This is a genomic window from Streptomyces sp. NPDC015125 (genome assembly GCF_043080045.1).
In the GTDB taxonomy this organism is placed as follows: Bacteria; Actinomycetota; Actinomycetes; order Streptomycetales; family Streptomycetaceae; genus Streptomyces.
In genome coordinates this window covers 1-57671 of the sequence record NZ_JBIBVF010000005.1, presented here as the reverse complement: position 1 = coordinate 57671, position 57671 = coordinate 1, and the positions used below count along the sequence as shown (strand labels likewise).

The following is a 57671-nucleotide window of genomic DNA, read 5'->3' as shown; positions in this document are numbered from 1 at the left end:
AACCTGTAGTCGGTCGGGGCCCAGCCGAGTATCGGGGCGGTTCGAGGCCATGTCTTCACGGTCGGGCCACAGGACCTCCCGCAGGTTTCGGTCACCGATGGGTCGCCCACCGATTCCCGCCCGGGCAGCCGGCACAGGAGGAGACGCCCTCGCCCCCTCGCATGCGTCCCCTCGTATGCGTCCCCCCCCCCGCATATGTCCCCCCCCCCGCATACGTCCCCCCGCATACGTCCCCCTCGTGCAGGGCACCCCGGGCCGGCGCAAACCGCCGCACCGGCCCGGATCGCTCCGCCCTCCCTGCCCATCGGACATGCCGCCGTCGGTATTTCGTGAATCCGCTAGTGTTCGTCCATGTTTCAGACGAGATTCACCGAGATGTTCGGTCTTGCCCATCCGGTGATGTCGGCTCCCATGGCCCTGCACAGCGGCGGCACGCTGGCTGCCGCGGTCTCCGCCGCCGGCGCACTCGGCTGTTTCGGGGGCACGCATCCCCGGAAGGGGCCCGACTGGATCCGTGCGGAGATCGCGACCATCCGTGCCACGACGGACCGGCCGTTCGCGGTCGGGTTCATCACGCCGTTCCTCCCTTTCACCGAGCCGCTGTTCGACGCCACACTGGAGGAGCGGCCGGCGGCCGTCGCCTTGTCGTTCGCCGATCCCCAGCCGTGGCTTGCCCGGGCCAAGGACGCGGGAGCCCGCGTGATGTGCCAGGTCCAGAACTACGAGGACGCCGAGGCGGCCGTTGCCGCAGGGGCCGATGTCCTCGTGGCGCAGGGGAACGAGGCCGGCGGCCACACCGGGATGCTGGGCCTGCTGCCGTTCCTGACCGGGATCGTGCGGAGGTACCCCGATGTCCCGGTGCTGGCCGCAGGCGGCATCGGCGACGGCCGAACGCTCGCGGCGGTCCTCACCGCCGGTGCGGACGGCGCCTGGCTGGGCACGGCGTTCCTCGCGACACCCGAGGCGGTCGAGGTGCACGACATCCACAAACGCCTGATCGTCGAGAGCGACGGCGGCGACACCGTGTGGACACGGGCCTACGACATCGTGTCAGGACTGCCGTGGCCCGCAGGTATCGGCGAACGCGTCCGCCGCAACCGCTTCACCGACGAGTGGTCGGAGCGCGAATCAACGCTGCGGGACCGCGCGGAGGAACTCAGGCCCGAGGAAGGAGCCAACCCCTTCGGGGCCCCGCCCGACCCCGACACGAGCGAGGTCATCTACGGTCAGTCGGCATCCTTCGTCGACGGCATCCGCCCGGCCGCCGACGTGGTCCGCGCGATCAGCGACGAGGCCGAAGCGATCCTGGACTCGCGGCCCCGCTCGCTGCTCGGCCGGCCGTCAACCTGACCGGCGTGGCAGCCGGCCCCCGCGGGAACGGCCGCGCCGGGCTCCGCCTCCTCGCCGGAGTTACCCGGGTACATGACCTGGACGTCACTCAGCAGACCGTCCACCAGGTCGTCCAGGTCGAGTCGCTTCTCCACCGAGAGCAGGCCGGTCAGCCCGGCGCGAAGGGTGACCCGGGGCGGTGCGAGGAGCTTGCAGCAGTCCTCGTCCGGCAGCACGGAGATCTCCGCGGTGCCGAGGGACCGGGCCTCGTCGATGATCTCCTGCTTCTCCCAGCCGACCAGCGGCCGCAGCACCGGCAGGGTTGCCGCCTCGTCGACGGCCGCCATGTTCGCCAGGGTCTGGCTGGCCACCTGCCCCAGGCTGTCACCCGTCACCAGTGCCTCCGCCCGGGTCCGGCCCGCCAGCGCGGAAGCGGCGCGGACCATCAGCCGTCGCTGCGCGACGACCTGGAGCCGGCCGGCCCCCGCGATGGCCAGCTGCTTCTGGGCGTGGCCGAGTGCGATGACATGCAGCTGCCCACCGGGCTGGTACCGATTGAGCTCACGGGCGAGGGCGTAAGCCTTGTACACGGAAGCGGCGTTCGTGTACGGAGCGCCGGTGAAGTGCACGAAGTCGCAGTGCAGGCCGCGGCGCATGGCCCGGTGGGCCGCTACCGGTGAGTCGTAGCCGCCGGAGAGCAGCACCAGGGCGCGTCCGCTGGAGCCCACGGGCAGTCCGCCCGGTCCCTGATGGCGGCTCCAGGAGACGTAGCTCTCCTTGTGGTCGATCTCGACCGAGACCAGTACGTCGGGGCTGGAGAGGTTCACCGGCAGGGGACCGAGGGCTTCCCGGACGCGGGCCCCGAGAAAGCGCTCGAACTGCGAGGAGGTCATCTCGAAGCTCTTGTTCCGCCGCTTGACCCGCACGGCGAAACTGATTCCGGGCCGTTCCGCGCGAGCGGCGGCGAGCGCCTCCACGGCCGTCCCGGTGATGTCCGACACGGTGCTCGGAACGCGCAGGGCAGGCTCCACCGAGTTGAACCCGATCACCCGCCGGGCGCGCTCCACGAGGTCCTCCAAGGGGACCTCGCCGCCGAGCACGGTGACGTTCTGGCCGGCCTTGATCCATGTGGAACCGCCGATACCGCGCAGGGCGCCGCGGAGATTGTCGTGCAGCCGCTCGGTGAACAGGTGCCGGTTGCGGCCCTTGAGGAAGATCTCACCGTGCTTGAGCAGGACACAGGGCCCGCTGGGGTGGGGCGCTCCGGGGGAGGGGATGGCGGGAATGCTCGGTTCGCCGGGCACGAAACTCTCCTTCGCGAGTCGTCGTGAGGGCCGGCGCCGGGCCGCGAACGGGGCGCGGGCCCGCCCGTCCCCGTCATACGCAGGGCCGGGTGGAACACACCACTCGCTCAGCGGTCCCGCCGCCGGGACGCGTGGATCCGTGCGCGGTGATCACACCCCGCACGAGCAGTGGCAGGTCTTCGGACTCGTGGGCACATCCCGAAGGGCGGGACACCTACTGGCCGTCGCTTCCCGGGTCACCTGCGTGCCCAGTGCTTCATGACGGCGGTCGTTCCCACTCACCGCTGCGAGGCAGTCCCGGACTCCCACCGGGTTCCCTCTTGCGACACCCCGTCTGGCGGGCGGGGCGAACCAGCTGCCGGTCCAGAGTAGACAAGGTGGCGCGCATTGCGTGAACCAGACCTTGACTCTCCGCTGTGAGCCGGGATGGCTGATTCGAGACTCTGTCGGGTAGGGGGACGATGCGTCACTCTGAGAGGAGTCATGGGTACTTCAACTGGCCAACTGCGTGCCGAGCTTGGGGGAGCCGGTGGCCTACGTTCCTCTTCTCAAGGGCAAGGCGGGGGAGTTTTTGGCACGGGGACAGCGTCGGCGGAGGTGCGGTCCCGGATACGCCCGGTGATGGAGGCCGTGCCCGACTGCGACGTTCGAGATCTCCTGGAGACCTTCTCCTGCGATCACCCTCTTTGTCCGGCCTGCCTTCCTCCGTTCGGGCCGTCGTTGCCCGCCGAATCCACGCCGGGAAGCACCGTGATGTGCGGCACGCCGGTGCGCGGGTGCTCGGTCACCTCCGCCTCGACGCGGTAGACCTCGGCCAGAAGCGCGGGGGTGAACACCTCCGCCGGGGTTCCGGCCGCGACCACACGGCCGCCGTCCATCACACAGATCCGGTCACAGAAGGAAGCGGCCAGGTTGAGGTCGTGCAGCGCGACGACGGCGGTGACGCCGAGCCTTCGGACGAGCCGCAGCGCATCGAGCTGATGGCGCAGGTCCAGGTGGTTGGTCGGCTCGTCCAGCACCATCGTGCCCGTGCGCTGTGCGAGCGCACGGGCGATCAGGACCCGCTGCTTCTCCCCGCCCGAGAGGTGGTCGAACGGTGCGTGTGCCAGGGCACCGACGTGCAGTTCCTCCAGCGCTCGCAGGATGATGTCGCGGTCGTCCGCGTCATCGCCCGCGAAGGCCCGCTTGTGAGGCGTGCGGCCCATGGCGACCACGTCGTACACGGTGAGCTCGAAGTCCCCGGCGGTTTCCTGGAGGACGGCCGCCAGCCGCTGCGCGAGCCGTTTGCCGGGCATCCGCCAGACGTCCGTGCCGTCCAGCAAGACGCGGCCGGACGTGGGGCGCTGCGCCCGGTAGAACGTGCGCAGCAGCGTCGACTTGCCGGCCCCGTTGGGGCCCACGAGCGCCAGCATCTCACCGGGTGCCACGTGCAGGGACGCCTGGTGGACCAGGGGTTTGCCGTTCACCACGACGGAGACCTCCTGGGCGTCGAGCGCGCCTGCCGCCGCAATCGTGCTGTTCGTCACCGAGCCGCCCTCCGCCGCATCAACCACAGGAAAAACGGGCCGCCGACCAGGGCGGTGAGAATGCCGACGGGTATCTCCTCCGGACTCATCAGGGTGCGCGCGGCCAGGTCGGCGGCGATCAGGAAGGCCGCGCCCAGGAGCGCGGCGGCGGGCAGCGCACGGCGGTGGTCGGCGCCCACCAGCAGCCGCACCACGTGCGGCAGGATCAGCCCGACGAAGCCGATCTGCCCGCTGACCGCCACGATCGTGCCGATCATCAGCGCGACGAGGGTGAAGAGCGCGGCCCGAAAGCGGTGCACGTCCAGGCCGAGGGCCGCAGCGGCTTCCTCCCCGGCCAGCAGGAGGTTGAGCGAGCGGCAGACGCCGAGCAGGACCGCCGTCCCCAGCAGGACCGCGCCCACGGGTATCCACACCGTCGTCCAGGTGGTGCCGGCCAGCCCGCCGAGCATCCAGCGCAGTGCGGCCTGGGTCTTGTGCGGGTCGTTGGAGGTCACGAGGAGGAAGCTGGCCAGGGCGGAGAGCACTTCGGCCATGGCCACGCCCGCCAGCACCAGCCGCACCGTGGTCATCCTCCCGCCGGAGCGGGCCAGCAGATAGACGGCGACCAGCGCGGCCAGCGCGCCGCAGAATGCCGCGACGGGCAGGGAGAACATGCCGAACAGGGTCACGTTCAGCACCAGCACGAGCACCGCGCCGACCGATGCGCCCGACGAGACCCCGAGCAGCATCGGGTCGGCCAGCGGGTTGCGGACCAGGGCCTGCAGCGCCGCCCCGGACACGGACAGTCCCGCGCCCACGGCTCCGGCCAGCAGAACCCGGGGCAGCCGGACGTCGACGACGATCGTCTCGCGCACCGGGGTCCACGTCGGCTCGGCCAGCGCCGGATGCACCCGGTGCAGCAGGAGGCTCCAGACCTGGTCGGCCGGGATGGTGATCGAGCCGACCGCGATGCCGGCCGTCGCGGCGCCAACCAGCGCGACGCCCAGAAGAACGAGCACCAGGGAGTAGGGAATTCCGGGGCGGCGCCTGGCGAGCGGCCCGGGTATCTCCCGCCCACCGGGCCCTTCGCCGGGCCCTTCGCCGGGCCCTTCGCCGGGCCCTTCGCCGGGCCCTTCGACCGGCCCGGCCGCCTCCTTCACCTCCGTCACTTGAAGCGCCCGGGGTGGAGCTGGCGGGCCAGCGACTCCACGGCCGACGGGACCCGTACGCCGAGCACGGTGGACGACAGCGGCAGCACCGCGAAGCGCTTGTTCTTGATCGCCGGCACGTCCTTCAACGCCGGGTTGGACAGCAGGAACTTCTTCTTGTCCTCGGCGGACTGGTTGCCGTAGTCGTAGATGACGATGACATCGGGGGCCCGCTGTGCCACCTGCTCGAACGAGACGTCACCGAAGGGCTTGTCGAGGTCGGCGAAGAGGTTCACCCCGCCGGCCCGCTTGATCACCTCGTTGCCGATGCCCTTGCCGCCTGCGGTGAAGGCGGTCTTGTCGCCGCTGTCGTAGACGACGACCTTGAGCGGGGAAACACCGGAGAGCTTGCGCTGCACGCTGTCGAGCACGGTGTGCAGACTCCGCACCTGCCGTTCGGCTCGTTCCGGCACGCCGAAAATCTTGGCGACGGTACGGATCTCCTCGTCCATCCGGTCCATCGTCACAGGCCCCTTGGAGCACTCCTCGACGTTGAGATGAGTGTGGATCCCGGCCTTGGTGAAGGCGGCGCGGCTGCGCCCCTCCTTCTCGTCGAAGGTGCTGGCGAACCCGCCGTAGACGAAATCGGGTTCGGCCGCCAGAAGCGTCTCGAATGAGGGGTACTCCTTCGACAGGGTTTTGACCCTGTTGTAGGCGTCCCGGTACTGCGGGAGGATCGTGTCGTCCAGGTAGCCCGTGCCCACCATCGACTTCTCCAGCCCGAGTGCCAGCATGACCTCGGTCGCGTGCTGGTTCAGCGAGACGGCCCGCTGCGGCGGGCGCTGATAGGTGGTCCGCACCCCGCAGTTGGACACGGTGACGGGGAACCCCTTCGGGGCGGGGCCCGTTGACGAGGCGTCGGACTGCTTGACGGGGCCGCCACAGCCGGACACCGAGAAGGCCACGAGCGCGGTCAGCAGCAACGGCAGCGAGCGTCTGCTCTTCATTGGTGTTCCTTCCGGGCTTCTTCAGGAGGCGACGCACGCCGCACAGCGGGAGGCCATGCTTCCGCAAGTTATGTGTAACTGCGATCATCATGCAATCGGGGTGCCGAGGGGGAAGCGTGAGGGGAGAGGACGGTGGACGGAGGTGCCCAGGGGCCAAAGCAGCCGGCTCGCGCTGCGGGGCCCGGCTGCCGCGCGCATCACGCTTCCTTCCACGACTGACTCGCGCGAGGCACCCATGATGACCACCGACACGCTCGCTCGGATCTCCGCCATCGGCCCCTACTTCGCGGTGTCCTGCGGGCCACGGACCGACGCGCCGGACTTCTCGCCGCTCACCGACCTGTACGGGGATCAGGCAGCACTGGAGGCATACGTCACTGCCGTGGGCAAACGACTCGGCACCGGCCAACAACGGGTGGCCGCCTCGACCCTCCACATCGGAACGGCGGCCCGTCTGTGGTCGGTTGCCCTGGCCGCCACCGTACTGACAGGTGAGGTACCCGACCTCGCGCCCCAACGGCTGTGGTGGCGCACGGCCACATCCGGCCCGATCGACCTCTGGCTGCCCGAGATGATCTCGGTGTCCCGTGGCGACGACCTGCCCGGCGCCCTGTACGAGAGCATCGTCGTACGCAACCTGCGGCCGCTGGACGAGGCGATGCGCCGGTACTTCGGACTCTCGCCAAAGGTGCTGCAGGGCAACGTCACCTCCGCGCTCATGGGCGCCGTACGCACTCTGAACAGGCGCGCTCCGCACGCACCGCACCCGCCGCTCCCGCTCGCCACCGCCCTACTGGAACGGGAGCCCCTCGCGAGCGCGGGCACCCTCACCGTCCACCCCCTCGCATACCGTCGCCACAACTGCTGCCTCTACTACCGGGTCCCGGGCGCCGGGTACTGCGACGAGTGCGTCCTCGAACGCGGGGAGTGCACACCATCCAGTACCGAGAACCCGCGCAACAACTCCGCCACCATGTAGTCGCCCGTCCAGAGGGGCTGGGGCTCCCGCCCGCCAGGCCGGCACCGACCCCGGTCGCCGGTTTGCTATCGGCCGTCGCCGGGTGGCTGGGGCAACGCCCCGGGTACGCGGGTGAGGTGGAAGAAGAAGTCCGCGGGGGCTTCCTTTTTGTCCATCACGCACAGCAGGACGTTGTCGGTGAGCCGGCGGAAATGGTCGATGATGGGCAACTGGTCATAGACCATCGCCGTGGACTGCTTGCCGCGGTACATGACCTCGTGCAGTGTTGCGAGGCCCATCTCCTCGTACGAGAAGACCGTCCCGTCCTCGTCGCGGCACAGCAGCGGCTCCACGTGCGCTGCGTCGACGAACCGCTTGCCGTACCACTGCATCTGCGTCAGCAGCGCGGCGTTCTCGCTGGTGTGCTCGAACCCGCCGCCTTGCCAGGTGCCGATGAGGAGATCGGTGTCGACCGGTTCGAGCTGGTCGAAGAGCTCCGCCAGCTTCGCGTTGTCGTACTGCCCATTGGACGCGATGACGTCCAGAACTTCCTGCTCGATACTCATGGCCGGGGCCTCCGTCGGCTGGGGGACGAATGGTCTGTGCCGGGTGTGCGCGGCGCTGCCCGGTCCGCCCGGCAGGGGTGAGGTGGTGGCCCGGCCGGGCCGTACGGGGTCGAAGCGGTGGTACATCCGCGCATGCCAGAGCGCCACCCGTTCCAGTGCCACCGCGGAACCGTACCCGGCAGCGGTGAGCGGAGCCAGAGCCCGCCGGCAGTTTTCCAGCCCTTCCTCGGCGCGCCGGTACACCTCCTGCTCGGTCAGGCCCAGGGCGAGTGCGTCGCTCTTCCCCTCGGACCGTTCTCGTTGGTGGCCGCGCAGGTCATTGAGCAGGCGAATGGCGGTCGCGGCCTGGCGCAGCGCGCCGAGCAGCACCGGAAGGCGCCGGGGCAGACCTGGCTCGTCCATGAGGGCCCACAGAGCGGTGACCTGTTGTTCGACGCCGATGGTCCAGGCGCCGTGCCGTAGGTAGTCCGCCAGCCGGGGCATGCCGCGACCGTTGGCCGATGTCCGGGCCGACTCCCCTTCGTATCGCATGCCGACGAGCGTCTGGTGCATGCTTTTCCGCCAGACGGCGGTGAGTTCGGGCCGGCCATCGCGATACAGGTCTCGGACGATTTCCGCCAGCGCGCGCGCCAGGGGATCGTCGCTGCCGCTGCCGCTGCCGCTGCCGCTGCCGCTGCCGCTGCCGCTGCCGCTGCCGCCGTCGCTGTCGCGCCCCGCGAGGACGCCGTGCCAGGCCCGGACGCGGTTCGGGGTCCCGTCCGGGCCCGCGGAGCCCGCTGCATCCGGTGCGTCCAGGACATTGTCGATCGCCATCAGCCAGACGGTGAGCCGGGACACCTGGTAACAGGTCTCCGGAGGCAGCCAAGGGGTGAAGAACGCAGCCTGAAGACACATCAGGGGTACCAGCGCGGCGTCCACGGGCAGCCCGAGCTCTTTGAGCCAGATCTCCAGTCGCGGCATGCTCTGCAATGCGGCGGAGCATGTGTCCGCTATGGAGACGATCTCCCGGGGCGAGTGGCCGTGCGGTCGCGAAGTGTCCACACCGTCAGGCTACGTCCCGCGCTCGTGCGGGTTCCGGCGCGCCGTGCTTTTCGGCCCGCACCCGGGTCCGCGCACCCCCGGGCCGGTCGCACGCCGCTGCCGTGTCGCCTCGCCTGCCCCCGGAGAGCCGGCAGCGCGTCGGGCCGTCATCCAGGCCGGTGATCCAGGCCGGTGATCCAGGCCGGTGCGTCACGCCTACGAAGCGGAACGGAACTCGGGAAGACAGAGGCCAGATGTCAACAGGACCTGCGTCACCGTCCATACCGGACGCGCATCTATCGCCCCGGCTCGCCACACGTGTGAGCCGTGCGCTTGCCCTCGCCACTCGGCAAACACTCTCCACCCAGCGGGACAACGGTTCATGGTGGGCCACCCCCGCCGCTCGGATCACTGAGACCGCACTGTGCACGCTGGCCCTGGCACACTCTCCGCACCCCGGGGCCGACCGAGCCGCCGAGCGGGGCAGGGCGTGGCTCGCCAACGGGGCCGCCCCGCAGAACCACCATCCGGTGGCCCAGGCCGTGGAGGCCGCACTGCTGTCCCTGGCCCTGGACACCGGCGGCCCCATCGACGTGAGTCACCCCTCCTTCGCGGACCGGGCACTGTCGGCCCGAGCCCGGCTCCTACAGGCCATCGCCCTGTACAGCGGCCGGGCGACCAGTGGCGGCACCGGACCCACCGCGCTGCGTACCCGGCTGGCCACCGCGGTCGCAGCCCCGGAGCGGCTCAAGCACTGGACCCGGGTGGAACTCTGGTCCGCGCACGCACTGGTGGAGACCCACTTCGGCGACCGGGTATCCGCCCGGCACGCCGCCGCCAGGGTCGCCGACCAGCAATCCCCGTCGGGCGACTTCTTCGGCAATCCGGTCACCACCGCTCTCGCGGCGCTCGCGCTCCAGGCCGCCACCCCCGGGACAGCTGCCGCCCGCCGCTGCGCGGAGTACCTTCTCACCAGCCAGCTCCCCGACGGAACCTGGCGCTTTTCCACCAGCGACGTCTGGGACACCGCGCTGACCGTGCGTACCTTCCACGGCGCAGCGGCCTTCGACCGCCACGGGCTGCCGGCCGCCCTCACGTTCCTGGTCGCGGCACAGAACCCGGACGGCGGCTGGCCATACCGCTCGGGCGTCGAGTCCGACAACGACACCACCGCGGCCGTCCTGATCGCTCTGCGCGGCGCCGGCGGCGCGCCCGGCACGACGCTACGGGCCGGCCTCGGTCACCTGTACCGGCAGCAGACGGACGACGGTCTCTGGCCGACCTGGCAGTCCGCCGGGGACCCTCCGGTGGACGACGTGGTCGCCCATGTCGTCACCGCACTGGACTGCTGCTCCGGCCACCCCCGCGTGCCACTGGCCGCGGCGCGTCGCTGGCTCGGCGAACGCCTCGACAAACAGGGACGCTGGCACGCCGGGTGGTACCGGGGGCTGTCGTACGCCACCGCCGAGGTCCTTCCCGCCCTCGACGCGGCAGCACAGGGGGGCGGACACCCTGCCGCCCGGACTCTGGCCGAAACCCGTAATCCCGACGGCGGCTGGCCCGTCGAGGGGGCCGGCCCGAGCACTCCTGCCGCAACGGGACTGGCGCTCGCAGCCCTGGAACGTGGCGGCCTGCCCGCCGAGGAACACTGGGCGCCGGCGCTCGGCTACCTGGTGGAGACCCAGCGCGACGACGGCACCTGGCCGGGGGTACCGCTCATGTACGGACCGCGCCCCCTCGTCACGCACTACCCCACCCACACTCATGCGTTTGCCGCTGGCGGCCTCTTTGCCGGGCAGCGCCGCCTCCACACCGCTGCGGGGGTCAGCGCCTCCGCTGACGAGGAGGGCTGACATGCGGCCCGACTCGAGAAAGGCCGGCATGAGCAGCACCGGTGCACGGCTGACCGGCGGACCGGGACGGGCCGCTGCCGACGCGCTCACCGAAGCCCCCGTCGCCCCCGGCCGCCTGCCGCTGGCCGGTCACGCCCCGCGGATCCACCGCGACGCTCTGCGCTTCGTCCGCGAGCTGCGGCACCACGGACCGGTGACGAAGATCTACATCGGCCCCCGGGAGGTACATGTCGTCAACTCCCACGAAATCGTCCGGGAGTTGTTGACCGCACAGGCCCGCGCCTTCGACAAGGGCGCGATGTTCGAGGCCCTGCGCGTGCCTCTCGGGGACGGGCTGATCACCGCCGCGGGCGAGCGCCACCTCCGCCATCGCCGGCTGATGCAACCCGCCTTCCACCACGACCGGATCGCCGGCCAGGCCCGCATCATGTCCGAACGGTCCGTGGCGCTGGCCGCCGCCTGGGAGCCCGGCACCACTCGCGATCTGGTGCCGGAGATCCACCGCCTGACCCTCGACATCCTGCTGCGTACCCTCTTCGCGGACCCCCAGGACCCTGAACTGCGCCCCGCTGTCATGGACTGGCTCTCCGTCAAGTACCACTCGATGCGCCTGGCCCTCTCCCCGCTGCATGCCTGGGCGGAACGCCTCCCGCTGCTTCCGCGATGGCGGCCGCCGCACGCCGGCCCGCTGCGCCGGCTGGTGGCTGTCCAGCAGCGGATCATCGGGGCATACCGTGCCGACGGCCGGGACCGCGGCGATCTGCTGTCGATGCTCCTGGTCACGGGCGGCCCGGACGGTGGTCTGACCGACGCCGAAGTGACCGACGAGCTGATCACCCTGTTCCTGGCAGGGACCGGCACCGTCAGCGCATCCTTGGCCTGGGCGCTGCACGAGATCTCCCGCCGCCCCGAAGTCCAACGGCGGATCCACGACGAACTCGACGCCGTTCTCGCCGGGCGGCCCCCCGGCTTCGAGGACCTTCCCGCACTGGTCTACACACGACGGGTGCTGACCGAAGTGCTGCGGCTGCATCCGCCGTCGTGGCTGCTGATGCGCCGCGCGGTGCGGCCGGTCACCCTCGGCGGGGTACGGCTCTCCCCGGGCGCCGAGGTGTTCTTCAGTCCGTACGCCCTGCACCTCGATCCGCACCTGTACGAGAACCCGGCCCACTTCGACCCCGAGCGCTGGGCGCACGACGATGCCGCGAAGGCGCCGCGGCACACCTATCTGCCCTTCGGAGCTGGCAGCCGGCTGTGCATCGGGGAAGCCTTCGCCTGGACCGAACTGACCCTGGCACTGGCGGCGTTCACCGCTCACCGGCGCCTGACACCGGCCGGCTCCACCCCCGTGCGGACCCTGGTCGGCACCGTCCTGCGCCCGGACCGGCTGCCGCTCACGGCACATGCCCGCCCGTCGTGACCCGCACCTCCTCCCACGTCTGCCTCCCCACGCTTGCCCCTCTCCCCGTCAGGAGCCGCACATGTCAGCGCACGCCCAGATGCCAGGTGACGGACCACACCCGGGCCGCCTGCGGGACCGGGTCGCCCTGGTGACCGGAGGCGCCTCGGGGATCGGCGCCTCGTGTGCGCGGCGACTGGCCGCGGACGGCGCTGTGGTGGTGGTCGCCGACCTCGACGAGGACGGTGCGACCCGTGTGGCACGGCAGATCACCGCAGCCGGTGACACCGCCCTGCCCCGCCGCGTCGATGTCACCGACCCGGACAGCGTCACCGGCGTGGTCACGGAAGCCGCTGCCTTGCGCGGCGGTCTGCGGATCGCGGTCAACAGCGCCGGAGTCAACGGCCCCCTCAGCCCACTGGCCGAACTTCCGCCCGCCGACTTCGACACCGTGATGAGGGTGAACCTGTACGGCGTCTTCCACGCGATGCGCTGCCAGCTCCCCGCCATGGCCGACACCGGTGGCGTCGTCGTCAACGTCGCCTCCATAGCGGCACATTCGGGCTTCCGGGGGCACGCCGCCTACGCCGCCGCCAAACAGGGTGTCCTCGCCCTCACCCGGACCGCGGCGCGCGAATACGCCGGCCACGGCATCCGGGTCGTGTCGGTGTCACCAGGCATCGTCGACACCCCTATGGTCACCTCGCTGCCGCCCGGAGCCACCGACGGTCTCCTCACCGCCGTCCCCCTGCGGCGTACCGCGCGGCCCGCCGAAGTCGCCGCACTCATCGCGTTCCTGGTGTCCGACGACGCCTCGTACATGACGGGCAGCGACCATGTCGTCGACGGCGGCTACCTTGCCAAGTAGCCGACCGGAACGCCATCGCCGGCTCCACGATCGTGAAGATCCGTCCCTCGGCCGACGGCCACTGCCGGCCGAGGGCTCCGCGCCTCATACTCCAGCCGTAGATCGTGATCGGGCGTCGTGAGACGCTGCCCTTCATGATCGCCAAGCTGCAGTGTGTGGTGTTGGACTGTGCCGATGTCGTTGAGCTGTCCCGGTTCTACCAGTCGCTTCTCGGCGGTGTAGTGAATCAACCGGATCCGCGGTGGTCGCTCGGCGACGGCTGGGCGACGCTGCACACCGACGGGCTCGTGCTGGCCTTCCAGCGGGTGGAAGACCATCAGCCACCACGGTGGCCGGATCCCGCTCGGCCCCAGCAGTTCCACCTCGACCTGGGTGTCACGGACCTGGGCCGAGCTCAGAAGGACATCCTCGGTCTGGGCGCCTCGCTGCTCGACGAGGGGGACGGAAAGCGGAGCTGGCGCATCTTCGCGGATCCGGCAGGTCACCCGCTCTGTCTCGTCCGGGACTGACAGCAGACATCGAGGGGTGCGGCCACCGTTGATCATCGTGAGTTGTGTGGACTGACAATGAGACGGTGGTCGCAGGTCACAGCATGGATTCCGCCCGATGGCGGGAGGCGTTCGAGGTGGCCATGAGCCGGATCGTGGGCCGGTTCAGCCGCTATGAACCCCGCCTGCGGGCCGGGCGGCTGGTGCTCGGCCTGCTGTCGGACCTGCCGCGTAAAAACTGCTGGACGATCGCGGAGTGGGCCGGGGAAACCGGCCCGCACGGCATGCAGCATCTGCTGTGCCGGGCCTCCTGGGACGCCGATGCCGTCCGCGACGACGTGCGCGAATACGTCGTCGAGCATCTCCATGACCAGGCCGCGGTGCTGGTCGTGGACGAGACCGGCGACGTCAAGAAGGGCACCCGCACCGTGGGTGTCCAGCGCCAGTACACCGGCACGGCCGGGCGGATCGAGAATTCCCAGGTCGCCGTCTACCTCGTCTACGCCGGCGCCCGGGGACACGCGGCGGTGGAGCGGGGGGCTGTACATCCCCCGCTCCTGGACGTGCGATCCGGACCGCTGCCGGGCCGCGGGGCTCGGCGCGGACACCACCTTCGCGAGCAAGCCGGAACTGGCCGTTACCGCCGCCAGCCCCAGCACAGCCGTCTTGCCCATACCGGCCTCGCCGACCACGAACGCCGCCTGCCCCACACCTGACGACGCCGATGCCGCCAGTCCTCTCAATGTCGCCGTCTCGGCCCGACGGGTGCGGAGGCAGCTGGTGATCTCTCGGTGCGTGAATGTCGGGCAGAAATGACGGCGGTGCCACAGGGCGACGAAGAAAAGGGAAGGCGGCAACCTCGGACCGTTGGCAGGATGTCCGCATTCAACGCCCGAGGGGAAAGGACCCGACGACCGTGGCCCGTGCCATCACTTTGATCCGCTCTGCTTCCCTGTCCGACGTCGCCGAGTACGCCTACGCGGCCACCGCACCCGCCGAGTCACGACTGATCTTCCTCGCCGGGGCGTGTCCGCTGAACGACGACGGCTCCACGGCAGCGATCGGGGACTACGCGGGCCAGGCAGCGAAAGCCATCGAGAACATGCAGACAGCCCTCACTGCCTCCGGTGCGTCGCTCCAGGACGTCATCAGTACAAGAGTTCTCGTCGCATCGGCCCGGCGGGAGGACCTGGTGGCTGCCTGGGAGGTGGTCCGGGACTCGTTCGCCGACCATGATGTCCCCAGCACCTTGATGGGCGTCACCGTGCTCGGCTACCAGGACCAACTCGTCGAGATCGAGGCCGTCGCCGCCGTGCTCGATTCTTGAGGCCCATCGGCACACTGTGCCGGCCGAACGCGGCCTTGGGCCGGAAGCGCCGATCTGGGGACACCGCGAACGAGGGACGGCTATCCGTCCGTCAGGGCGGCCGTGTAGGGGAGGGCGCGGTGGCGTTCGCCGGATCCACCAAGCAGGCCGCGCACGGCACCAGCCGGGGTTTCGACGACCGGATCTGCCTGTCGGGGCACGGGAACGCTTCCTTTTTGGAGGGGGAGAGCCAGGAGATGCGGGGGAAGCCCGCCCACTCCTTGAGCGCGAACTGCGGGCCGCTGCCCGCGACCTCCGTGGCGCCTCGGCCGCCGAAGTGCGCCGGGAAGACGAGCGCGTTGTTCTCGGCGGCGCGACCGAGCAGCTTGTGTCCGGTGGCGCGGGACTCCGCCGGGTCCTCGCAGAAGCAGGAATTGGTGTCCGGAGGTCGAACTCGCGGTGCCGTAGAAACTGACGGCTGGTCGCCTGCGGGACGGGCGGCCGCCGTAGTTCTCTGGCGCGTGTGCGTCCCTCGCGTCGCCATCGTCGGTGGTCGGCCAGGGCGCAGGCGCATGTCGACGGTGATCTGGACGCACCAACTCCCTTGAGCAGGAGCAGGGTTGTGGCTGCGAGGTGCGTGGGGGCTGTGAAGAGTTCGGGCACGACTCTCGGGATTCGGTCACGGGAGCGGAAGACTCGGAGGGCCCACTCGGCGCTTTCGGACAGGTCGGGCGCCGACCTATGCGATGGGAGACCGATCAATGATGTTCACTCTGGTACGGAGCAGAGTGCGGAGGGCCGCGCTCACGCTCTCGGCCGTCGCGGCCCTTGCCTTCGGCGCGACCGCCACGACCGGCGCAGCAGCGGCCCCCGCACCCGCGAAACAGGGGCCGACCTCGGTGGCGTACGTCGAGGTGAACAACAACAGCATGCTGAACGTCGGCAAGTACACCCTCGCCAACGGCGGCGGCAACGTCTTCGACGTTGCCGTGATCTTCGCGGCGAACATCAACTACGACACGGGCACGAAGGCGGCGCAGCTGTACTTCAACGAGAACGTGCAGCGCGTCCTCGACAACGCCGCCACGGAGTTACGGCCGCTGCAGCAGAAGGGCATCAAGGTCGTCCTCTCGGTGCTCGGCAACCACCAGGGCGCGGGCTTCGCCAACTTCCCGTCGCAGCAAGCGGCTTCGGCGTTCGCGAAACAACTGTCGGACACCGTGGCCGAGTACGGCCTCGACGGCATCGATTTCGATGACGAGTACGCCGAGTACGGCAACAACGGCACCGGCCGGCCCAACGACAGCTCGTTCGTGTACCTGGTGACGGCGCTGCGCGCGCACATGCCGGGCAAGATCATCAGCCTCTACAACATCGGCCCGGCCGCGTCGCGTCTCTCCTGCGGTGGCGTCGACGTCTCGTCCGAGTTCGACTACGCCTGGAACCCGTACTACGGCACGTGGCAGGTCCCTGGCATCACACTGCCCAAGTCGAAGCTGTCACCGGCGGCCGTCGAGATCGGCGGAACCTCGCAGAGCACGGTCGCCGACCTCGCCCGCCGCACCGTCAGCGAGGGGTACGGCGTCTATCTGACGTACAACCTCGACGGCGCCGACCGCAGCGCCGACGTCTCCGCGTTCACCAGGGAGCTGTACGGCAGTGACGCCGTCTACACGCCGTAGGGCGACCGCACGCCCCAGTGCGCGGCGCTCCTTCCGGCTTGCCGTATCCCGTAGGGCCGCGATCCGTGCAGGCCGCGCTCTTGACAACGATGTTGGGGGCGCGGTGCGGGTTGACCATGCACCTTCGTGCGCCCCCGAGACGCGGCTGCTGTGCCGGGACCACGGGTAAGTGCTGTCCCGGGCCGGGGGCCTGACTCATGAGAGCCGGATACCGCCACCTGCTCAAAGTCGCCCGAGGGCTGGGCGCGATACGCAGGGCCGGGATGCGGAGGGCCGGGGTGGAGGTCGTCTCCGTTCGAGCGCCCGGGGGATCGGTGGGCGGGCGCGCATGCTTTCGCAGGCCGTCATCGTGCTGCCCGACCACCGTGACACCAGCCCGGTGCCGGCGCGCAACGCCCCTCCGTGATCCGCGAAATGCTCGCCTCGGTCAGTGCGGGCACGGGGCCGGCCGTGGGGTAGGAACGCGAGGACAGGGGGAAACTGGCTGATGCAAGGGCGAGTCGAGCGAGTCGAGGGGCCTCTCGGAGAGACGCGAAGGCAGGACGTGGAACAGGAGCCACCGTTATGCGCATCCCCGGCCCCGAGCACCAGGAGGACGGCGGGCTGAGCGCCATTGCGGCTGCGGGCGGGCTGCACCGGTACCAGTTACGCCTGCACGAGGCACACGGACCCGTCGTGCGCTTCCAACTGCCGGGCGCGGACACGGCCGTGTCGGTCGCCGATCCCGTGCTCCTGGAGGCCACGGCGCACATCGACACGCGGCCCGAGGAGCTGTTCGCGTTCCTGGACCCGCTGTGCGAGGCCGGCAACCTGCAAGTGCTACCCGCCGACGAGCACACTCCCTGGCGCCGACTCCTGCTCTCGGTGCTCGCCGGACGGCCGGCTCACGAGCGGCATTTCGCGCGATTCACCGAGCTGGCGCGGGAACTCGCGGACCGCTGGGCGGGGCAGGCCGACGGCGAACCCGTCGAGCTGCAACAGGAGTTGACCGCGCTGTCGCTCCGTATGATCTGCGGGTTCGCGCTCGGCGGCGCGGAGACCGACACGGACCGGGTCGTCGCCGCGTTCGAGGACGTGCTCACCGAGCACCTCGGGCGGCTCTACCAGGTGCCGCGGGCCGCGCCGCGCTCGGCGGAGCGGGCCGAGGTGGCCCTTGCCTATCTGCGCGCGACGGTCGACCGCGTGGTGGCGGCGCACCGCTCGGGCGGCCGCACCGACCGCAGCGACCTGATCGGGGCGCTCGTCGAGGCCGGTCAGAGCCCGGCGCGGATCCGGGACACCGTGATGGTGACGCTGCTCGCCGCCCACCACACCACCGGTGTCGCCGTCTCGTGGACGCTGCACCTGCTGGGCCGCCACCCCGACGCGGCCGATCGCGTCGCCGCCGAACTGGACCAGGTGTTGGGCGAGCGCGCCACGCCCGATTACGGTGATCTGCGGCGGCTCACGTATCTGGACATGGTGCTCAAGGAGTCGATGCGCCTGTTCCCGCCCGGCCCGTACGGCGCACGCGAGACGACCGAGGACCTGGTTCTGGGCCCGTACGAGATCCCGGCCGGGACGACGGTGTTCTATCCGTTCTGGGCGGTGCACCTGAACCCTGAGCACTGGCCCGAGCCGGAGCGGTTCGACCCCGAGCGGTTCACGCCGCAGGAGGTGGCCAAGCGGCCGCGGCTCGCGTACGTCCCCTTCGGGATCGGGCCACGCAGCTGCGAGGGCGCCGCTTTGGCCACGGTCGAGGCCCAGCTTGTCCTGGCCGTCCTCCTCAAGCGCCTGCGCTTCCGGCCCGCCCCGGGGAACGAAGTGACGCCGGTGGAACGGTTCGTGCTGTGGGCACGGGACGGGATCCGGATGACGGTGCGGCCACGGGACCTCTAGGGCCTGTCCGATGGGTCCAGGTCGGAAGGTCGCGGCGTCTGGTGCACTGCGTTCTCCCCCTCGCCTCAAGGGCGCGGGGGCACCCCCTCGTACTCTCCGTCTCGGCTCTTCCTTCGCTCCACGGATGGTGAGCTACATCGCACGGCGCCGGAGTGGCCCGATAGCGGAGCTGTCGGGAGGTGTCGGCAACGCCGCGTGGGGGGCACCTCCCAGCGTTGGCTGGGGGAGTGCCGTGCCAGGCGCCGCGGGCCCGGCCATGCCCCGTCTGACAACACAGCTGGCGCGCCGTCGACGCTCCGGTCGCCGGCTCACGCGCTGGGCCCCAGCGGGTGAGCCCAAGCGCAGTTGTGACCGGCGGAGCCGGATGAGCCTGCGGGCCGGACCGGCCGTCCGGGCCCAGCTGCTGCACCTGCTGTGGTGCCGGCGTCGGCGGACCTGGTCAGCCGTCAGTTCAACGCAGTGCCGCCAATGATCGGCGTCTTGCGCACCGAAGTGACGTACGGCCTTCACGACGGCTTGCCGCGCGTAGGGGCAGCTGTCGTACCCGTTCGGTGACCGCTTTCCGCAAGCCCGGATCCGATCGGGCGCCGGGCTGCGGGGGGGGGAGAGAGCGGGGAACGGTCCGGGCCGCAGGCGGGTTAGGCATCGGAAGTGATGCCGGTGCTCGTTCTAGGACCCGGATTTCCGGTGGCGCTCCCGAGCCGATGCCGCCTGCTGATCGAGCGCGTCGTCGGCCCAGGCTCGCGGCGGCCGCGCGCTGTTCACCGCCAGTAACCCTTGGGGCGTCTGGGTGCGTGTACCGGGCGTTGTGTTTGTGCTGGTGAGCGCCGGGGAGTGTGCGCCTGGCGTGGTGCGGTTGTGTATATGTCTGTGTTTTGTAACACCAAATCTGATTTCTTCCCTCAAGGTGGGACCAGCCGCCACTGTGTGGGAGCCCAGTCAAACCGGCCGGGTATCCGGTTTCCGGCACCTCGTCGTGGGTGCCGTATCCAGGGGGTTTTCGTGCTCCGTAACACTTCACGTATTGCTGCCGCGGTCTTCGGCTCCGTGGCTCTGGCGGCCACCGTCGTCCTCCCGGCCGCCGCGGCCGGCCACGGCCGTGCTCCGGCTCCGCATCACCGCTCGGCAGTGGTGCTCGGTGCGATCCAGTACGACAGCCCCGGGCGGGACGACCACTCCAACCGGAGCCTGAACGCCGAGTATGTGACGGTGAAGAACAACGGCCGTACGGCGGTCAACCTGCGTGGCTGGACCCTCTCGGACCGCGCCGGCCACACCTACCGCTTCGGCAACGTCCGGCTCGGCGGCCACTCGCAGGTCCGTGTCCACACGGGCATCGGCCGTGACAATCGCTGGGACCTCTTCCAGGACCGTCGTGACTATGTTTGGGACAACCACAGGGGCACCGCGGTCCTGAGCAACGATCACCGCCGGGTCGTGGATTCTGAAAGCTGGGGTCACCGCGGCCACGGTGGGCACAACCACTGATCAGCTCGAACCGGCCGGTGAGAGGTGATGTCGTCTTGCCGGCCACCCGGTGCGCCGCAGGTTCCTGCACCTGCGGCGCACCGCCATGTTCCGGCCTGTCTGCCTGTCTGCCTGTCTGCCTTGCCCGGACCCGGCCCGGCCCGGCGCGACCCGAGTCGGATGACGGGAGGCGGAGGGAGTGGCCGAGCAAACCAGGCGCGGTCCTCAGCCGAAGCGCAACCGTCCGCACGGCTCGCCGTCGAGCCATTCGTCGCCTTCGTGTTCCGCGATGAGCGCCGACAGCTGGTCCTTGACCGCCGGCACCGCCTCGTCATCGCTGTCGGCGAGCAGCAGCAGGACCTGTCCGCTGTTGCCCGACGGGGTGCAGACGAGTTCCGGCACTGCCATGGACATGCCCCGCGCAAGGACCATCGTCGGAAAGCACTCCAGTGCGCCGAAGCCCGCCTGGTAGGCCCCGTAGTCTCTTCTCCGCCCCCAGCGGAGGCCGGCATGCTCCGCGAGCGCCGGGTACTACGCACAGCCCGCCCAATTCGCTGAGGTCGCGGACGTCGTTCTCTGCGGAAAGGGGCCTGAGCGGCAGCGCGGCCTGGGCTTGCAGCGGGCTGGTCACGCGTCGGACAGGTCCGCTACCACTCCGGACTTCCAGCGTAGAGGGTGGTGAGCAGCGGTATCAGTCCTCTCACTCCCCGGTCATGTCCGGCCCTCAGGATCGCCCCGAACTGCGAGTAGCTGGTGACTGCCCATTTGTCGTTGTGCAGCCCGCCCGGATAGAGCTGGTCCATGGGCTTTCCGTAGCCGTCGAGGACGACGAACCGCACCGGCAGTTCTGGGTCGGTCTCGTGCATCCATCGAGGCCAGTAGCCACTGGTCGCGGCCTCATAGACCTGGTCGGTCTGCCAAAGAGCCTCGGGGTTCTTCCGGTACCCCGGAGCGTGCGAGGGGGAGGCGAAGCGCTTGTGCTCGATCACAACGAGTTCGCGACGATCGCGTTGTTGGGCTTCGATCACGAGATCGACGCCGCTGGTCGGCCAGTAGGCCGACAAGGGCGTGGCATCGCCAGTCCGCATTGATGGATGGAGGCCGGTGACCAGAGCGCGGCACACGGACGGGGCGGACTCCGGATCCAGAAGGCCGGCCAGGACAAGCCCGGTGAAAGGATCCTCCGTCACGGGATAAGGATGCTCGTCGAGCTCGTATTCCCGCATCCATTTCCGATGTGCCGCATGGTCGTCGCGCAACCTCCGTCTCTGGTCCGCGGTGGGAGCTGAGAAAGACATGCGCCGGATGCTGTCAGGGCTTCGCTCGTCAGGAAAGGGATTCGCCTCTCCGAACCGGCCCTTCCCTCGACTGCTCAACTCGCCGGATCGGCCGCTCACTCGCCAACTGAAGCGCTCAGGCACGCCAGTGCGCTTCCCCCGCGTTCTCCCTCGTAGTGTCAGAAGTCCAGCTCGATGTAGTCGATGTCGGTGAACTTCACCAGGAGGCCGTCGGCACGACGGCCGTGATCCTTGAAGTAGATCTCCTGCAGGCCTTCGGCCGCGATGTTCTGCAACTGATGCTCGGTGGCGCCCGACGCCTGGGCTTCGAAGAGGCGGGCCGCGTAGGCGGGCGGGAGGTGTTGGGTGATGAGGCGGATCCGGCCGTCGTCGGTGGTGCCGGGCGCGGCGGCGAACCCGAACCGGGCCCGCGTTTCGATGACGATGCCGCCGGTACGGGCCGCGTCCTTCTTCGCTTTGTCGCGCACCCGGGGCTGCCACCGTTTGCGTACCTCGCGCTCCATGCGGGCGGCGAGGTCCTTGCGGGGCCGTTTGATCTGCGCCTTGAGGTAGCGCTCGACCGTGCGCTGGGAGACGCGTAGCAGCTGCGCGACGGCCATGGTGGAGCCCTTCTCCTGCTTGACCAGGAACCGTACTTGGGCGCCGGCCGATTTCGGGATGGGGCGGGTGGCGGTGTTCGCCGCGGCCTTGTCGAGACTGTCGCCGAGGATGCCCATCGTGTGCCCCTATTCTCCGGTGTCGGGGGCGTCGTCGCCCTTGATGTGGCGGGCCGGGTTGATCCGGTCCTCCTCGATCGTCTGGGCGAGCCACAAGAAGTCGCGGGTGCCTTCGTGCTTGACCATGCCGGGGCTGACGCCGAGGCGGAACCCTCCGGGCAGCGGCTTGCCCTCGGTGGTGCGGGGCATGAAGTCCAGCGGGCTGGGCCCGTGGGAGAGGTAGACGGCGCAGTCGGACAGGATGGCCACGGGGAAGAGACCGGCCCTCGCCCATGCCGTGAGTTTGCGGTGCTGGTTGGTGCGTACCTTGCCGATCAGCTCGGCCCTCGCGTGCGGGCTCCAGGTGGCGCGGGAGAGGGCCGGCCAGGGCTCGCCATATCTGTAGGCGATGCCCTGCGGGCGTTCCCGCAGCTTGCCGATGCCGCCCTTGACGGTCGACTTGATGGCCGACAGGACGGCCGCCTGTCCCGGATCGACGCTCTTGTGACGGTCCATCGCGGCGAGGAAGTCCTCGTCGGACATGCCGGTGGTGACACCGAGGTCGGCCATGGTGGCGATGTAGGCGTCGCGCAGGTGGGTGTACCAGGCGTCGAAGTAGGCGGCGTGCTCGTGACGGACGTACGCCTCTGCCGGTGCCACGTCGTAGCCGAGCTCCACCGCGTAGGCAACGGTCGATGTCGCGTACCAAGCAGGCCCGGTCGGCCGGGTCCCTTTGGGGGTGAAGGGGTTGGGCAGCCGGGGGTCGGTCTCGATGTGCGAGAGGTCGACCAGCCAGGAGCCGGGCAGCTTGGGCTCGAACGCCGGGTTGTTGACGTGGGTTGCCGGGCCGGTGCCGATCACAAGGCGGTTGGCGGCGGCGGCAAAGGCCATATTGACGTCGATGCCGACCGCATGGGTGTGGCCCCGGGTGCACTCCTCGTCGGTGAGGGGGCGGAACCAGTCGTATGCCTCCTCGTCGATGACCTGGTCAGGGGTGCGCACGTGGTGGCGGGGGTAGCGGGAGGCGACGAGCGGATGCTCGGCGGGGGCCTCGGGCGGGGCGGGGTCGACCGGCTCGGCCAGCGAGCCCGGGTTCGGCCCGGACACCCAGGAGCCGGTGGCCGGGTCCTTGACCGCGCGGGTCGGCGGGCGCAGCGCGCTCATCAGTTCCAGACCGCAGACGGCCGTGGAGCCGCGCGGGGTGAGGACCCGGGTGGCGTACGTGCCCAGGACGGCGGCGACGTCAGCCGGCGGCAGCCGGCCGGTGTCCCCCCAGGAGCGGGTGTCGAGGGCGCCCCACGGCAGGATCGCGAACTGCACGCACTGCCGCTTGCCGCGCTCGGCGGGCCGGTAGATCCGGGCCCAGGGGCCGAACCCACGCTTGGTCAGCTTCCACTTGGCCTTGGCCAGTTGCCCCAGGACCTTGTGGTCCTCCGGGAGCCGCAGGCCGCGCCGGTCCTCCAGGACGGCCGGGAGTCCGAGCCGTTCGGCGGCCGTGTCGGTCAGGACGATCAGTGGGTCGGCGTCCTTGCCGTGCCGGTGGAGCCGCGCAGCGCCGAGCTTCGCTTCGTTCAGGGCCCATTCGACCAGTGTGGGGAACGTCTTGGCCGGACAGTCCAGGACCAGGCCACCGACGCAGTACGCCGATCCGTCACCGTCCAGTACCGCGAGCGGGCCGTGAGCGAATCGCGGGTCGTCGGCCTCGGCCGGGGCCGACGACCTCGCCGGGGTCTGCTTCGCCCCGGTCTGCCGCGCCCCGGTCTTCTTCGTCGTGGTCTGCTTCGCGGCCGGGCGCCTCGACGTCGACGGCCCGTGAGCGGGCGCGGCCTCGGGTGCGGGGACGGGAGGCGCAGCGGTGGGGGCCGGGGCGAGCGCGACCGGCTGTTCCGGCGCGGGCGCCGGGTGCTGGGTGGCCCAGCCGTCCAGCAGCCGCAGATACGCCTGCAGTCGGGGCGGCCGGGGCTCGCTGCGGCCGTGCTCCCAGTTCTTCACCGTCTGCGGTGTCGTGCGCAGCACCTGGGCGAGACGGGTCTGTGTGACACCGGCCGCCTCCCGGAGCCGGGACCGCTCGGCCGGTGACGGCAACCGCGGCTCACCCTCCAGCAGTGCGTCAACCGCCGCGAACAGCTCTTCCTCGCTGGGCATGCTTCACCTCCGTTTCCGAGGCTAGCATCATTTACCCTTGAATTTAACCTTCATTTTATCCAATGGGTGATGGTCGGCTCTGGTCGGCTCTGGGTGCGTGCGACCGAGATTTTTACTTGGCGGATGAGTGCAGTAGTTGGCGGATCTTGCTTCCGTAACTGTCGTCTGCCATCGGGACGTCAGCGGAGTCTGCCACTGGATGTCAGTGGTTCTGCCATGAGGTGTGTCAGTAGGCAGTGCTGTCGTCGTCGGCGTCGGTGAGGCGGAGGCTGTACCGGACGTCGTCGGCCAGGACGGCGGTGCCGTCGTCGGCGCGGACCAGGAGCCCGGCGTCGAGCAGGCCCGCGACGGTGGCCGCGGTCGGCTCCTCGGGGTCGGTGGAGACGGTGCCGTCGTAGGATGCCTGGAACAGCACGGCCGCGTCCTGACTGCTGAGGACGTCGCGCTGGAGCGGCCGGTAGTGCGCATCTTGCGGGTGCCGCCAGGGCTCGGTGTGGTTGGCGGGATGGACCCAGTTCATCTGCCGATCGGTGAGGATGTCCAGGCGCGGGCTGAGGGTGAAGTGGGCGGGGGCTGCGCGCCGCAGGGCGTACGGACCGGCGAGGTGGGGGTACGTCCAGGCGCGTTCGATGGCGTCGCTGACGCGGTCGAGGTCCCAGCCGAGGGATTCGGTGAGGAAGTCGGCGGTGATCGGGCGGCCGGCGTGGGCGAGCGCGTTGAGGACGGCGAGGGCGTCCGTGTCGGTGCCGGGGGCGGGCTCGGTCGGGAACTGGGCGTCGTAGTGGCGGGGGCGGTTGTAGACCTCGGCGACGTACGGGGTGAGGTCGCCGGGGTGGAGGTCGAGGCGACGGGCGAGTTCGAGGACGACGTGCAGCGGCTGGTTGGGCAGGTGGTCCAGGGAGATGTCGTGCTCGTGGACGCCGAGGAGGTCCGCGAGCTCCCACGCGGACATGCCCGCGTTGTGCTGGCGGCGGCGCAGTTCCTCGCCCCAGCCACGGGGTTTGTAGCGCGGGGGCTTGTAGGGGCCGGGGCCGGTCACAGGGCGGCGCCCTGGTCGCTGAGGATCTCCACGTCGAGGCGGCGCGCGGCCATCCAGTCGGTGAGGGGGCGGGGCCGGAGCCGAGCTGTGTGCCTTGGCAGGAGCCGCGGTGGAGCCAGAGCGGATCGATGCCGATGCGTCGGCAGGTGCGCAGCACGACCTCGGTCAGGGCGCGGTCGGTGGCTTCGAGTTCGGGGTTCTTGGGGTCGGCGAAGAAGCGGCGGCGGGTGCCGGCGCCGTCCGCGCGGCGGTGGGCGAGGTGGGCGGCGATGATGTCGGCCGCGTCGTTTTTGAGACCGGCGCAGACTCGGTAGAGCTTGAGACCGCAGGCCCGCGAGCGGCCGGTCGATCAGCGGGGCAGGATGCGCATTACTGCCTCGTGTTCGCCGCTGAGCCGCAGGCCTTGCTGTACTGCGGCGCTCAGATCGAGGTCGCCGAGCAGGGTGGCGGCCAGCAGGTGCGGCGGTCCGGTCAGTGACGCGGTGGGGTGGTCGACCCGGCCGGCGTGTGTGTGCACCGAGCCGTCCTTGACTTCGATGACCAGGTCTTCGTTGCCGTCGGCGTGCAGTTGCAGGGCGATTGCCGGCTGGTCGGGGCGGTGGTCGGTCAGTGCCCGGGCGGGCATGTCCAGCCAGTGGGTGCGGAAGGTTTCGTTGCCGCCCGGCTCACGCAACAGCGGCACGCCCCACCGGCTCAGCTCCTGCAGCACCGGCTCCAGCGCGCGGCCACGCTCGGTGAGGGAGAACAGGGTGGTGGCCACCGGCGGCGGGGCGGCCTCGCGGTGGATCAGGCCGGCTTCCTCGAGTTCGCGGAGCCGGTCGACCAGCAGGTTGCTGGCGATCCCGGGCAGCCCGTTGCGCAGGTCGGTGTGCCGGCAAGGACCCAGGGCGAGCAGTTCACGGACGATCAGCAGGGTCCATCGGTCGCCGATGGTGTCCAGTGCTTTCGCGATGCCGCAGTACTGCCCGTAGGTGCGCATGCCACCACCCTACATCGTGGTGTTGAGATTCAAAACTCTCTTGTTGACTTTCTCAACAACGTCGGTCTAGCGTCGCTGCCCATGACCCCCACCCTTTCCGTGCGTCGGCTGGCCTGGGCCGGCGTCGAGATCCGTCTCGGCGACACCCGCCTGCTGATCGATCCGCTCGAGAACGTCACTCCGCTGGCGCCGGTGATGGGGCCGCCGCACCGGCCGGTCGACCCGGTCGATACCCCGCCCGGCACCCACGCCCTCATCACCCACCTGCACCCCGACCACTACGACCACGACCTGATCGCCCGGATCGCGGCCACCGGCACGATCGGTTGCCACACCCCGAGTGCGGCGGCGCTGCGCGAGGTGGGCATCACCCCCGTAGCCCAGGACCTGGGCCAGTCACGCCGCATCGGAAAGCTGACCGTCACCCCGGTGACCTCGCTGGACTGGCGCGGCAACGACTGTGACCAGGTCGCCTGGGTCGTCGAAGGCACCGGCCGGCGGGTCATCCACTGCGGCGACACCCAGTGGCACGGCAGCTGGTGGCAGATCGCCCGCGACCACGGCCCGTTCGACGTCGCGTTCGTCCCGGTCAACGGTGTCATCGCCCACTTCGAGGGCTACGCGGCCAACGTCCCGGCGACCATGACCCCTGAGCAGGGCGTCGAGGCCGCCGTCGCACTCGGCGCCGGCACCGTCTGCGCCATGCACTACGGCCTGTTCCACAACCCGCCGTTCTACACCGAACAACCCGACATCGAGCAGCGCTTCCAGCACGCCGCCGACGAGCGCGGCATCACCGCGGCCATCATCGCCGACGGCCAGCCCGTCCTCTGACCATCAGAAACAAGGAGCAACACATGAAGATCGTCCTGTTCGGTGCCAGCGGCAACATCGGCCGGCCCACCACCGAGGAACTACTGCGTCGCGGCCACACCGTCACCGCGGTCACCCGAGCCGGCCACATCGACGGACTCAAGCACAAGGCCCTGACCGTGACCACCGGTGACGTCACCGACCCCGCGGCGGTCGCCGGCCTCGCCGCCTCCCACGACGCCGTGCTCTCGGCCGTCGGCCCCCGGATCGGCCAGGAAAGCGACCGCGCCACGATCGTCGGTGCCGCCCGTGCGCTGATCGACGGACTCCGCCGAGCCGGCGTCACCCGCCTGGTCACCATCGGCGGTGCCGGTAGCCTACGCACGCCGACCGGCGCCCGGGTCATGGACGACCCGGACTTCCCCGCGCTGTGGAAGGCCAACGCCGAGGCCCAGTCCGAAGCGCTCGACCTCTACCGCGGCGTGCACGACCTCGACTGGACGTACGTGTCGCCCGCCGCAGTCATCGGAGCGGGCGAGCGGACCGGGGCCTACCGCAGCGCCGGGGACACCCTGCTCACCGACGACGACGGCAACAGCCGCATCTCGTACGCCGACTACGCGATCGCCTTGGCCGACACGATCGAGAGCGGCACCGCGATCCGCCGCCGCATCACCGTGGCGTACTGAGCCATGAGCAACGACGCCGCCGGCCGGCAAACCCGATTCATCGTCCTGCTCGCAGCGCTCGTGGCCCTGGGACCACTGTCCATCGACGGCTACCTGCCCGGACTGCCGGCCCTCGCCGGCGACCTGCGCGCCAGCGCCGCGGCCACCCAGCTCACCATCACCGCCTGCCTGGCCGGGCTGGCCATCGGGCAGCTGATCGCCGGGCCGCTGAGCGACACCTACGGCCGGCGGCGTCCGTTGCTGGCGGGCCTCGCCCTCTACACGATCGCCAGCGCGCTCTGCGCGGTGGCGCCCGACGTCCGGACCTTCGTCGGCCTACGCCTGGTCCAGGGCATCGGCGGGGCGTTCGGCATCGTCATCGCCAACGCCATGGTCCGCGACCACACCTCCGGAACCCGCACCGCACGTCTCTTCTCCGCACTGACCTTGATCACCGGCCTGGCGCCGGTGTTCGCGCCGGTCCTCGGCGGCCAGCTACTGCGCGTCACGGCCTGGCCCGGAATCTTCGTGGCCCTGGCCGTGCTCGGCGCCGTGATGCTGGCGGCCTCCGCCGCAGGACTGCCGGAGACCCGGTCCTCCGCGTCACGCCAGCCGCTGCTGGCTGTCGTCGGGCAGCTGCTCAGCGACCGGGTCTTCACCGGGTACGTCCTGGCCAACGGCCTGGTCTTCGCGGCGATGTTCGCCTACATCTCCGGCTCGCCGTTCGTCCTGCAGGAAATCCACGGCCTGTCACCGCAGCAGTACAGCGCCGTGTTCGCCGTCAACGCCGCCGGACTCATTGCGGCCGCCCAGATCAGCGGCCGGCTGGTGGCCCGGGCCGGCGCCCGCGTGCTGCTGCTCGCCGGTCTGCTGGGCGCGACAGCCGGTGGCACCACGGTTCTGGCCGCGGTGCTGACACGGGCACCCCTGCCCGCGCTCCTGATCGGCCTGTTCGTCCTGGTCTCCAGCGTGGGCCTCGTCATGCCGAACGCCGCGGCCCAGGCCCTGGCCGACCACGGCGGACACGCCGGGTCGGCCGCCGCGCTGCTCGGCTTCAGCCAGTTCATGATCGGCGGGGCACTTGCTCCGCTGGCCGGCGCGGGTGGCGCCACCGACGCCTTGCCGATGGGAATCATCGTCGCCGTGCTGCCGGCGCTCGCTCTGCTCACACTCGGCGTCCTCACCCGGTCGATGCCCGGTGAGCGCACTCGCAGGCCGGCTCGCCAAGGACCTGCCGGGCACCGGCGACCGCGCCGGCACATCGATCGCAGACGAGCCGGCATCCAGTGAATCGGGCCAGCGTCTGGCGAACAGGGTGATTCGCGATCAGCGTGACGGACGTACCGTTTATGAGAGACGCCTAGGCCGAGGGCCACCCGATGATGAGTTGCTAAGCCGAGGTTTCCCACCGCGCTCCGCGGTCGGCGCCCGCGGGAGCACTGCACCTCCGGCACTGACCCCCACCTCATCGCGAACGGCGGTAGTCGCTCTTCGCGGCTATGTGGGGCCTGCCCACCAGCGATCCGAAGTCGGAAGCGATCGGGAAGGTGACCAACCAGAACATCCGGCTCACCACCGACACCCCCGCCCCTGTCAACCCTTCGGGGCCACTCCAAGAGCGGCTCTCGACCAATCGGTTCGAGAAGAGCCTGCGGGTGGTGGTGAACTCAGTGATCTTCCGGTCCTCCGGCCAAAACCTCACGACGGCTGGCACTTACACCGAGATGGCCTCACGCCTTACCGAACCCGTCCTCCTCGGCCTCGCCGCCCTCGCCATCCGAGGACGTATCAAGCGCTGATCGACTGACACTTCTCATGGCAAACCCACTGACGTTCCCGTGGCAGACGACAGTGCAGTAGTTGGCGGATCTTGCTTCCGTAACACTGCGTTGTGGTCAGTTCCGAAGATCGGGCCCTGTCGCCACGTGGGTGGTGGTGCTGTGGGTGAGTGAGCGCGAGTGCCAGGGCAGGGATCCGGTCGGACTCAAGTCGTCTCGACGAGCTTGTCGCGGTGTACAGCGGGGATGCCGCATTTCGGGATGAACTCGATCTCGCGGATGGCTGGATCTGTCGGTGGAGTTCGACGTGGCGGGTGGGTGCTGGTGAAGTCTGCTGGCCGGTCCGCGACATGGCTCATGTTCCGGTGCTGTCGTCGCGGCCGATGCGGGGGTTCACCTGGCGGGCGAAGCAGCGGCATCGTCCTGGCCTGGAGGTGATGGCGTCCACGGGCAGGGGGCACGGCTTCGAGTCGCTCGAGGAAGTGCGGCTTCTGGTCGCGCTGGACTTCGTGGGGGCGTCGGAGGTGCTGTCGCAGCCGTTCCGGCTGGACTTTGCGCACAAGGGCGGGTCGTCCTGGCACATCCCTGACTACTTGGCCGTGATCGGCGGCGGGATGTGGCTGATGGACGTACGCCCGATGGGACCGATCAAGGACGAGGACGCGCTGAAGTTCGCTGCGGCCAGGGAGATGGCGGCTGCGTGCGGCTGGCGGTACTCGGTGGTCGCGGGCTGGCGCCCGCACGTCTGGAGCGTCCTTGACCACTTGTCGTCGCGTCGTCGGCCGGTGAGGGATCTGTTGGGCATGCGGGATCAGCTGCTGACGATCATCGGCGGCCGGAAAGGGCGCGTGATGACGTTCTCCGCGCTGGCGGACGCGACCAGCGTGCCTGCCGTCGGCCGGGCCAACGTCGTCCGGCTGCTCTGGCAGCGCGAGCTCGGAGTTGATCTGGGCAGTCCCTTGCGCGACAGCTCGCTGATCTGGGGGGTGTGATGGCGGCGAGGGCGTTTCTGCAGATCGCGCCGGGCAGGCGGGTCGCGCTCAACGGCGTTGAGTGGACGGTTGAGGAGGTCCACGGCCAGCTCGGCCGGCTCGTGCTCGTGGATGGTGGCGGCCATGCTGAGACCCGCTCGTTCCGCTGGCTCATCAACCACGCCGACCTGCGGCTCCTGCCGGCGGCCGAAGCGCCGGAGCGGCTGGCGCCGGTCTCGCGGCAGCCGAGGACACTGGCCGACCTGACCGATGACCAGCTGGAGCGGGCCCGGCTGCGGGCCGCTCATGTGCTGGAGGTCGAGACGGGGTTCCGGGAGGGGCACCCGGCTCGGGCCCTGCCGGGCGAGCCCCGACCTGACTACGACCCGGGCCGCACGACGCTGACCCAGCGTCGGTACGCGAAGGCGGCGGAGATGAAGGCGATGCCCCGTCTGGAGGCGGTCCGGCTCGGTCTGCAGCACCTCAGTTTCCGGACGCTGGAGCGTCTGTCGGGACTCGCGGGTGACAGTCTCCTGCTGGCCTGCGCGGACGGACGCTGGACCCGGCGCCGCAGTGGCCATCGCAGCGTCACCGAGGAGGGTCCGTGAGGCGATCTTCGCGGTCAAGGCCGAGTGCGGGGAACGCGCCCGCCTGAGCCTGGCTGCCAGGCACCGGTTGATGCACCAGTACATGCGTGAGCGGTTTCCGGCGTTTCCGGCCGAGAGGATCCCTTCCCGTTGGACGTTCGCGGACGTCTGGAAGGAGTGGTTCGGGCCCGGTGGCGCCCGGCCGCGCTACGGACGGACGGCTCAGGCCGCCGCGGAGGCCGGTGTTTCGGGCCGGATGGTGGTCCACCGGCCGGGTCAGGTCCTGGTGCTGGACTCGACTCCGATGCCGGTGAAGCTGCGCGAGACCGTGTTCGGCGTCGCGGTCACCGCGACGTTGACCCTCGCGCTCGATCTCTACAGGCACGGGCTGCCGGCCTTCCGGCTCACGCTGCAGTCCGACACCTCGGTCGACGTCGCGATGCTGCTGCGGGACGTGATGCTGCCGCTTCCGATGCGGGAGGGCTGGGGCGAGGACATGGAGTGGCCCTACGCCGGGGTCCCGGCCGACGTGATCGCCGAGTTCACCGGGCACCGGGTCGCCGCTCTGCCGTTCTTCGCCCCGGAGACGGTCACCACCGACCACGGCGGCCCCTACAAGAACCACGACCTGGTGGAAGCCGAACGCGAGATCGGCTGCCGGATCCTGCCTGCCCGCGTGCTGCGGCAGACCGACAAGTTCGCGGTCGAGCGGCAGTTCCTCACGATCCAGACCATGCTCTTCGAGCACCTGCTGGGCTTCACCGGCGGCGACGTCGCGGACCGCGGAGCCGACCCGGAACGCGATGCGAGCCTGACACTCGCGCAGGCCGAACACGTCATCGCGACCTGGATCGTCCAGATCTGGCAGAACCGCAAACTAGGCGAATATGCCCCGAGTTGGGCACCGGGTGAGGACCACAGCCCCAACACCCTGTTCGCCGCGGCGATGGAGCAGGGCGGTTTCGACCTGGACTTTCCCGAACCGGGCTTCTACTACAAGGTCCTACGCAAGCACCACGTGAAGATCCATCCGCGTCGCGGAGTGAAGATCCTCGGGCTCTGGTATCACCACCCGGTCCTCGACGAGCCGCGCTTCCAGTAGCCCTCCGCCCGAGGCGGCAGGCACGCGAGCCAGTGGGTGGTCCGCAGTGACCGCAGGGAGCGCCGGCAGGTGTTCTTCCAAGACCCGGCGGACCACGAGACCTGGCACGTCCTGCGCTGGCGAGGGCTGCCGCCCGAGGGTGAGATTCCCGCCTTCTCCGACACGACCGCCGACGCTCTCCTGGGACACGTGAAGGCGAACAACATCAAGATCCATTCCGAGGATGAGCTGTTGGAGCATCTGCTTGGAATCCTCGGCTCGGTCACCCCCGTCGACGAGTGGCCGAGCCAGGCCGGGAAGAAGGCGGGGAAGAAGCGGCGCGTCGCCCAGGCCCGTGAGATCGCCCGCGCGCAGACCGCGGCGGCCGACCGTCCCGCCGAGCCGGCCCCCGCGGACGAGCTGTCTGCGGCGCGGATGCCTGCGGCCTGGGTGGAGCACGCCCGCATGATCGACAGGGCGGTCGACAGCGACCGCCGCCGGCGACGGGAAGAGGAACTCGCCGGAACCGGCCGGTGGCTCCGCCGACGCTGCACGAGGCCCTGAACCGGCGGCCCATGTTCCTGCCGCCGCCACGCGACGACGCGGACGCCGAGACGACTGTCCGGGAGGACGACGCGTGACCCGAGACCCTCGCACGCTGATCCGCTGGAGGGCCTGCCTTCACGGTCCAGGATCGCTGAGTTGATCCTGGGCGGGCACCCGCCGCGCGACACCTACGTCGGCTGGCAGAGCTACCGCTCACGCCGCGGCCTGCTCCTTCCCGCTCCGGCGATCTCGCTGCAGCAGTGGAGGACGATCCCGGAGAGCCGCCGCGCGGACTACGACCTCTTCCGCCATCTGACGAACGCGAACCTTCCGCTGCAGGACACCCCCATGCACGACAAGGTGGGCAGGCTGATCCGCCGCCGACTGCGCGGGAACACGATGAAGCAGGACGACCCCACACGCGCCGGCGTCATGGTCAGCGGCTGGGGCAACTACGGCAAGACGGCATCCGTCTGCTCGACCGCGGACGTCTTCGAGGACCACTGGCTGCAGATGCACGGCTACCTCAAGCCCGGGGCTCTGCCGGGCACCCGTGACATCCACGCGCCGGTCGTCTATGTCTCGACTCCGGTGACGGCGACACCGAAGAGTCTTTGCGCCTCGATCCTGGGCTTCTTCCGCGCCGAGATGCGCAAGTCGGCCACTCTGCCGGAACTGGTACGGCAAGTCGCCGACTCCCTGCACGACCACGGAGTCAAGGCGCTGATCCTGGACGATGTCGGCCGGCTGCGCATGCACCGGGCCGACGACCAGGACGTCCTCGACCTGATCCGGGCCTTCATGAGTCTGGACGTCACCTTGATCCTCACCGCCGTCAACATCCCCGGGATCGGGCTGCTGCGGGAGGCCAAGTGGAACAAGAGGTCCGGGCAGTGGGAGATGCCCCCGCTGGAGTCGACCCGCATCCACGGCCTGGAGATCACTCAGACAGAGCACCGCTTCGAACTGATCGAACTCGACCGCTTCCGCTACACCACGCCGAAGCAGATCCAGGCGTTCGTCAACCACCTCGACGGGATCGAGCGGCATCTGCGGCTGCTGAACGCGGAGCGGGGCATGCTCACCGACGGCACCATGCCGGAATACCTGATGCGTCGCACCGGCGGCGTCGTCGGACTGCTCGGGCGGCTCATCGAAGACGGCGGCCAGGAAGCGATGGACGGCGGAAGAGAGGTCCTCGACGAGGACCTGCTCGACGAGATCGTCCTGCGGCGGGAAGAGATGACCGACGCCCCCGACGAACCCGTCCCCGCGGCCACGGCACCCGCCGCTCGCCGGCGCTCCGGCGCGAAACGCCGGCCTCGCAACACCGTCTTCGACGATCACGGACCGCGCACTGCCGACGACAGGACGGGCTGACCCATGCCTGCCGCCCAAGCCCCGCTGCCCAGGAGTCTTGAACCCCTGCCCGAGGAGAGCCTGCCCGGCTTCCTTCTCCGCCTGACTCACCGACTCGACCTGACTCCGCACCAGTTGCACGGCGCGTGATGCTGATTCCCCCAGATGATCCCCATGCCAGGGTCTCCGCGGCACACCTGCTGATGATGCAGTCGGCTCGCCTGCACGCCTTCGCCGACGTGACCCGGATGACCTCCGCGGACGCCGACGCGCTGACGCTCAGGCCCTACGCCGATCGCTACCCCGCCCTTGCGCGGGCGCTGGTCCGCCCGGGAAGCATTCCCCGCCCCCGCAGACTGTCCCAGCCCTGGCTGCTGGTGAACCATTCACGTTACTGCCCGGCCTGTCTCGCAGGCGATGGAAGCCCGATCCAGAACCGCCATGGCGGGCCCTGGAAGCGACAGTGGCGGCTGGCTGTCGTCTTCGCCTGCCTCGATCACTGGACCTTCCTTCGCAGCGAGTGCCCGCGCTGCCGACTGCCCGCGCTCAGCGGCAGATCAGGGGGTCCCCTGGCCTTGCTGCCCGCCGCCAACGCGCCCAGGCTCCACCCCGCCCAATGCCGCAACTGGCTTGACGGTTCCGGCAAGCGTGAAGTCTGCGGTCACCGCCTCGACGGCGCCGAACCAGCCCCTACGGCCCTCACCCCAGAACTCGCGGACCTGCAGACCGTATTACTGGACCTCCTGGACGGTGACGAGCCCGCAGAAGTCGTCTCCCAGCGGTTCGCCGATCTCCAGGTCGCCATCTCCCTGATCCAGGCGGGCTGGCCCGGGTCGCGGCCGAACTCGCCCCCGCCGCGACCCGGGCCATTCTGGAAGCGCATCTCGCACCGCAGCAGCAGGACGGTCACAGCCCCGGCCCAGCGGCCGAAAGCGCCAGCTCGCCACCCACGGGCGTCTGGAGCGCACCACCCGGTGACGCGATCGCGACGGCCGGTCTTCTCTTTGCGGCCTACCACCTGCTCGCGCAGGATTCTTCCGGACCGCGCAGCGCCCTGCCCCAGCTGCTACGGAATCTTCCCACCCGCGACGATCTCCGCTGCGGCAGGACCTGGCCCATGCTCGCTCACGAGGCTTCTCCCTCGCTCCGGCGCTGGATCGACCAGGTCTACCGGCACAGACTCTCTGCCGACTGGATCCGTCAGGGAGCCCCGACACTGCGGGCCTCCAAGGCGAACACCACCCAGAAACTCTTCGCCCCGACCCACACCCTCACGGACTTCGGGATCGCTCCCGAGCACATCCCGCAGTCCCTTCCCAGCTCCTGGTTGCTCGCCGCCACCCTGGAGGACTCCGAGCAGGCCCTCACCAGCCGCCAACGACTCCGCCGCATTCTCCCGGTCCACCTGGTCCAAGCGATCAGCGACATGAACTTCCTGGGAGCGGCAGCCTTCCTCGGAATCCCAACGTCCTGGACCACCCGGGGCCGACTGCGGGTCAAACCACTGAACCCCTATCAAGACCTCAAGGACCGGGACCTACCGGCCACGCTGAAACGCCTGGCCGAGCACGTCAGCGGCGAGGAGAGCATCGACTACCGGGCCCGCCGCATGTAGTTCTCCCGCTGGTCCATCGACGACAGGACCTGGGACGAGCTCTGCCGCCTTCACCGTCGAGGTAGAGGTCCCAAGCCGACAGAACGCACCCGAGAGTGCGCATCCGCCTTCGTCTGGAGCTACGTCACCGGCAGCGAGTTCACCCTCGCACCAGTCTTCCAGCTGCCAATGCGGCCCGACGACCGAACACGAACCGACGATTTGCCGCACTTGACCCTTCTCCGGCGCTGGGAATCGCAAGAACAACCCATCCCCTCCGCCGGCCTTTGCAGGGCCCTCGAAGACCACGCCAGGCAGCTGATCACAACCGTCACTCACACACCGTGATCAACGCACACCCTGGGCCGCCAACTATCGCCCTCAAGATCCGCCAACCAGCTCCCTCTCGCTGCTGACGACCTGCGCCGCAGGGAGCATCACCCGCCAACTACGATCCTCGGTCACAGTGCGTACCACCCGTGCCACGGTCTCTCCCTCCCGCCGGTAGGGGGGCGCGCCGCCTTGGCGAGCAAGGCGGCTGCCGGGCGGAACTGCCGATCCGTCAGGTGGGAGCGCCGAATGCGTCGAAGGGGTCACAACGTGCGTCATAACGTGCGTCATAACGTGCGTCACGACGTGCGTCATAACGTGCGTCATAACGTGCGTATCGACGTGCATCGCGCGCGCCGGGCGGAGGGGCATCGCTCGGTCGGCTGAACGAGTTGTTGTGCCGGCGGCGATCGGGGTACCTGCTCATGGCCGCGGATTTGCGCGCTCGCGCGCTCGCGAACCTGCACACCCGAGAAGTGGAACCGAGGGAGCCGTTGTGAAGTTCGGTGTGTCGACGTTCATTACCGACCAGGGCATCGCGCCCGCGCCACTCGGGCGTGCGGTCGAGCAACGAGGACTCGATTCCTTGCTCATCGCCGAGCACACCCACATCCCGGTGGACCGCCGCTCGCCCTACCCGGCCGGCGGTGAGCTGCCGGACATCTACTACCGCACCCTCGACCCGTTCGTCGCGCTCGCCGCGGCCGCCTCGGTGACCGAGCGGATCCTGCTGGGCACCGGGATCGCGCTGGTGGCACAGCGGGACCCGATCATCACGGCCAAGGAGGTGGCCTCTTTGGACCTCGTCTCCGGCGGGCGGGCCGTCTTCGGGATCGGTGTCGGCTGGAACAAGGAGGAGCTGGAGAACCACGGGACGAATCCGCGTACCCGGGGCCGCCTCGTCGACGAGCGGCTGCGGGCCATGCGCGAGCTGTGGACGAAGGACAAGGCCGAGTTCCACGGGGAGTTCGTCGACTTCGACCCCGTCTACTCCTGGCCGAAGCCGGTGCAGCGACCGCACCCGCCCCTCTATGTGGGTGGCGGGGAGGCGGCCTTCGAACGGGTGGCCGCCTTGGGCGACGCCTGGCTGGCCAACAGTCTGCCGCCCCAGGAGCTCGGGTCGAAGATCGACCTGATGCGGAACATCGCGGGGCGGGACGTGCCGGTGACCGTCTATGCAGTGGCGAAGGACCCGGAGACCATCGAGAAGTACCTCCAGCTCGATGTGGAGCGGCTGCTGTTCTACCTGCCCACGATGCCGGAGGCCGCGACGATGGCCTACCTGGACGAGCTCGCCGACGTCGCGCAGCGCTTCCGGTGAGAACTGGGGTCCCGCAGTGCCGAGGATGACGAACGGCCAGGCCCGGGAGCACTTCACCCGGGCCCGGATCGGCCGGCTCGCGACCGTCGACGACTCCGGCCGCCCGCACCTGGTCCCCGCGGTCTTCGCCGTCACCGGGGACACCGTCGTCTTCGCCGTGGACCACAAACCGAAGCGGACGGTCCGTTTGAAGCGGCTGGCCCATATCCGTGCCCATTCCGAGGTGTGTCTCCTCGTCGACGGATATGACGAGGACTGGGACCGTTTGTGGTGGGCGCGGGCGGACGGCACCGCCGTGGTGCTGCCACCGGCCGGCGAATCGGCGGTGTCGGCGCGATACGTAGACCTGCTGGTACGGAAGTACCGGCAGCAGTACGCCGGCCGCCCGCCGGAAGGACCCGTGGTGGAGATCGCGGTGGGCCGCTGGTCGGGGTGGCGCGCCACCTGACCGGCCCTTGCCGAACGGGGTACGGAGCGTGGCTCCCGCAACCGACGCGCACCCATGGACCGTGCAGGTGCGCACCTCGACCGGGCCCGCACGTTTTGGCGGCGATGCGCGGGGCACACGCCCTGTAGTCCCCGGCTGGCCTCCCCCGTCCAGCCGGGGACTGTTGCTTGCGCCGCCGGCGGTCCGAGCCGCTGTTCCCCTTCCCCTGCCGCCGCGTGCGCGGGGCGCCGCCGTACCCCGGAGCCCCCTTGTGCGCGGGGCGCCGCCGTGCCCCCGGAGCGCCCTTCGGCACCCCGGACCTCCGGACGGGTTACCGGAGGGAAACCTCAGATCTCGCGCAAACCTTGGAGCGCGGCGTTGCTCCCTCGCCCGAGCGGTGCCAGGGTTCGGGGATCCCTCGAAAGCATCACAGTGAAGTCGTGGAGGCCGAATGGCTGTCCGTCGTACCGCTGTCGCCGCCGCATCAGCGGCCGCGCTCAGTCTTTCCCTGCTGGCCACCGCGTGCCAGGTCAACGCCGCCCCGTCGGCCGCCGACGCCAAGGAGCGGCCGCCGGCGAAGAAGGCGGTGGCCACCGGCAGCGGTGGCGCCGTCTCCAGCGTCAACCCGTACGCCTCCCGGGCCGGGCTCGAGGTGTTGCGCAAGGGAGGCAACGCGGTGGATGCGGCGGTGGCCACCGCGTCCGCGCTCGGCGTGGTCGAGCCCTACTCGGCAGGGGTGGGCGGGGGCGGCTACATGGTCTTCTACGACGCCAAGGACAAGAAGGTGCACACCCTCGACGGCCGGGAGACCGCTCCGCGCAGCATGCGCGCGGACTCCTTCCTCGACCGTTCGACGGGCAAGCCCCTCCCCACCGAGGACGCCATCAACTCAGGCCTGTCGGTCGGTGTCCCGGGCACGCCGGCGACGTGGCAGAAGGCGCTCAAGGACTGGGGCACGGTCTCCCTGGCGAACGCCCTGCGTCCGGCCACCCGGATCGCTGACGACGGCTTCGTGGTCAACGACGAGTTCCGGGCCCAGACGGCCATGAACGAGAAGCGGTTCCGCGACATCAAGTCCACCACCGACCTGTTCCTGCCCCACGGCAAACTCCCGGTGGTCGGCGCACGCTTCCGCAATCCCGACCTCGCCCGCACCTATCGACTGCTCGCCCGTAAGGGCGTCGACGCGCTCTACCACGGAGAGGTGGGGCGCGATGTGGTGCGGACCGTCCAGAAGCCGCCGATGGCGCCCGGCGCCCGGCACAAGGCCCGTCCCGGCCTGATGCAGACGGCCGACCTCGCCGACTACACCGCCAAACGCAGGGAACCGACCAAGACCGGCTACCACGGTCTGGACGTCTACTCCATGGGGCCGTCCTCGGCCGGCGGCACCACGGTGGGGGAGGCGCTGAACATCCTGGGGAACTTCCACCTCTCCGAGGCCGACAAGGTCCAGGCGCTCCACCACTACCTGGAGGCCAGCCGGATCTCCTTCGCCGATCGCAACCGCTGGGTGGGCGACCCGGCGTTCTCGGATGTGCCCACCAAGCCGCTGCTCTCCAAGGAGTTCGCCAAGGACCGGGCCTGCCTGATCCGTTCCGACAAGGCGCTGACCAGCCCGCTGGCTCCCGCCGACCCGCGCCATCCGGGCGCGGGCTGTGCCCGCAAGACCGGCAACAAGCAACCGCACGAGGGGCCTTCGACCACTCATCTGGTCACCTCGGACCGCTGGGGCAATGTCGTCTCCTACACCCTGACGATCGAGCAGACCGGTGGCTCGGCCATCACCGTGCCCGGACGCGGATTCCTCCTCAACAATGAGCTGACCGACTTCGACTTCGCACCGCTCACCAAGGGGACCCCGGACCCGAACCTGCCGGGCCCCGGCAAGCGGCCGCGCAGCAGCATGTCGCCGACCATCGTCCTGCGGGACGGCAAGCCGATGATCGCCGTCGGTTCTCCGGGTGGTGCCACGATCATCACCACGGTGCTGCAGACGCTGGTCAACCGTCTGGACCTCGGTATGTCGCTACCGGCGGCGGTCGCCGCACCGCGGCTGTCGCAACGGAACCAGACGGCGACCGAAGCCGAACCGGCCTTCCTCGACTCGCCCGCACGCAAGAAGCTGGAAGCCATGGGCCACCATTTCGTCCTGGCTCCGAAGGCCTTCACTCCGTCACCGGAGATCGGGGCGGTGGCCGCCCTGGAATTCCTGCCGCAGGGCAAGGTCACGGCAGTGGCCGAACCCAAGCGCCGTGGCGGCGGTTCGGCCATGGTGCTCAACGAGTCCCGCTGATGCCCGTCCCCTCCGGGGTATGCCCCGGAGGGGACCGCGTCGTATGCGGTGTGGGCCGTACACCGTTCCCGGAGATGCTGCGGGCCCGGCCCTGCTTTGGCCTTTGTCACCGCCGCCCGTGGCGCAGAAGCCCCCCTCAGTGATCACAATCGCTGGCGGACCGTACGGTTCACCTCCTACGATTGCCTTACCCGGGGGAGGAGTTGGGCCACGTGGCGCGCAGAACCACACCTTCAGGACAGGTGCCAGGACGGTCTTCAGCCCATCGGATCGAGGCCGCTGTGGCCTGGGTCATCAGGCACTTCGACGGGGTCGTGGCCATCTCCGGCGCCATGGTCGTCGGCCTGATGGACATCTTCAGCGACGCGGTCTCGGACAATGTCACCTCCGGTGCGACCCTGCTGGTGCTGGCCGCGCTGGTCTTCGGGTCGCTCACCGAGCGGCGGCGCCGGGTCGCCGACATCCGGGAGGCGACGACCGGGACGCAGAAGGCGCTGGAGGATCTCGCCATGGTGCGGTCGCTGTCCGGAACCGAGGTCCGGCGTGCCCTGGACGAGGCCCGTCAGAGTACCGACCGCTGGGTGTTCAAGGGCGGCACCGGGACCTATCTGCGCGCCGTCACGCTGCCCGAGTGCGTACGGAAGGCGCAGGAGCAGCGCCGTTCCCTCACGATGAAGATCGACATCGTCAACCCGTCGGACGCCCAGGCATGTGAGGCGTACGCCCGCTTCCGGCGCACGTTCGACGGCGGCCAGGCGGACACGGCGCAGCGGCGGACCTGGAGCGCCGAGCGCACCCGCAAGGAGGCCTATGCCACCGTTCTGGCCGCCTGCTGGCACAAGCAGCGGCTGGACGTCCTGGAGATCGACGTCCACCTGTCCTCCGTGGTGCCGACCCTCCGGTTCGACCTGACCGACTCGTGCCTGATCATCACGCAGGACGACCTGCGCCGGGTCAACCTCCTGGTGGACCGGGGGCGTCCGCTGTACGACTACTACCTCACCGAGCTGCACCAGGCCCGGGAACAGGCGATCGCCCTCGACCTGCACCGTGCGGCGCCACTCAGCGAAGAGCCCACGGTGGACGAGGCGCGCCAGCTCTTCGAGAGGCTGGACCTCGCGCTCCCCTCGACCGTCACCGACACGGATGTCGGCGAGATCATCGAGAAGGCGCTGCATGCGGAGAACCCGTACCGGAGTTGACCTCCTTCAGGATCTCCTGCCTCATGGCCGACCGCGGAAGGGAGGGCACTTGCCGACCGACACCAGCTCCACAGGAACGTCCCGGGGCCCTTCCTCGCTTTTACCGGTCCAGGAGGTGCCCGCGGGCCGAGCGGGCCGGGCAGGGCGTCGAGGGGCGCCGGTCCGCGCTGCGCATCGCCGGGCCGGCCGTGCCAGGGGGCGCGCTCCCCAACGGCCCGAAGACCGCAGCATCCTCCGGGAGGCCAGGTGAGCCGCCGAAGCCGACGCCCCATCGACTACCGCATGCTCGAACGGACCATCGGGCGGGGCGGAGAGACCGACACACTCTTCGGCGCGGCCGCCGCCGCGCTGGAGGATGTCACCTCCGGGCGGCATGAGCTGCGCGCCGTACACCACCCGCTCGGCTTCTTCTGCCTGCCGGTACTGCGCGACGGTGACCAGGGCATCTGTGTGCACGTCTTCGAGCCCGGCGCGAGCGAACCCGCCCAGCTCACCACCTCTCCCGTGCACTGCCACAGCTGGGAGTTGACCAGCTTCGTGCTCTACGGCGAGGTCGGGAACCTGCAAACCCGGGTGCGCCAGGATCCCGTGCAGCCCACCCACCGCGTCTTCCGGGTGCACAGCAGCCCGTCCGGGGTGGACGAGATCCGGCCGACTTCGCGCCTGGTCCGCTGCGAGCCCGGCCCCGAGCAGACCAGCGCCCGCGGGCAGGTCTACCGGCTGCCGGCCGGGGCGTTCCACAGCACCGTCGTCCCGAGCGGGAGCGCCGCGGCCACCCTCGTGCTCGGCCGTTCGCTTCCCCGGCAGACCGACCTGTCCCTCGGACCGGTGGAGGGCACGGGACACCGGGTGGTACGACAGACCTGCGACGCCGCACTGACCGCCCGGACGGCGCGGTCCGCCCTCAGGAGGATCCATGGGCATCACCCGCAATGACCCCGACGGCCCGCAGGACGCTTCGGAACGCCTCGGTGCAGGGCCATGGTCACCGGAGGCCTTCGCGACGGCGCAGTTCGCGGCCGAGCAGCAGTTGGCGGTCGCCATCGTGCGGGAGGCCGGCGCGCTGGTGCGCTCGCGCTTCCAGGACGAGTACGGCATCCAGCCGAAGGGCGACCAGGGCGATGTGGTCACCGACCTGGATCTGCAGGCCGAGCGGCTCGTCGTGCAGCGCATCCGCGAGCGCTTCCCGCACGACCGGATCCTCGCCGAGGAGTCGGGACTCCTGGACGGAGACGGCGGGCTGCCCGCGCCGGGTCCGCGCCGGATGTGGCTGGTCGACCCGCTCGACGGGAGCAACAACGTCGTCATCGGCCTGCCCGCCTATGTCGTCGGCGTCGCCCTGTGCGTGGACGACCAGCCGGTGGTCGGCGTGATCCATGACCCGGTCACCGACCGGACCTGGTCGGCCCTGACCGGCTGCGGGGCGTACGGCCCGCACGGGCGGATGACCGGCCCCACCGGCCCGCTCGCAGCCTCCGGGCCGCTGCTCGCCTGGACCCAGGGGCACGCCGTCGCCCGCGACGATCCGGCCGTGCGCACCCTCAAGTCGGCGCTGGAGGTGCGCTCCCGGCGCCTGCTGCAGCTGTGGGCGCCGCTGCTGACCTGGTCGATGCTGGCCCGTGGCGACATCGACGGATTCGTCGGCTACCGGCCCGAGGCCATCGACTTCCCCGCCGGTGCACTGCTCGCGGCGGAGGCGGGGCTGGAGATCCGGTCCCTGGACGGCGGCGCGTTCCGGGGGTCGGTCACCGGGCCCGACACCGACCGCAGCTTTGTCGCCGGGCGGCCGGCGGACATCCCGTACCTGCTCGATCTCGTCAGCCGCAGTGGGGCCGTGGACCGCCTGCGCCAGGGGGCGTGACGCGCCCCGGCCGGTCGTGTCCGTTGCCGGGCGGCGGCCCGTGCCTGTGCGGCCGCGCCGCCGGCCGGTGAGGTGTGAGGGCGGCTCGGCCTGTCACGCAGAGCGCGCCGCGCCCGCTCACCTCATGGCCACGAGGGCCGCCGTGGACGCCAGCACCGCACCCGTCGCGAGGACCGCGCCCGTCGCCATGAAGCTCCGCAGCGGCACCCGTACGCCCTGCGCCCGGCAGCGCTCGAACCACAGCAGCGTGGCCAGCGACGCCCACGGAGTCACCACCGGGCCCACGTTGGTGCCGATGAGCAGCGCCAGCAGCTGCTGGTGGTTGGCGAGCGGCACGGCCGACTCGCCCGCCAGGTAGACGGGCAGATTGTTGAGGACGTTCGACAGACCGGCGCCGACCGCCGAGGCCCGGAACATACCGAGGACGCCCCCGTCCGGTCCCACCGCCGACGTCAGGAAGTCGTGCAGCCCGTTGACGTTGACCGTCTCCACCACCAGAAACAGCCCCGGCACCATGACGAGCAGCCGCCACGGCACCAGCGACAGCCGCAGGCGGGCCGGGCGGCGGACGGCGAACGCCACCACCACGACCACCGCCGCCATCGCGGACGCCGACCACAGCGGCACATCGGCGACCAGCATGGCCAGCAGGAACCCCGCACAGGCCACGGCGCACACCCGGAACAGCACCGGATCCCCGGGGCGGTGCGGGGCCGGGGGAGTGTAGACCTCCGCCCCGCGCCGACCGCGGCGCCAGAAGAACAGCCACAGACATCCCATCGTCACGGCGATGGCGGCCAGTTGGGGCGCCCACATCGTGGCGGCCATCTCCGTGGGGCGCAGCGCCACCCGGTTCGCGGCCAGCAGGTTCGTCAGGTTGGACACCGGCAGCAGCAGACTGGCGGTGTTGGCCAGCCACACCGTCGTCATCGCCAGCGGCACCGTGGCAATCCCCACCCGGGACGCGAGTGCCAGCATCACCGGGGTCAGCAGCACCGCGGTGGTGTCGAGGTTGAGGGTCATCGTGGTGATCGAGGCGAACGCCACGCACAGCACGAACAGCCGGCCGTAGCCGCCCCGCCCGGCGCGGGCCACGCCGGAGGCGACGACGTCGAAGACCTCCGCCTCGCTGGTGAGTTCGGCGAGCACGATGACCGTGCCGAGGAACGCGAGGAGGGGGCCGATCCGGATCATCGCCTGGCCGGCCGACTCGGTGGGAAGCAGCCCCGTCGCCGTGAACAGCAGACCGCAGGCGAGCAGTCCCCCGGCCAGCCAGTCCAGTGGATGCAGGCGTTGTATGGCGCGCACACGGAAAAGAGTAAACGCTGTACAGCCGGTTGACGATGGATCATAGGATGGCGGGCATGGTGGCTCGCCAGGAATTCGGAGAACCCGAAACCCGCCCGGAAACCGGCCCGTTGGACTTCTTCATCAGCTACTCACCGGCCGACGAGCGGTGGGCCTCGTGGATCGCCTGGACGCTGGAGGAGGCGGGCTACCGGACGGTCGTCCAGGCCTGGGACTTCGTCCCCGGCACCAACTTCGTGGACTTCATGGACCGCGGCGTCAGCGAATCCGCCGCCGTCATCGCGGTGCTCTCCAGCAATTACGAACGCTCCCGCTACGGGCGCATGGAGTGGCAGGCCGCGCTGCGCGCCGACCCCGACGCGCCGGAACGGAGACTGCTGACCGTCCGGGTCGAGGACATCCCCGTCGAGGGCCTGCTCGCCACCATCACCTACGTCGACCTGGTCGGCGTCACCGACACCGCGGCCGCCCGCGAGATGCTGCTCACCCGCGTGGGCCAGGCGCTCGACGGCCGGGCCCGGCCCACCAGCCGGCCCGGCTACCCCGGCGGGCCGGCCACCGGATCCGCCACCCCGGCCGGGATCCCGCGACCGCAGTCCGGGGACGGCAGGCCGCTCGGCCGCCCCGGCTGGGCCGGGCGCCGCCGCCCGGCCGTCCCCCCGCAGTACCCCCAGGAGCCCGGAGCGCAGCACGCCCGGGAGGCCGTCAACGTGCTGCACCTGGCCGGTCCCGCCTTCGGCCGCGGCCAGGACCCGGCCGCACTCCAGGCCGCCATCTGGGGCGACCTCGTCGAGCTCACCGACGCCGGCGCCCCCGCCCCCGACCTCCTCGTCGTCACCGGCGACCTCACCGCCTCGGGCAGCCCTCGCGAGACCGACCAGGCCCTCAGCTTCCTCACCGGCCTGCGTTCCCTGCTCGGCCTCGAACCCCACCGCCTTGCCGTGGTGCCCGGCGGCCAGGACGTCAGCCAGGCCGCCTGCCGCGCGTACTTCCACACGTGCGAGGCCGACGAGATGCAGCCCAGGCCGCCCTACTGGCCCAAGTGGCGGCACTACGCCCGGCTGTTCCACGAGCTCTACCAGGGCCTCGACGTCGTCTTCGACAGCGACCAGCCCTGGAGCCTGTTCCCCGTCCCGGAACTGCGCACGGTCATCGCGGGCCTCAACTCCTCCATGGCGTACAGCCACCGGTCCGACGACCAGTACGGCTGGCTCGGCCCCGAGCAGGCCGCCTGGTTCGCGCAGGCCCTGCGCCCGTACGAGCAGGAGGGCTGGTTGCGCCTCGGCGCCCTGCGCCACCCGGTCACCGAGGCCGCCGGCCGTACCGGCTCCGCGCACGGCCCCGGCCCGCTCCGGGACACCGCCGACCTCGCCCGCCTCACCGCGCCCCGGCTGCACCTCCTGCTGCACGGCCCCGCCGGAGACCGGCGCGCCGCCTCCGCGGCGCCCACCCTCACCCCGTCACTGCCCCTCACCCCGTCACTGCCCCTCACCACGGGCGAACTGCCCGTCTACGGCGCCCTCGCTCCCGCCCGGCACCAACTGCTGCGGATCACCCGCGACGGTCTCACCCGCTGGCGGGAGCGCCCCGACGCGGAGCCCGAGCACTTCGCGACCGGCTGGCGGCGGGCCCAGCGCGTCTTCGGACCGCCGCGCCCGCAGCCCGACGCCGACCGCAGCACCCGCGGGGACGGTACGCCGGAGACCGCCGGGCCCGCCGCGCCGGACCTCGAGCCCGGCCTGGAAGCCCGCACCCTCGACGACCCGCTCGACGAACTCGTGGCCCGGGTCGCCGAGGTCTGCCGCACCCGCCACGACGGCGCCCAGCTGCGCCGCATCGCCGGCAGCCCGCCGCAGCTCCTGGTCACCTGGAACGAGTCCGGCTTCGTCCGGCAGCAGCGGGTGGGGGTCTGCCACGGCACCCCCTCCGCAGAGGACATCGACGCCTTCCTCGACCACGTCCACGCCTCCGACACCGCACCCGACGCCGAACTCGTCCACGACGGGCCCGCGCCGGCCCGCGAACTACGGGAGCGGGCCCGCCGCCGGGGCGTCCGGGTCCGCAGCTTCACCGAGTTCCAGGGGCTGCTGGACCTGCGCGACTACGTCACCGCCCAGACCGAGCGGCTGCGCACCGACCACCGCTACCGGCCCGACCTCTACCTCCCGCAGCGCTACCGGGAGGTCGAACGCCCCGGCGGCGAGGAGCGCGACGGACTGGTCGACGACATGCTGCGGCTGCTGGAGGCCGACCACGGCCGGTTCCTGCTGCTCCTGGGGGACTTCGGGCACGGCAAGACCTTCGCGCTGCGCGAGCTCGCCCGCCGTATCCCCGAGGAGATGCCCCACCTCGTACCGCTGTTCATCGAGCTGAACACCCTCGACCGGGCGTATTCGCTGGACGGCCTGGTCGCCGCCCACCTGGCGAACCACGGCGTCGACTCCGTCAACCTCCGCGCCTTCCGCTACATGTTCCAGCAGGGCCGGATCGTCCTGCTCTTCGACGGCTTCGACGAACTGGCGAACCGGGTCAGCTACGAGCGGGCCACCGACCGGCTGCAAGTCCTCCTCGATGCCGTCGTGGACCACGCCAAGGTCGTCGTCAGCAGCCGCAACCAGCACTTCAAGTCGCAGTCGCAGGTGCTCACCGCCCTCGGCGAGCGCGTCGGGCTGCTTCCGCAGCGCCGCGTCCTCGCCCTCCAGGAGTTCACGCCCCAGCAGATCCGCACCTACCTGGCCAACCGCTACGGCGACGAGCAGGCCGCCGACCGCCGGGTGCGGCTCCTCGAAGGCATCCCCGACCTGCTGGCGCTGTGCCGCAACCCGCGGCTGCTCAGCTTCGTCGCCGACCTCGACCACGACCGGCTGCGCGCCGTCGCCGGGGCCGGGCGTGCCCTCAGCGCCGCCGGACTGTACGAAGAGGTGCTCACCTCCTGGCTGCAGTTCGAGGAGCGGCGAGGCCAGGGCGGCGTCGGCGCGGCCCCAGGGATGAATCTCGACCAGCGGTGGGACGCGGTCACCACCCTCGCGCTGCGGCTGTGGTCCAGCGGCCAGAACACCCTGAGCCTCGACGAACTCACCGATGTCGCCGGAACGTTGACGGGCCTGGCGGACATCAGGCTCTCCGCGCGGGAGGCCGCCCACGCGATCGGCTCCGGCAGCCTGCTGGTGCGCAGCGACGAGGGGCTGTTCCAGTTCATCCACAGCTCCATCGTGGAGTGGCTGGTGGCCCGTGAGGCCGCGACCCGGCTCACCCGCGGCGAGCACGAACTGCTGGCGCGCCGCCCGCTGAGCCAGCTCACCGTCGAGTTCCTCTGCGACCTCGCCGACCACCGCACCTGCCAGGAGTGGGCCGAGCGGGTCCTGGACGGCCCGGACGAGGACGGCGAAGAGGAGGGACGCTGGCGCGGGCAGGCCGACGAGGTCGCCCGCGCCAACGCGGTCAAGGTCCTCGCCCGGCTCCGGGTGCCCGCCCACACCGACCTGCGCGGCGCCGCCCTCGCCGGCGAGGACCTCTCCCACCGGGACTTCTCCGGCGTCGACCTCACCCGTGCCGACCTCACCGACACCCAACTGGTCGGCGCCAACCTCGCCCGAGCGGTGCTGCGCGACGCCCGCCTGGTCGGCGCTCGGCTGGACGACGCCGACCTCTCCGGTGCCGACCTGCGCGGCGCCGACCTGCGCCGGGCCCGGCTGATCCGCGCCGACCTGCGTGGCGTCCGGACCGAGGGCAGCCACTGGAACCGGGCCGCGCTGATCGACGCGACCACCGACGACGAAGCCCTGCGCCGCCCCGAGCTGCGCTCCGCCGCCCTGGCCCCCGGCATGCCCGTCGACGCGGGCTTCCGGCCCTCCGCGGTCGGTGTTCCCTACGGCTTCGGCATGCAGACCGTCCGGCTGCCCGAGCCGGTCTCGTACAGCACCGACGGCGAACTGCTCGCCGTGGGCAGCGAGGACGGCGGGGTCCTGGTGTGCGACGCCGCCACCGGCACGGCGCTGCGCACCCTTCAGGGCCACGTCGGCCGCGTCTACGCCGTGAAGTTCCGCCAGGACCTTCTCGCCACGGGCGGCGCGGACGGCACCGTGCGGCTGTGGGACGCCGTCTCCGGCGCCTGCCTGCACCGGCTGGACATCCACCCGAGCGGGGTGTGGCCGGTCTCCCTGGACCCGGACGGCACACTGCTCGCCACCGGTGACGCGGAGGGCACCGTCACCCTGTGGGACGTGGCCACCGGCACCCGGCGGCACGAACTGCTCGGGCATGCGGCCCCCGTCTTCACCGCGGTGTTCAGCCCCGACGGGCGGACCCTGGCCACCGGGGACGCGGCCGCGGCCGTACGGCTGTGGGACACCCGCACCGGCCGCCTGTGCGCCGAACTGCCCGGGCACGAAGGCGTCTGCAACCGGGCGCAGTTCAGCCCGGACGGGACTCTGCTGGCCACGGGGGACAGGGGCGGCGATCAGGGCGGCACCGTACGGGTGTGGGACGTGGCCTCGGGACGGCTGCGGCACACCTTCACCGGCCACACCGGACGCGTCTACACCCTGGACTTCCACCCGAGCGGCACGCTGCTGGCCAGCGGCGACACCGATGGACAGGTACGGCTGTGGGACCCGGTGACCGGGGCCGCCGCGGGCCGGCCCGGCCGGGGCAGCGGCGCCGTCTACCAGGTGGTGTTCGACGCCGACGGTACGCTGCTGGCGGCGGGTGACAGCGACGGTGTCGTCCGGCTGTGGCGGGTGCAGGCGGCCGGAGCCGGGACCGACGGCCGAGGCCGCCTCGGCGACGCCCCCGGCTGGTCCGTGTCCCCCCTGCGCCAGCAGCCCGCCGACCACCGCGGATCCGTCTGGACCTGCCGGTTCAGGCCGCGCGGCGGTCTCAGCGGCGCCGAGTCCGGCCCGCTGCTGGTGACGGCGGGTAACGATGGCGTGGTCCGGCTGTGGGACACCGCCAGTGGCCAGGGCCGGCGCATCCTGCGCGGCCACGGCCGCCGGATCGGCACCCTGGCCTTCAGCGCCGACGGCTCGTACCTGGCGGCCAGCAGCAACGACGGCGTCGTCCGATTGTGGGAACCGGCGACCGGCCGCCGCCTCAGGGAACTCAGTGGCCACAGCGGCCGCCTGGTGTCGGCCGTCTTCAGCCCCACCGGGGCCGGCGGAGCCCTCCTGGGCACCTCCAGCAACGACGGTGACGTCTACCTGTGGAACGCCGCCACGGGTGAGTACCAGCGGGAGATCGATGCCGAGACCGACCATGTGTGGGCCGAGGCGTTCAGCGGCGACGGCGAGCTGCTCGCCACCGCGAACGACGACGACACGGTGCGCCTGTGGTATCGCAGCACGGGCACCCATGTGACGACACTCGCCCAGCACCGGGGCCGGGTGCGGTCGATCGCGTTCAGCGCCGGCGGCACACTGCTGGCGACCGGCTGCGACGACCACTCCGTACGCATCTGGGATATCCAGGACAGCCGCCTCACCGCCGAACTCGACGCGCACCGGGACCGGGTGTACACGGTGGCGTTTGGGCCCGGCGACTCCTGGCTGGCCAGCGCGTCCTGGGACGGTGACGCCATCATCTGGGCCGACGGCAGGCCGCAACACCGGCTCCGCGGGCACTCCGGCCGGCTGTGGACCGCCGCCGTGCACCCGGCCCGCCCGTTGCTGGCCACGGCCGGCGACGACCGGATCGTCCGGCTGTGGGATCCGCGTGACGGGCAGGAGGCCGGCCAACTGACCGGCCATACGGGGCGGATCCTCTCGACCGCCTTCAGCCCGGACGGCTCGCTGCTCGCCAGTGGCGGCGAGGACGGCACGGTCCGGCTGTGGACCGTGCCCGCACAGGGCGAGCCCTCCCTGCAGGCCACGTTGATCGGGGTGCCGGGAGGCTGGGCCGCGCTCTCACCCTCGGGCGGCTACAAGTACGAGGGCGACATCGCGGGCGAGTTCTGGCATGCGGTGGGCATGTGCCGCTTCGAGCCGGGTGAACTCGACGGCCACCTTCCCGGGGTGCGCCGGCTGTCGCTCACCGCGCCCCTCGGCGGCGCCGCCCCGGACGGGAGCTGAGCCGGGGGAGGGGCGCACGGCAGCGGCCCCGCCCGGCAGCACCCGGCTCCCCTGGGGTGGCACGACTCCGGCCGCCACCCGTGCCTTTGGGGTGATGGTCGGAGCGCGAACCATGCGTCAGACCTTGGTGAAGCACAGCGTGTAGGAAGAGCTGTGACGGATCGAAACGTGCATGCCGTAATCGAATTGCGATCCGCACCGCGCGCCGACGCCGGTCAGCCTGTCGCCGGTCTTGTACTCGGCCTCGGCCGAGCCGCAGTCGACGATCTCCGCCAGCGGCTCCCCCTTGGGGTCGTGGATCTTGACGCAGTCCCCGACCTCCGGGTTGTACTTCTTGTTCTCCTCGGCCCGCGCGGCCTGTGAGGCCTCCGCCTTGGCCTTGCCGCCATGGGGATTGGTGTTGTAGTCCCACACGTACCAGGCACCGCCGCCGAAGACCGCCAGGACGATGACGGCGGTGATCAGCCCCCGCAACGGGCTGCTCTGCTGCCGCGGCCGCTGAGGTCCCTGCGGCCCTTGCGGCGCCTGCGGTTGCTGCTGATACCCGTACGGCTGCTGTTGCCCGTACGGCTGCTGTTGCCCGTACGGCTGCTGTTGCGGATACCCGTATGGCTGCTGCGGTGGCTGATTCTGATAGGGCGGCGGTGCGGACATGCCTGATATCCCCCGGGGTTGACTACAGGAATGTAGGAGAGCTCGATGTGGACCGCAGCAGGCTACCTTCCGGCCCGTGCCCACTGACCGTCAGCCCCCGCGTCGGCCGGCGTCCCACCGGACCCTGGCACTTCCCTTACCGGACCGAGTAGTTCCGGCCAGACGCGACCGACGGCACGCTGATCCCCGTCACCCGGGTGCGATCCCGGCCCGTGGCGCCCAACGCGGCGCGTGGCACCCGTGGTTGACCCCCTCCGGCTACGCCGCCCCGGGGGCCGTCCCGTTGCCGGGCATCGACCGGCGAACGCGGGCGAGCAGGGCGGCCGGATCCGGCTCGGCCTGCAGGCCGCGAAGCAGCAGATGCCACAGGTCATCCAGACTCTCCTCGATGTGCCGGCGGCCGTCCAGGGCGTCGGAGACGGTGTGCAGACCGAAGAAGGCGCAGACGATGCCGTGGGCGGTGGTGGCAGGTGGCACATCGGCAGCGAGTTCCCCGTTACGGGCGGCTTCTTCGAGCAACTGGGTGACCGCCCCGATCCAGCCGAGGAACGGTGCGGGGAGCTGTGCGTCGATGGCTTTGCGTTCGGCCCACAGGCGGGCACCGGCCCGGACGACGATGTCGTCACGAAAGGCCCGGGCCACCTCGAAGCTCAGCCCGACGAGTTTCTCCAGGGCCGGCAGGCCGGGCTGCCGGTACCGGCTGATCACATGCGGCCACGTGGCGAAATGCTCCTCGACGATGGCAAGGGCAAGCTTCTCCTTGCTGGCGTAGTGGAAATAGATGGCACCGCTGGTGCGACCGGAATGCGCACTGATGTCGCTGATGCTGGTACCGGCATACCCTTTCTCGTCGAACAGGGTTGCCGCCGCCTCAAGAAGAGCCCTGCGCGTCGTCTTCGCCCGGATCTGCACATACACCTCAGACATCGTTCTGGTTCGGCCGGCAGGCAACCTACCGCTCCGCGCGACCCGGAATTCAAGGGTGCGCACGTTCGAATTTCGGTATTCCCTGGTCGTATGAGCACGCCAACGGGCAGCATCGCCGGAAAGAGTGAGCCGCTCAGCTGGTCCCGTACGGTCGAGCGGGAGCTGGTGCACCGGACCTCGGTGGCGGAGGTCCTCCTCACCGATGTGCAGCCGACCGATAATGCGCACGTCTTCGACGCCGCGGCGTCATGGCCGCGCGCGCATATGACCTTCCCCCGTGACGGGTCGCAGCGGCACAGCCCGCTGATTCTGGTGGAAACCCTGCGCCAGCTCGGTCTCTGCATTCCACTGCGGTTCTACGCCGTTCCTCAGGCGTGCCACGCGGTCATCACCGACCTGTACTTCCATCTCAGGCCCGCCGACGAGGCACCGGCCCGCGCCGGAGCGACCGAGATCACCTGCTGCGCCCGGGTGAGCGCGGTACGGCACACGCCGGACAGGACCGTCGTCGGCCTGCGACTGAACGTCACCTTCGCCGCCTGCGGGGTGATCTTCGGCTGTGGTGGCGGGGGCGTGCGATTCCTGGACGGCGCGCGCTTTACCGCGCTGCGCGCCACGAGGGCGGCCGATTCCCTCCCGGCCCGCCCCGCGGATCGGCGGATCCGCCCGTCGGCCGCCCGGCTGACGGTGAACCATCCGCACGACGCGGTCCTCGCTCTCGACGAGGAGGGGCTGTTGGTGTCGCCGGCCGACCCGCTGCACCCGTTCTTCTTCGATCACGCCACCGATCACGTACCCGGCATGGTGCTGCTGGAGGCCGCCCGTCAGGCCGCCGCCTATCACAGTCGGGGCAGGCTGAGCCGGCCCCGCTTCGGATGGCTGAAGGCTGCACGCTTCACCGAACTGGCCCCACCCGCACATGTGCTGTGCACCCGGCACCGCTCGACGTGCGCATTCCGCATCCTCCAGGGCGGCACTGAGACGGCCTACGGCACTCTTGGTTATCAGTAGAGCCTAAAATATGGACATTTATGAATCGGTTGACCACTCTGTGTTGCCGTCCGTAACGTAACGATCGCAATGTTCCGGCACGAAGCGGGAAGAACTCCTGTCCATGAGGGCTGCCCTCCGCCGGAAATCCCTCGGCCCGGTGCCGGGCGTCCGTGAAACCGATGCTGCCCTCCACTCTCGCGACCGGTCTCAGTGGCGTCCTCCGGGCCCCTCGGAACGGAAACGCGGATGAGCGCAGACAGCATCTTTTCCTGGACCCCCGCCGCCGTCGTCTTCGACTGTGACGGCACGCTGATGGACACCGAACGCCACTGGCAGGACGCCCGTGACAGGGTGCTGCACAGCTTTGGGTTCACCCCCTCGGCCGCATTCGCGGAAAAGGCCCGGGGGCTGCACTACACCGAATGCGGGCGTCTGATGGCCGATGTCGCAGGCCACCCGGAACTGACCAGGGAAATGACGGAATCACTGCTCGAGCATTTCCGGGACCTCGTCGCCGCGGAGCCCACCACCATGCCCGGAGCCACGGAACTGGTCCATTCGACCGTGCAGTTCGCCCCGCTGGCAGTGGCCAGCAACTGCCCGCTGGAAGTCGTCGAGTCCTGCCTCGATATGGCCGGACTCCGCGACTGCTTCCTTCATATCGTGGTGCCCGATGCCACGACGAGACCCAAACCTCATCCCGACGTCTATCTCACCGCCGCGGAGCTCTGCGGAGTGGAACCCGGTGACACGCTGGCCGTCGAGGACTCGCACTGCGGCATCCAGGCCGCGGCAGGTGCGGGCATGCGGGTACTGGGAGTCGGCCCCCGGCCCAGCGATGAGGAGACGGCACTGGCCGACTGGTGGGTCCACTCGCTGGAAGAGCCGGCGGTGCAGGGGTGGGCCGGCGCCCGCATCCCTGCCCAGGGCGCCGGCCCCGCTGCGCCCGAGGGCGGGACGCCGTGAAGATGACGCCGTGAAGATGACGCCGTGAACATGACGCCGTGAACATGACGCCATGGGCACGGCGCCATGACGCCATGAGCATGGCGGCGGCCCGGCCGGGTGGGGCACCCCCTCGGCACAGGTGGGGCACCTCCTCGGTGCGGCAGTCAACCCCGCCCTTGCCGCGGTGGGGGCGCCACCGAGCCCGGTCCGTCGGATCCAGTACCCTCGACGGATGATGATGTGACGTATCCGTAGCCGACGGACGGGCTGTCCACTCACCCGGCGCCCGCCCCGAACGCCCCGTTCACCTGCTGCCCGAAGTCCTCTGCACCCGGCCCCCGACGTACCCCATCCCCCACTGGTGTCGCTTGCCGGCGGCAGGTCCGCACACAACTGCCCACCCCCCCACCGATGGAGGCAGCCCGACGATGACGAACGACGCAGAAGTGCCTGCTCCTCGGAGGAGTCACGAGGTGACGCCGACCGCAACTGCAGTAGGGGCGGCGGCGGTTGCGGCCCTGCTGCTCGCCGGCTGTTCGGCCGGGGAGCAGGAGAAGCCCAAGCGCCCGGGACCGGCGGTGTCCTCGCCGCGGGAGAGCAGCCCCAGCCCCAGCCCCGCCCCCGCCAAGGAATCGGGCACTTTCGCGCCGTACGTGGACACCTCGCTCAAGCCTGCCTACAACCTTCTCCAGGGCGCCGAGGAGACCGGCGTGAAGGAGTACAACCTGGCCTTCGTTTCCCCGGGAGGCGGCTGCGTACCCAAGTGGGGAGGCAGGCAGGCACTCCGCGACAACCCGGTGGCGCGGCAGGTGGATGCGCTGCGCGCCAAGGGCGGCGATGTGCGGATCTCCTTCGGCGGACAGAGCGGCAACGAACTGGCCAGGGTCTGCGGCTCGGTGGACAAGCTGGTGCAGGCGTACAGCAAGGTCATCGATGCCTACGGCCTGACGAAGGCCGACTTCGACATCGAGGGCCCCGCTCTGACGGACACCAAGGCCAACAACCTCCGCACCCAGGCGATCGCCCGCCTCCAGCAGCGCAAGAAGCTGGATGTCTCCTTCACCCTCCCGGTGCTCCCCTCGGGCTTGAACCGGCACGCCGTCGCGGTGCTGGAGAACGCCAGGAAGAACGGTGCCCGGGTCTCCACGGTGAACATCATGGCCATGGACTACGGCACCTACTACGACGGTGACATGGGCACCTACGCCATTGCCGCCGCCACCGCCACCCACAAGCAGGTCAAGGCGGCGCTGGGTATCCGGGACGAGGCCGCGGCATGGAAGGCCGTCGGGGTCACGCCGATGATCGGTGTCAACGATGTCAAGGGCGAGGTCTTCAGGCCCGACGACGCGGCCGAACTCAAGAGGTTCGCCAAGGAGAAGGGGCTCGGTCGGCTGTCGATGTGGTCGCTGACCCGGGACAAGGCCTGCCCGGGAGGCCCGAACCTGCAGGCGGCAGCGACCTGTTCCAGCATCGGCAAGGCGGCGAACGAGTTCACGAGAGCGTTCACCGGCTGAGCGGCCGCTCCGCCCACAGGCCTGTCCCGTCGCCCCTTCGCGTGCCGGGCACCGGAACCGGGCACTGTGCACCGGGCGTCAGGCGTCAGCGGAACTGCGGATGCCACACCTCGCAGGTTTCTCCCTCGTCGTCGACGACGGTGATGTCGGGCCACCGGTCGAAGGCCGAGCACGGGTGGGAGATTCCGAGGTCGACCTCGTCGCCCACCCGAAGGCCTTGGGCAGGGGTGAGGACCAGGTGGTGGTCGTAGATCTGCGCCGCCGTGGCCCGCACCTCCCGGTGCGCTCCGGCGGCCGAGCGCGCCCCGAGGACGACGGGCAGGCCGGCGTCATAGGGGAGCTCGCGTTTGCCGGCCCCCACCACCGCGGTTCCGGTCTCGGGCGTGGAGAGCACCGTCGTGCGGACGGTCAGTGCCGGACGCAGTCCGGGGAGCGGCGTGACCCGGGCGTAGGTGCCGTGGTCGTGGGTGACGTAGCAGCCTGATCGGAGCACGGGCACCAGCGGCAGGTCGCCGCATCGGTTCAGCAGCTCCGCCACAGCGTGGACGACCCGGTCGGGAAACGCGGAGCCGCCCATGCTGAAGACCGGGCGTGCGGTCTCGTACAGCGGAGTCAACGACTCGAAGATCTCGGCTGTCATGCGGCAGTGCCCGTCGACGGCGGCGAGCGTCGCGGCGTCCCGGGCGTTGGGACGCACCCCCTCGTACCCGGCGACGCCGGCCAGGAGGAGCCCGGGTGACGCTTTCGCGGCGGCCGTGGCGAGCTCGTAGGCCTCCGCGGCGTTACGCACCCCGGTCCGGCCGCCCGGCACGCCGACGTCGACGAGCACCCGCAGGGGGTTGTGCGAGTCGTGCACGGCCGCCACGGCGAGGTCCACACCTGCCGAGGAGTCGATGAGGCAGAAGAGCTCCAGGCCCGGCGTTTCGTCGAGCAGGTGGCGCAGCAGGGCGAGGTCGGCGGAGTGGATCACTTCGTTGGCGACGAGGATCCGGCGCACTCCCCACCTCCACGCCACCTCGGCCTGCCGGGCGGTGGCCACCGTGACGCCCCACGCACCGGCTCCCAGCTGCCGTTCGACGATGGGGCGGACCATGGTGGTCTTGATATGGGGGGAGAGCTCGACGCGGTGCGCACGGCACCACTCCGCCATGAGCCGCACATTGTGCTCCAACGCGCCGCGTGCAAGGCGGAGTTCGGGCAGCGGACGGATCTCGCGCTGGAAGGAGGGCGAGGTGTCGGGGTGCATGGGACGGAACCTCCGGGGACGCGGGGCACGGGGTGCGGACAGCGGGGGCGTGGCGCAACGACACGGACGTCGTCGTCTATAGAAGATGGAGTACACGATATATGCGACATCCGGGCAACGGCTATAGTAGACGCAGTGTGCTCTTTACTGGAATGGGGTGGGTGTCGTGGCGGCGGAGAGTGACCCGGTCGTGGCGGGCGGCGCGGCGGGCGACGGGATCGGCCGGCACCTTCGCCGGGAACGCCTGGAGCGGGGACTCACCCTGGAGCAGCTCGCGGACCGGACCGGACTCTCCCGCAGCTACCTCAGCAATGTCGAGCGCGATGTGAACAGCCCGACGATCAACACCCTGCGTACGATCGTCGATGCCCTCGGTACGACCCTCAGCCGGCTGTTCCACGCCGTCGAACGTGAGCAGCGCGTCCTGACCCGTCCCGACCAGCGCATCGAACTCACCCGGGCAGGGGTGGAAGGTGTCACCTACACCCTCCTCAACCCCGAGCACGGCGGCCGGCTGGAGATGATGCTTCTGGAGGTGGCCCCCGGGGCCGGCTCCGGGGACCGGCCGCACACCCACGCCGGAGAAGAAGTCGGGGTCCTGTTGAGCGGGGAGCTGGACTACTGGGTCGACGGCGTCCACCACCGCCTGCAGCCCGGCGACTGTGTCAGCTTCCCGTCCGCCACCCCGCACCGCTACAGCAACCCCGGCGAGGTGCCGGCGGTCTGCGTCTGGGCCGAGACCCCGCCGAGCTTCTGAGGGCCTCCTGCGGTGCACGGTGCCGGGCGAAGGCCGCACAACGGCCCCACCCGGCCCGAGTGGCTCCTCGACGTGGCACCTCGACCGCACATGATGCGAGAGAGTCACGAAAGGGGTGTTCGCCCACCACACGGCCACGGGCCGGACCGTGCAGTATCGCGCGGACGAACGTTTTCCGATGTGCTCGGTGTTCAAGACGCTGGCTGCTGCGGCCGTCTTGCCCGACCGCGACGCTGCGGTCGCCGCTCGTACCCGCTGTCCTCTCCAGCACATACGACCCCGGGGGCCCGACGGACAACCCGCTGGTGGCCAGGACCGCCGCGCTGGTGGCAGCAGCACTCACCTGACTGCCGACGGCCGCGGACGCCGTCCGTCAGACCGCGCTGCCCGCCCTCCAGTCGGACCAGGACAGGTTCCAGCCGTTGAGGCCGTTGTCGGGCTTGACGGTCTGGTCGTGCGAGTTCTTCACGATGACGACATCGCCGACC

General features: G+C 70.5%; 45 protein-coding genes, 5 pseudogenes and 1 riboswitch. Of the genes and pseudogenes, 34 read left to right on the top strand and 16 right to left on the bottom strand.

Going from position 1 to position 57671, the window contains the following annotated elements:
* Positions 1-351: 351 nt before the first annotated feature.
* Positions 352-1224 (top strand): annotated as a pseudogene (locus ACF088_RS14500) (NAD(P)H-dependent flavin oxidoreductase); the annotation flags it as partial.
* Positions 1225-1226: 2 nt separating this feature from the next.
* On the opposite strand, the gene thiI reads toward ACF088_RS14500, so the two are convergent.
* From thiI to ACF088_RS14480, 4 genes are all read right to left on the bottom strand, one after another.
* Positions 1227-2633 carry a tRNA uracil 4-sulfurtransferase ThiI gene (thiI, locus tag ACF088_RS14495; protein WP_392376088.1) on the bottom strand — a complete coding sequence of 469 codons (1407 nt, stop codon included), beginning with the start codon at positions 2631-2633 and terminating at the stop codon, positions 1227-1229.
* Between the two features lie 152 nt (positions 2634-2785).
* Positions 2786-3004: riboswitch (cobalamin riboswitch) on the bottom strand.
* 306 nt (positions 3005-3310) lie between these two features.
* A complete protein-coding gene (locus ACF088_RS14490) occupies positions 3311-4186 on the bottom strand; it encodes an ABC transporter ATP-binding protein (protein ID WP_392376087.1) in 876 nt (291 codons plus the stop codon).
* Complete coding sequence (locus ACF088_RS14485; RefSeq protein ID WP_392376346.1) at positions 4156-5205, bottom strand: FecCD family ABC transporter permease; 1050 nt, start codon at positions 5203-5205, stop codon at positions 4156-4158. The genes ACF088_RS14490 and ACF088_RS14485 overlap by 31 nt, the downstream gene beginning before the upstream one ends.
* Positions 5206-5303: 98 nt before the next feature.
* A complete protein-coding gene (locus tag ACF088_RS14480; protein ID WP_392376086.1) occupies positions 5304-6293 on the bottom strand; it encodes an ABC transporter substrate-binding protein in 990 nt (329 codons plus the stop codon).
* A 238-nt stretch (positions 6294-6531) separates the two neighbouring features.
* Between ACF088_RS14480 and ACF088_RS14475 the strand changes: the two genes are divergently transcribed.
* Positions 6532-7272: a (2Fe-2S)-binding protein gene (locus ACF088_RS14475; RefSeq protein WP_392376085.1), complete on the top strand. Its 741-nt coding sequence runs from the start codon at positions 6532-6534 to the stop codon at positions 7270-7272.
* A 65-nt stretch (positions 7273-7337) separates the two neighbouring features.
* Here ACF088_RS14475 and ACF088_RS14470 read toward each other — a convergent pair whose 3' ends face one another.
* The gene (locus ACF088_RS14470; RefSeq protein ID WP_392376084.1) at positions 7338-8858 is read right to left on the bottom strand and encodes a DUF4334 domain-containing protein; all 1521 of its coding nucleotides are present in this window, start codon (positions 8856-8858) and stop codon (positions 7338-7340) included.
* 299 nt (positions 8859-9157) lie between these two features.
* On the opposite strand from ACF088_RS14470, the gene ACF088_RS14465 reads away from it, so the two are divergent.
* The 6 genes and pseudogenes from ACF088_RS14465 (at position 9158) to ACF088_RS14440 (ending at position 14772) form a co-directional block, all read left to right on the top strand.
* Positions 9158-10690 (top strand): prenyltransferase/squalene oxidase repeat-containing protein, encoded by a 1533-nt coding sequence (locus ACF088_RS14465; RefSeq protein WP_392376083.1) that lies wholly within the window; start codon positions 9158-9160, stop codon positions 10688-10690.
* Between the two features lie 28 nt (positions 10691-10718).
* On the top strand, positions 10719-12110 hold the full coding sequence (locus ACF088_RS14460) for a cytochrome P450 (protein ID WP_392376082.1): 1392 nt from the start codon (positions 10719-10721) through the stop codon (positions 12108-12110).
* A 61-nt stretch (positions 12111-12171) separates the two neighbouring features.
* A complete protein-coding gene (locus ACF088_RS14455; protein WP_392376081.1) occupies positions 12172-12957 on the top strand; it encodes an SDR family NAD(P)-dependent oxidoreductase in 786 nt (261 codons plus the stop codon).
* Between the two features lie 134 nt (positions 12958-13091).
* Positions 13092-13466: a VOC family protein gene (locus ACF088_RS14450; protein ID WP_392376080.1), complete on the top strand. Its 375-nt coding sequence runs from the start codon at positions 13092-13094 to the stop codon at positions 13464-13466.
* Positions 13467-13588: 122 nt separating this feature from the next.
* Positions 13589-14081: pseudogene (locus ACF088_RS14445) on the top strand (IS701 family transposase); the annotation flags it as partial.
* Positions 14082-14361: 280 nt separating this feature from the next.
* Positions 14362-14772 carry a RidA family protein gene (locus tag ACF088_RS14440; protein ID WP_392376079.1) on the top strand — a complete coding sequence of 137 codons (411 nt, stop codon included), beginning with the start codon at positions 14362-14364 and terminating at the stop codon, positions 14770-14772.
* Between the two features lie 244 nt (positions 14773-15016).
* Here the strand turns inward: ACF088_RS14440 and ACF088_RS14435 are convergent.
* Positions 15017-15196 (bottom strand): annotated as a pseudogene (locus ACF088_RS14435) (MBL fold metallo-hydrolase); the annotation flags it as partial.
* Between the two features lie 319 nt (positions 15197-15515).
* Between ACF088_RS14435 and ACF088_RS14430 the strand changes: the two are divergent.
* The 3 genes from ACF088_RS14430 to ACF088_RS14420 all read left to right on the top strand — a co-directional run bounded on the left by ACF088_RS14430 (position 15516) and on the right by ACF088_RS14420 (position 19799).
* Complete coding sequence (locus ACF088_RS14430; protein ID WP_392376345.1) at positions 15516-16433, top strand: endo-beta-N-acetylglucosaminidase H; 918 nt, start codon at positions 15516-15518, stop codon at positions 16431-16433.
* Positions 16434-16997: 564 nt separating this feature from the next.
* Complete coding sequence (locus ACF088_RS14425; protein ID WP_392376078.1) at positions 16998-18311, top strand: cytochrome P450; 1314 nt, start codon at positions 16998-17000, stop codon at positions 18309-18311.
* 1002 nt (positions 18312-19313) lie between these two features.
* Complete coding sequence (locus ACF088_RS14420; RefSeq protein ID WP_392376077.1) at positions 19314-19799, top strand: lamin tail domain-containing protein; 486 nt, start codon at positions 19314-19316, stop codon at positions 19797-19799.
* A 204-nt stretch (positions 19800-20003) separates the two neighbouring features.
* Here the strand turns inward: ACF088_RS14420 and ACF088_RS14415 are convergent, their stop codons facing one another.
* The 6 genes from ACF088_RS14415 to ACF088_RS14390 all read right to left on the bottom strand — a co-directional run bounded on the left by ACF088_RS14415 (position 20004) and on the right by ACF088_RS14390 (position 25934).
* A complete protein-coding gene (locus ACF088_RS14415; RefSeq protein ID WP_392376076.1) occupies positions 20004-20192 on the bottom strand; it encodes a hypothetical protein in 189 nt (62 codons plus the stop codon).
* Between the two features lie 233 nt (positions 20193-20425).
* Positions 20426-21037 carry a hypothetical protein gene (locus tag ACF088_RS14410; protein ID WP_392376075.1) on the bottom strand — a complete coding sequence of 204 codons (612 nt, stop codon included), beginning with the start codon at positions 21035-21037 and terminating at the stop codon, positions 20426-20428.
* A 197-nt stretch (positions 21038-21234) separates the two neighbouring features.
* Complete coding sequence (tpg, locus tag ACF088_RS14405; RefSeq protein ID WP_392376074.1) at positions 21235-21792, bottom strand: telomere-protecting terminal protein Tpg; 558 nt, start codon at positions 21790-21792, stop codon at positions 21235-21237.
* A gap of 9 nt (positions 21793-21801) precedes the next feature.
* A complete protein-coding gene (gene tap / locus ACF088_RS14400; RefSeq protein ID WP_392376072.1) occupies positions 21802-23916 on the bottom strand; it encodes a telomere-associated protein Tap in 2115 nt (704 codons plus the stop codon).
* A gap of 226 nt (positions 23917-24142) precedes the next feature.
* Complete coding sequence (locus ACF088_RS14395; RefSeq protein WP_392376071.1) at positions 24143-24955, bottom strand: hypothetical protein; 813 nt, start codon at positions 24953-24955, stop codon at positions 24143-24145.
* Positions 24956-25304: 349 nt separating this feature from the next.
* Positions 25305-25934, bottom strand: a complete 630-nt coding sequence (locus tag ACF088_RS14390; RefSeq protein ID WP_392376070.1) for a winged helix-turn-helix transcriptional regulator — start codon at positions 25932-25934, stop codon at positions 25305-25307.
* Positions 25935-26015: 81 nt separating this feature from the next.
* On the opposite strand from ACF088_RS14390, the gene ACF088_RS14385 reads away from it, so the two are divergent.
* The 17 genes and pseudogenes from ACF088_RS14385 (at position 26016) to ACF088_RS14305 (ending at position 42768) form a co-directional block, all read left to right on the top strand.
* Positions 26016-26768, top strand: coding sequence for an MBL fold metallo-hydrolase (locus tag ACF088_RS14385; protein WP_392376069.1), 753 nt, complete (start codon positions 26016-26018; stop codon positions 26766-26768).
* Positions 26769-26791: 23 nt separating this feature from the next.
* A complete protein-coding gene (locus tag ACF088_RS14380; RefSeq protein WP_244416035.1) occupies positions 26792-27436 on the top strand; it encodes an NAD(P)-dependent oxidoreductase in 645 nt (214 codons plus the stop codon).
* 3 nt (positions 27437-27439) lie between these two features.
* Positions 27440-28705 carry a multidrug effflux MFS transporter gene (locus ACF088_RS14375; protein WP_392376067.1) on the top strand — a complete coding sequence of 422 codons (1266 nt, stop codon included), beginning with the start codon at positions 27440-27442 and terminating at the stop codon, positions 28703-28705.
* Positions 28706-28962: 257 nt separating this feature from the next.
* Positions 28963-29214 (top strand): hypothetical protein, encoded by a 252-nt coding sequence (locus tag ACF088_RS14370; RefSeq protein WP_392376066.1) that lies wholly within the window; start codon positions 28963-28965, stop codon positions 29212-29214.
* A gap of 149 nt (positions 29215-29363) precedes the next feature.
* Positions 29364-30185, top strand: coding sequence for a TnsA-like heteromeric transposase endonuclease subunit (locus ACF088_RS14365; RefSeq protein ID WP_392376065.1), 822 nt, complete (start codon positions 29364-29366; stop codon positions 30183-30185).
* Positions 30185-30772, top strand: coding sequence for a hypothetical protein (locus ACF088_RS14360; protein ID WP_392376064.1), 588 nt, complete (start codon positions 30185-30187; stop codon positions 30770-30772). Before ACF088_RS14365 ends, ACF088_RS14360 begins: the two co-directional genes overlap by 1 nt.
* 70 nt (positions 30773-30842) lie before the next feature.
* Complete coding sequence (locus ACF088_RS14355; protein ID WP_392376063.1) at positions 30843-31853, top strand: hypothetical protein; 1011 nt, start codon at positions 30843-30845, stop codon at positions 31851-31853.
* A gap of 69 nt (positions 31854-31922) precedes the next feature.
* A complete protein-coding gene (locus tag ACF088_RS14350) occupies positions 31923-32396 on the top strand; it encodes a hypothetical protein (protein WP_392376062.1) in 474 nt (157 codons plus the stop codon).
* Between the two features lie 138 nt (positions 32397-32534).
* Positions 32535-33758 (top strand): TniB family NTP-binding protein, encoded by a 1224-nt coding sequence (locus tag ACF088_RS14345; RefSeq protein WP_392376060.1) that lies wholly within the window; start codon positions 32535-32537, stop codon positions 33756-33758.
* A 128-nt stretch (positions 33759-33886) separates the two neighbouring features.
* A pseudogene (locus ACF088_RS14340) lies at positions 33887-34237 on the top strand (TniQ family protein); the annotation flags it as partial.
* A 617-nt stretch (positions 34238-34854) separates the two neighbouring features.
* Positions 34855-35352 (top strand): hypothetical protein, encoded by a 498-nt coding sequence (locus ACF088_RS14335; RefSeq protein WP_392376360.1) that lies wholly within the window; start codon positions 34855-34857, stop codon positions 35350-35352.
* Between the two features lie 805 nt (positions 35353-36157).
* Entirely contained in the window at positions 36158-36982 is an 825-nt protein-coding gene (locus tag ACF088_RS14330; RefSeq protein ID WP_392376058.1) for an LLM class F420-dependent oxidoreductase, read from the top strand.
* A gap of 25 nt (positions 36983-37007) precedes the next feature.
* Positions 37008-37430 (top strand): TIGR03668 family PPOX class F420-dependent oxidoreductase, encoded by a 423-nt coding sequence (locus ACF088_RS14325; RefSeq protein WP_392376056.1) that lies wholly within the window; start codon positions 37008-37010, stop codon positions 37428-37430.
* Between the two features lie 430 nt (positions 37431-37860).
* Positions 37861-39705 (top strand): gamma-glutamyltransferase, encoded by a 1845-nt coding sequence (gene ggt / locus ACF088_RS14320; protein WP_392376055.1) that lies wholly within the window; start codon positions 37861-37863, stop codon positions 39703-39705.
* 281 nt (positions 39706-39986) lie between these two features.
* Positions 39987-40907 (top strand): hypothetical protein, encoded by a 921-nt coding sequence (locus ACF088_RS14315; protein WP_392376053.1) that lies wholly within the window; start codon positions 39987-39989, stop codon positions 40905-40907.
* Positions 40908-41153: 246 nt separating this feature from the next.
* Positions 41154-41843, top strand: coding sequence for a hypothetical protein (locus ACF088_RS14310; protein ID WP_392376051.1), 690 nt, complete (start codon positions 41154-41156; stop codon positions 41841-41843).
* Positions 41824-42768 carry an inositol monophosphatase family protein gene (locus tag ACF088_RS14305; protein ID WP_392376049.1) on the top strand — a complete coding sequence of 315 codons (945 nt, stop codon included), beginning with the start codon at positions 41824-41826 and terminating at the stop codon, positions 42766-42768. Before ACF088_RS14310 ends, ACF088_RS14305 begins: the two co-directional genes overlap by 20 nt.
* 117 nt (positions 42769-42885) lie before the next feature.
* Here the strand turns inward: ACF088_RS14305 and ACF088_RS14300 are convergent, their stop codons facing one another.
* The gene (locus ACF088_RS14300) at positions 42886-44076 is read right to left on the bottom strand and encodes an SLC13 family permease (RefSeq protein ID WP_392376048.1); all 1191 of its coding nucleotides are present in this window, start codon (positions 44074-44076) and stop codon (positions 42886-42888) included.
* Between the two features lie 56 nt (positions 44077-44132).
* Here ACF088_RS14300 and ACF088_RS14295 point away from each other — a divergent pair, with 56 nt between their 5' ends.
* Positions 44133-50141 (top strand): TIR domain-containing protein, encoded by a 6009-nt coding sequence (locus tag ACF088_RS14295; RefSeq protein ID WP_392376047.1) that lies wholly within the window; start codon positions 44133-44135, stop codon positions 50139-50141.
* A 117-nt stretch (positions 50142-50258) separates the two neighbouring features.
* Here ACF088_RS14295 and ACF088_RS14290 read toward each other — a convergent pair whose 3' ends face one another.
* Both ACF088_RS14290 and ACF088_RS14285 read right to left on the bottom strand, forming a co-directional pair.
* Positions 50259-50795 (bottom strand): hypothetical protein, encoded by a 537-nt coding sequence (locus ACF088_RS14290; RefSeq protein ID WP_392376045.1) that lies wholly within the window; start codon positions 50793-50795, stop codon positions 50259-50261.
* A gap of 258 nt (positions 50796-51053) precedes the next feature.
* Entirely contained in the window at positions 51054-51722 is a 669-nt protein-coding gene (locus ACF088_RS14285; RefSeq protein WP_392376043.1) for a ScbR family autoregulator-binding transcription factor, read from the bottom strand.
* 90 nt (positions 51723-51812) lie between these two features.
* Between ACF088_RS14285 and ACF088_RS14280 the strand changes: the two genes are divergently transcribed.
* From ACF088_RS14280 to ACF088_RS14270, 3 genes are all read left to right on the top strand, one after another.
* Entirely contained in the window at positions 51813-52733 is a 921-nt protein-coding gene (locus ACF088_RS14280) for a ScbA/BarX family gamma-butyrolactone biosynthesis protein (RefSeq protein WP_392376041.1), read from the top strand.
* A gap of 228 nt (positions 52734-52961) precedes the next feature.
* Positions 52962-53681: an HAD family hydrolase gene (locus ACF088_RS14275; RefSeq protein ID WP_392376040.1), complete on the top strand. Its 720-nt coding sequence runs from the start codon at positions 52962-52964 to the stop codon at positions 53679-53681.
* Positions 53682-54136: 455 nt separating this feature from the next.
* Entirely contained in the window at positions 54137-55180 is a 1044-nt protein-coding gene (locus ACF088_RS14270; protein ID WP_392376038.1) for a chitinase, read from the top strand.
* A gap of 85 nt (positions 55181-55265) precedes the next feature.
* Here the strand turns inward: ACF088_RS14270 and ACF088_RS14265 are convergent, their stop codons facing one another.
* Positions 55266-56426 carry an alanine racemase gene (locus ACF088_RS14265; protein ID WP_392376037.1) on the bottom strand — a complete coding sequence of 387 codons (1161 nt, stop codon included), beginning with the start codon at positions 56424-56426 and terminating at the stop codon, positions 55266-55268.
* 166 nt (positions 56427-56592) lie between these two features.
* Here ACF088_RS14265 and ACF088_RS14260 point away from each other — a divergent pair, with 166 nt between their 5' ends.
* Both ACF088_RS14260 and ACF088_RS14255 read left to right on the top strand, forming a co-directional pair.
* Entirely contained in the window at positions 56593-57183 is a 591-nt protein-coding gene (locus ACF088_RS14260; protein WP_392376035.1) for a helix-turn-helix domain-containing protein, read from the top strand.
* A gap of 112 nt (positions 57184-57295) precedes the next feature.
* Positions 57296-57415, top strand: a pseudogene (locus ACF088_RS14255) (serine hydrolase); the annotation flags it as partial.
* Between the last annotated feature and the right edge of the window lie 256 nt (positions 57416-57671).

What these genes read in the sequence shown, in the direction of transcription:
- ACF088_RS14480 (WP_392376086.1), bottom strand. Translation starts at nt 6,293, where the DNA reads ATGAAGAGCAGACGCTCGCTGCCGTTGCTGCTGACCGCGCTCGTGGCC.
- ACF088_RS14475 (WP_392376085.1), top strand. Translation starts at nt 6,532, where the DNA reads ATGACCACCGACACGCTCGCTCGGATCTCCGCCATCGGCCCCTACTTC.
- ACF088_RS14460 (WP_392376082.1), top strand. Translation starts at nt 10,719, where the DNA reads ATGAGCAGCACCGGTGCACGGCTGACCGGCGGACCGGGACGGGCCGCT.
- ACF088_RS14455 (WP_392376081.1), top strand. Translation starts at nt 12,172, where the DNA reads ATGTCAGCGCACGCCCAGATGCCAGGTGACGGACCACACCCGGGCCGC.
- ACF088_RS14450 (WP_392376080.1), top strand. Translation starts at nt 13,092, where the DNA reads ATGATCGCCAAGCTGCAGTGTGTGGTGTTGGACTGTGCCGATGTCGTT.
- ACF088_RS14430 (WP_392376345.1), top strand. Translation starts at nt 15,516, where the DNA reads ATGTTCACTCTGGTACGGAGCAGAGTGCGGAGGGCCGCGCTCACGCTC.
- ACF088_RS14425 (WP_392376078.1), top strand. Translation starts at nt 16,998, where the DNA reads ATGCGCATCCCCGGCCCCGAGCACCAGGAGGACGGCGGGCTGAGCGCC.
- ACF088_RS14415 (WP_392376076.1), bottom strand. Translation starts at nt 20,192, where the DNA reads ATGTCCATGGCAGTGCCGGAACTCGTCTGCACCCCGTCGGGCAACAGC.
- tpg (WP_392376074.1), bottom strand. Translation starts at nt 21,792, where the DNA reads ATGGGCATCCTCGGCGACAGTCTCGACAAGGCCGCGGCGAACACCGCC.
- tap (WP_392376072.1), bottom strand. Translation starts at nt 23,916, where the DNA reads ATGCCCAGCGAGGAAGAGCTGTTCGCGGCGGTTGACGCACTGCTGGAG.
- ACF088_RS14390 (WP_392376070.1), bottom strand. Translation starts at nt 25,934, where the DNA reads ATGCGCACCTACGGGCAGTACTGCGGCATCGCGAAAGCACTGGACACC.
- ACF088_RS14385 (WP_392376069.1), top strand. Translation starts at nt 26,016, where the DNA reads ATGACCCCCACCCTTTCCGTGCGTCGGCTGGCCTGGGCCGGCGTCGAG.
- ACF088_RS14380 (WP_244416035.1), top strand. Translation starts at nt 26,792, where the DNA reads ATGAAGATCGTCCTGTTCGGTGCCAGCGGCAACATCGGCCGGCCCACC.
- ACF088_RS14375 (WP_392376067.1), top strand. Translation starts at nt 27,440, where the DNA reads ATGAGCAACGACGCCGCCGGCCGGCAAACCCGATTCATCGTCCTGCTC.
- ACF088_RS14360 (WP_392376064.1), top strand. Translation starts at nt 30,185, where the DNA reads ATGGCGGCGAGGGCGTTTCTGCAGATCGCGCCGGGCAGGCGGGTCGCG.
- ACF088_RS14355 (WP_392376063.1), top strand. Translation starts at nt 30,843, where the DNA reads ATGCACCAGTACATGCGTGAGCGGTTTCCGGCGTTTCCGGCCGAGAGG.
- ACF088_RS14335 (WP_392376360.1), top strand. Translation starts at nt 34,855, where the DNA reads ATGCTCGCTCACGAGGCTTCTCCCTCGCTCCGGCGCTGGATCGACCAG.
- ACF088_RS14325 (WP_392376056.1), top strand. Translation starts at nt 37,008, where the DNA reads ATGACGAACGGCCAGGCCCGGGAGCACTTCACCCGGGCCCGGATCGGC.
- ggt (WP_392376055.1), top strand. Translation starts at nt 37,861, where the DNA reads ATGGCTGTCCGTCGTACCGCTGTCGCCGCCGCATCAGCGGCCGCGCTC.
- ACF088_RS14305 (WP_392376049.1), top strand. Translation starts at nt 41,824, where the DNA reads ATGGGCATCACCCGCAATGACCCCGACGGCCCGCAGGACGCTTCGGAA.
- ACF088_RS14295 (WP_392376047.1), top strand. Translation starts at nt 44,133, where the DNA reads ATGGTGGCTCGCCAGGAATTCGGAGAACCCGAAACCCGCCCGGAAACC.
- ACF088_RS14290 (WP_392376045.1), bottom strand. Translation starts at nt 50,795, where the DNA reads ATGTCCGCACCGCCGCCCTATCAGAATCAGCCACCGCAGCAGCCATAC.
- ACF088_RS14285 (WP_392376043.1), bottom strand. Translation starts at nt 51,722, where the DNA reads ATGTCTGAGGTGTATGTGCAGATCCGGGCGAAGACGACGCGCAGGGCT.
- ACF088_RS14280 (WP_392376041.1), top strand. Translation starts at nt 51,813, where the DNA reads ATGAGCACGCCAACGGGCAGCATCGCCGGAAAGAGTGAGCCGCTCAGC.
- ACF088_RS14275 (WP_392376040.1), top strand. Translation starts at nt 52,962, where the DNA reads ATGAGCGCAGACAGCATCTTTTCCTGGACCCCCGCCGCCGTCGTCTTC.
- ACF088_RS14265 (WP_392376037.1), bottom strand. Translation starts at nt 56,426, where the DNA reads ATGCACCCCGACACCTCGCCCTCCTTCCAGCGCGAGATCCGTCCGCTG.